59 protein-coding genes, 3 tRNA genes and 1 pseudogene (1 of these 63 cut by a window edge) are annotated in these 54913 nt (G+C 68.3%); 57 read left to right on the top strand and 6 right to left on the bottom strand.

Going from position 1 to position 54913, the window contains the following annotated elements; translation table 11 throughout:
* Nucleotides 1–377 carry the 5' portion of an SDR family oxidoreductase gene (locus PUR53_RS08520; RefSeq protein WP_329895724.1) on the bottom strand. It extends 280 nt beyond the left edge of the window, so the window shows 377 of its 657 coding nt (coding positions 1–377); its start codon is at nt 375–377; its stop codon lies off the left edge, out of view.
* Between the two features lie 160 nt (nt 378–537).
* Between PUR53_RS08520 and PUR53_RS08515 the strand changes: the two genes are divergently transcribed.
* Nucleotides 538–1587: a hypothetical protein gene (locus PUR53_RS08515; RefSeq protein ID WP_329907887.1), complete on the top strand. Its 1050-nt coding sequence runs from the start codon at nt 538–540 to the stop codon at nt 1585–1587.
* A gap of 244 nt (nt 1588–1831) precedes the next feature.
* Here the strand turns inward: PUR53_RS08515 and PUR53_RS08510 are convergent, their stop codons facing one another.
* Nucleotides 1832–3100 carry an amidohydrolase family protein gene (locus PUR53_RS08510; protein ID WP_329907886.1) on the bottom strand — a complete coding sequence of 423 codons (1269 nt, stop codon included), beginning with the start codon at nt 3098–3100 and terminating at the stop codon, nt 1832–1834.
* A 339-nt stretch (nt 3101–3439) separates the two neighbouring features.
* Between PUR53_RS08510 and PUR53_RS08505 the strand changes: the two genes are divergently transcribed.
* The 6 genes from PUR53_RS08505 (at nt 3440) to PUR53_RS08480 (ending at nt 6039) form a co-directional block, all read left to right on the top strand.
* A tRNA-Thr gene (locus tag PUR53_RS08505) sits at nt 3440–3512 on the top strand.
* 46 nt (nt 3513–3558) lie between these two features.
* Nucleotides 3559–3631 (top strand) — tRNA-Met (locus PUR53_RS08500).
* 91 nt (nt 3632–3722) lie between these two features.
* Nucleotides 3723–3887, top strand: a complete 165-nt coding sequence (rpmG, locus tag PUR53_RS08495; protein ID WP_003948671.1) for a 50S ribosomal protein L33 — start codon at nt 3723–3725, stop codon at nt 3885–3887.
* Between the two features lie 133 nt (nt 3888–4020).
* Nucleotides 4021–4473, top strand: coding sequence for a MaoC family dehydratase N-terminal domain-containing protein (locus PUR53_RS08490; RefSeq protein WP_329907885.1), 453 nt, complete (start codon nt 4021–4023; stop codon nt 4471–4473).
* Between the two features lie 7 nt (nt 4474–4480).
* A complete protein-coding gene (locus PUR53_RS08485) occupies nt 4481–4909 on the top strand; it encodes a MaoC family dehydratase (RefSeq protein ID WP_329895728.1) in 429 nt (142 codons plus the stop codon).
* Between the two features lie 74 nt (nt 4910–4983).
* Nucleotides 4984–6039, top strand: a complete 1056-nt coding sequence (locus PUR53_RS08480; RefSeq protein WP_329907884.1) for a UDP-N-acetylmuramate dehydrogenase — start codon at nt 4984–4986, stop codon at nt 6037–6039.
* Here the strand turns inward: PUR53_RS08480 and PUR53_RS08475 are convergent.
* Both PUR53_RS08475 and PUR53_RS08470 read right to left on the bottom strand, forming a co-directional pair.
* Complete coding sequence (locus PUR53_RS08475; RefSeq protein WP_329895730.1) at nt 6036–7088, bottom strand: adenosine deaminase; 1053 nt, start codon at nt 7086–7088, stop codon at nt 6036–6038. The genes PUR53_RS08480 and PUR53_RS08475 overlap by 4 nt on opposite strands.
* Nucleotides 7089–7212: 124 nt before the next feature.
* Entirely contained in the window at nt 7213–8439 is a 1227-nt protein-coding gene (locus PUR53_RS08470) for a pyridoxal phosphate-dependent aminotransferase (protein WP_329907883.1), read from the bottom strand.
* Between the two features lie 251 nt (nt 8440–8690).
* Between PUR53_RS08470 and PUR53_RS08465 the strand changes: the two genes are divergently transcribed.
* From PUR53_RS08465 to PUR53_RS08375, 19 genes are all read left to right on the top strand, one after another.
* Nucleotides 8691–8763, top strand: a tRNA-Trp gene (locus PUR53_RS08465).
* Nucleotides 8764–8877: 114 nt separating this feature from the next.
* The gene (secE, locus tag PUR53_RS08460; RefSeq protein WP_033528314.1) at nt 8878–9165 is read left to right on the top strand and encodes a preprotein translocase subunit SecE; all 288 of its coding nucleotides are present in this window, start codon (nt 8878–8880) and stop codon (nt 9163–9165) included.
* A gap of 76 nt (nt 9166–9241) precedes the next feature.
* Nucleotides 9242–10111, top strand: coding sequence for a transcription termination/antitermination protein NusG (gene nusG / locus PUR53_RS08455; protein WP_329895732.1), 870 nt, complete (start codon nt 9242–9244; stop codon nt 10109–10111).
* Nucleotides 10112–10301: 190 nt separating this feature from the next.
* The gene (gene rplK / locus PUR53_RS08450) at nt 10302–10736 is read left to right on the top strand and encodes a 50S ribosomal protein L11 (protein ID WP_005481290.1); all 435 of its coding nucleotides are present in this window, start codon (nt 10302–10304) and stop codon (nt 10734–10736) included.
* 99 nt (nt 10737–10835) lie between these two features.
* Nucleotides 10836–11561, top strand: a complete 726-nt coding sequence (gene rplA / locus PUR53_RS08445) for a 50S ribosomal protein L1 (protein WP_329895733.1) — start codon at nt 10836–10838, stop codon at nt 11559–11561.
* A 203-nt stretch (nt 11562–11764) separates the two neighbouring features.
* The gene (locus PUR53_RS08440; RefSeq protein WP_329907882.1) at nt 11765–12634 is read left to right on the top strand and encodes a hypothetical protein; all 870 of its coding nucleotides are present in this window, start codon (nt 11765–11767) and stop codon (nt 12632–12634) included.
* A gap of 80 nt (nt 12635–12714) precedes the next feature.
* Entirely contained in the window at nt 12715–13620 is a 906-nt protein-coding gene (locus PUR53_RS08435; protein WP_329907880.1) for a hypothetical protein, read from the top strand.
* A 297-nt stretch (nt 13621–13917) separates the two neighbouring features.
* A complete protein-coding gene (rplJ, locus tag PUR53_RS08430) occupies nt 13918–14448 on the top strand; it encodes a 50S ribosomal protein L10 (RefSeq protein ID WP_239756712.1) in 531 nt (176 codons plus the stop codon).
* Between the two features lie 115 nt (nt 14449–14563).
* Nucleotides 14564–14947, top strand: a complete 384-nt coding sequence (rplL, locus tag PUR53_RS08425) for a 50S ribosomal protein L7/L12 (protein WP_045559440.1) — start codon at nt 14564–14566, stop codon at nt 14945–14947.
* A 605-nt stretch (nt 14948–15552) separates the two neighbouring features.
* Complete coding sequence (rpoB, locus tag PUR53_RS08420) at nt 15553–19038, top strand: DNA-directed RNA polymerase subunit beta (RefSeq protein ID WP_329895736.1); 3486 nt, start codon at nt 15553–15555, stop codon at nt 19036–19038.
* Nucleotides 19039–19132: 94 nt separating this feature from the next.
* Nucleotides 19133–23032 (top strand): DNA-directed RNA polymerase subunit beta', encoded by a 3900-nt coding sequence (locus PUR53_RS08415; protein ID WP_329907879.1) that lies wholly within the window; start codon nt 19133–19135, stop codon nt 23030–23032.
* 223 nt (nt 23033–23255) lie between these two features.
* Complete coding sequence (locus tag PUR53_RS08410; RefSeq protein ID WP_329895755.1) at nt 23256–23789, top strand: DUF1707 and DUF4190 domain-containing protein; 534 nt, start codon at nt 23256–23258, stop codon at nt 23787–23789.
* Nucleotides 23790–24076: 287 nt separating this feature from the next.
* A complete protein-coding gene (gene rpsL / locus PUR53_RS08405) occupies nt 24077–24448 on the top strand; it encodes a 30S ribosomal protein S12 (RefSeq protein WP_003948652.1) in 372 nt (123 codons plus the stop codon).
* 2 nt (nt 24449–24450) lie between these two features.
* Nucleotides 24451–24921, top strand: a complete 471-nt coding sequence (gene rpsG, locus PUR53_RS08400; RefSeq protein WP_005481264.1) for a 30S ribosomal protein S7 — start codon at nt 24451–24453, stop codon at nt 24919–24921.
* A 39-nt stretch (nt 24922–24960) separates the two neighbouring features.
* Nucleotides 24961–27087 carry an elongation factor G gene (gene fusA / locus PUR53_RS08395; protein WP_045559443.1) on the top strand — a complete coding sequence of 709 codons (2127 nt, stop codon included), beginning with the start codon at nt 24961–24963 and terminating at the stop codon, nt 27085–27087.
* A gap of 169 nt (nt 27088–27256) precedes the next feature.
* Complete coding sequence (gene tuf, locus PUR53_RS08390; RefSeq protein ID WP_033528329.1) at nt 27257–28450, top strand: elongation factor Tu; 1194 nt, start codon at nt 27257–27259, stop codon at nt 28448–28450.
* A 189-nt stretch (nt 28451–28639) separates the two neighbouring features.
* Nucleotides 28640–31822: a glycosyl hydrolase 115 family protein gene (locus tag PUR53_RS08385; RefSeq protein WP_329907878.1), complete on the top strand. Its 3183-nt coding sequence runs from the start codon at nt 28640–28642 to the stop codon at nt 31820–31822.
* A 14-nt stretch (nt 31823–31836) separates the two neighbouring features.
* Nucleotides 31837–32922 (top strand): endo-1,4-beta-xylanase, encoded by a 1086-nt coding sequence (locus PUR53_RS08380; RefSeq protein ID WP_329907876.1) that lies wholly within the window; start codon nt 31837–31839, stop codon nt 32920–32922.
* A gap of 418 nt (nt 32923–33340) precedes the next feature.
* Entirely contained in the window at nt 33341–34171 is an 831-nt protein-coding gene (locus PUR53_RS08375) for a hypothetical protein (protein WP_329907875.1), read from the top strand.
* Between the two features lie 13 nt (nt 34172–34184).
* Here PUR53_RS08375 and PUR53_RS08370 read toward each other — a convergent pair whose 3' ends face one another.
* Nucleotides 34185–37004 (bottom strand): poly(A) polymerase, encoded by a 2820-nt coding sequence (locus PUR53_RS08370; protein ID WP_329907874.1) that lies wholly within the window; start codon nt 37002–37004, stop codon nt 34185–34187.
* A gap of 19 nt (nt 37005–37023) precedes the next feature.
* Nucleotides 37024–38748 carry an RNA ligase family protein gene (locus PUR53_RS08365; RefSeq protein ID WP_329907873.1) on the bottom strand — a complete coding sequence of 575 codons (1725 nt, stop codon included), beginning with the start codon at nt 38746–38748 and terminating at the stop codon, nt 37024–37026.
* Here PUR53_RS08365 and PUR53_RS08360 point away from each other — a divergent pair.
* The 31 genes and pseudogenes from PUR53_RS08360 to PUR53_RS08210 all read left to right on the top strand — a co-directional run.
* Entirely contained in the window at nt 38747–39175 is a 429-nt protein-coding gene (locus PUR53_RS08360; protein ID WP_329907872.1) for a DUF1275 family protein, read from the top strand. The genes PUR53_RS08365 and PUR53_RS08360 overlap by 2 nt on opposite strands.
* A gap of 40 nt (nt 39176–39215) precedes the next feature.
* On the top strand, nt 39216–39458 hold the full coding sequence (locus tag PUR53_RS08355) for a hypothetical protein (protein ID WP_329895744.1): 243 nt from the start codon (nt 39216–39218) through the stop codon (nt 39456–39458).
* A 411-nt stretch (nt 39459–39869) separates the two neighbouring features.
* Nucleotides 39870–40178, top strand: a complete 309-nt coding sequence (gene rpsJ, locus PUR53_RS08350) for a 30S ribosomal protein S10 (RefSeq protein WP_003948644.1) — start codon at nt 39870–39872, stop codon at nt 40176–40178.
* Nucleotides 40179–40195: 17 nt separating this feature from the next.
* Nucleotides 40196–40840, top strand: coding sequence for a 50S ribosomal protein L3 (rplC, locus tag PUR53_RS08345; RefSeq protein WP_005481233.1), 645 nt, complete (start codon nt 40196–40198; stop codon nt 40838–40840).
* A 7-nt stretch (nt 40841–40847) separates the two neighbouring features.
* Complete coding sequence (gene rplD, locus PUR53_RS08340) at nt 40848–41507, top strand: 50S ribosomal protein L4 (protein ID WP_329895745.1); 660 nt, start codon at nt 40848–40850, stop codon at nt 41505–41507.
* Nucleotides 41507–41926: a 50S ribosomal protein L23 gene (rplW, locus tag PUR53_RS08335; protein ID WP_239756732.1), complete on the top strand. Its 420-nt coding sequence runs from the start codon at nt 41507–41509 to the stop codon at nt 41924–41926. The genes rplD and rplW overlap by 1 nt, the downstream gene beginning before the upstream one ends.
* Before the next feature lie 38 nt (nt 41927–41964).
* Nucleotides 41965–42801 carry a 50S ribosomal protein L2 gene (rplB, locus tag PUR53_RS08330; RefSeq protein ID WP_055517283.1) on the top strand — a complete coding sequence of 279 codons (837 nt, stop codon included), beginning with the start codon at nt 41965–41967 and terminating at the stop codon, nt 42799–42801.
* 12 nt (nt 42802–42813) lie between these two features.
* On the top strand, nt 42814–43095 hold the full coding sequence (rpsS, locus tag PUR53_RS08325; protein ID WP_033528345.1) for a 30S ribosomal protein S19: 282 nt from the start codon (nt 42814–42816) through the stop codon (nt 43093–43095).
* 42 nt (nt 43096–43137) lie between these two features.
* Nucleotides 43138–43485 carry a 50S ribosomal protein L22 gene (rplV, locus tag PUR53_RS08320; RefSeq protein ID WP_184904641.1) on the top strand — a complete coding sequence of 116 codons (348 nt, stop codon included), beginning with the start codon at nt 43138–43140 and terminating at the stop codon, nt 43483–43485.
* Complete coding sequence (rpsC, locus tag PUR53_RS08315; protein ID WP_030039758.1) at nt 43485–44312, top strand: 30S ribosomal protein S3; 828 nt, start codon at nt 43485–43487, stop codon at nt 44310–44312. The genes rplV and rpsC overlap by 1 nt, the downstream gene beginning before the upstream one ends.
* Before the next feature lie 5 nt (nt 44313–44317).
* On the top strand, nt 44318–44737 hold the full coding sequence (gene rplP / locus PUR53_RS08310; protein ID WP_004927269.1) for a 50S ribosomal protein L16: 420 nt from the start codon (nt 44318–44320) through the stop codon (nt 44735–44737).
* Nucleotides 44737–44961 carry a 50S ribosomal protein L29 gene (rpmC, locus tag PUR53_RS08305; RefSeq protein WP_030671810.1) on the top strand — a complete coding sequence of 75 codons (225 nt, stop codon included), beginning with the start codon at nt 44737–44739 and terminating at the stop codon, nt 44959–44961. Before rplP ends, rpmC begins: the two co-directional genes overlap by 1 nt.
* The gene (gene rpsQ / locus PUR53_RS08300; RefSeq protein ID WP_037694127.1) at nt 44961–45248 is read left to right on the top strand and encodes a 30S ribosomal protein S17; all 288 of its coding nucleotides are present in this window, start codon (nt 44961–44963) and stop codon (nt 45246–45248) included. The genes rpmC and rpsQ overlap by 1 nt, the downstream gene beginning before the upstream one ends.
* Nucleotides 45249–45345: 97 nt before the next feature.
* Entirely contained in the window at nt 45346–45714 is a 369-nt protein-coding gene (gene rplN / locus PUR53_RS08295; protein WP_003992364.1) for a 50S ribosomal protein L14, read from the top strand.
* Between the two features lie 2 nt (nt 45715–45716).
* Nucleotides 45717–46040 carry a 50S ribosomal protein L24 gene (rplX, locus tag PUR53_RS08290; protein ID WP_149825917.1) on the top strand — a complete coding sequence of 108 codons (324 nt, stop codon included), beginning with the start codon at nt 45717–45719 and terminating at the stop codon, nt 46038–46040.
* Nucleotides 46040–46597: a 50S ribosomal protein L5 gene (gene rplE, locus PUR53_RS08285; protein ID WP_005481216.1), complete on the top strand. Its 558-nt coding sequence runs from the start codon at nt 46040–46042 to the stop codon at nt 46595–46597. Before rplX ends, rplE begins: the two co-directional genes overlap by 1 nt.
* A 5-nt stretch (nt 46598–46602) precedes the next feature.
* A complete protein-coding gene (locus PUR53_RS08280; protein ID WP_003948630.1) occupies nt 46603–46788 on the top strand; it encodes a type Z 30S ribosomal protein S14 in 186 nt (61 codons plus the stop codon).
* A gap of 215 nt (nt 46789–47003) precedes the next feature.
* Nucleotides 47004–47402: a 30S ribosomal protein S8 gene (gene rpsH, locus PUR53_RS08275; protein ID WP_013001411.1), complete on the top strand. Its 399-nt coding sequence runs from the start codon at nt 47004–47006 to the stop codon at nt 47400–47402.
* Between the two features lie 24 nt (nt 47403–47426).
* Nucleotides 47427–47966, top strand: coding sequence for a 50S ribosomal protein L6 (gene rplF / locus PUR53_RS08270; protein ID WP_329895746.1), 540 nt, complete (start codon nt 47427–47429; stop codon nt 47964–47966).
* A 3-nt stretch (nt 47967–47969) separates the two neighbouring features.
* The gene (rplR, locus tag PUR53_RS08265) at nt 47970–48353 is read left to right on the top strand and encodes a 50S ribosomal protein L18 (protein WP_005481210.1); all 384 of its coding nucleotides are present in this window, start codon (nt 47970–47972) and stop codon (nt 48351–48353) included.
* A gap of 39 nt (nt 48354–48392) precedes the next feature.
* The gene (gene rpsE, locus PUR53_RS08260; RefSeq protein ID WP_013001409.1) at nt 48393–49001 is read left to right on the top strand and encodes a 30S ribosomal protein S5; all 609 of its coding nucleotides are present in this window, start codon (nt 48393–48395) and stop codon (nt 48999–49001) included.
* On the top strand, nt 49001–49183 hold the full coding sequence (gene rpmD / locus PUR53_RS08255) for a 50S ribosomal protein L30 (protein ID WP_005481207.1): 183 nt from the start codon (nt 49001–49003) through the stop codon (nt 49181–49183). The genes rpsE and rpmD overlap by 1 nt, the downstream gene beginning before the upstream one ends.
* A gap of 2 nt (nt 49184–49185) precedes the next feature.
* Nucleotides 49186–49641, top strand: a complete 456-nt coding sequence (gene rplO / locus PUR53_RS08250) for a 50S ribosomal protein L15 (protein WP_007384079.1) — start codon at nt 49186–49188, stop codon at nt 49639–49641.
* Between the two features lie 242 nt (nt 49642–49883).
* On the top strand, nt 49884–51197 hold the full coding sequence (gene secY / locus PUR53_RS08245) for a preprotein translocase subunit SecY (RefSeq protein ID WP_329895747.1): 1314 nt from the start codon (nt 49884–49886) through the stop codon (nt 51195–51197).
* Nucleotides 51197–51859 (top strand): adenylate kinase, encoded by a 663-nt coding sequence (locus PUR53_RS08240; RefSeq protein WP_329895748.1) that lies wholly within the window; start codon nt 51197–51199, stop codon nt 51857–51859. Before secY ends, PUR53_RS08240 begins: the two co-directional genes overlap by 1 nt.
* 130 nt (nt 51860–51989) lie before the next feature.
* Nucleotides 51990–52826 carry a type I methionyl aminopeptidase gene (gene map, locus PUR53_RS08235; protein ID WP_329895749.1) on the top strand — a complete coding sequence of 279 codons (837 nt, stop codon included), beginning with the start codon at nt 51990–51992 and terminating at the stop codon, nt 52824–52826.
* A 227-nt stretch (nt 52827–53053) separates the two neighbouring features.
* Complete coding sequence (gene infA / locus PUR53_RS08230; RefSeq protein ID WP_003948620.1) at nt 53054–53275, top strand: translation initiation factor IF-1; 222 nt, start codon at nt 53054–53056, stop codon at nt 53273–53275.
* Nucleotides 53276–53304: 29 nt separating this feature from the next.
* Nucleotides 53305–53418 (top strand): 50S ribosomal protein L36, encoded by a 114-nt coding sequence (gene rpmJ / locus PUR53_RS08225; RefSeq protein ID WP_003998809.1) that lies wholly within the window; start codon nt 53305–53307, stop codon nt 53416–53418.
* Between the two features lie 198 nt (nt 53419–53616).
* Nucleotides 53617–53997, top strand: a complete 381-nt coding sequence (rpsM, locus tag PUR53_RS08220; RefSeq protein ID WP_005481202.1) for a 30S ribosomal protein S13 — start codon at nt 53617–53619, stop codon at nt 53995–53997.
* Between the two features lie 70 nt (nt 53998–54067).
* On the top strand, nt 54068–54472 hold the full coding sequence (gene rpsK, locus PUR53_RS08215; RefSeq protein WP_003956432.1) for a 30S ribosomal protein S11: 405 nt from the start codon (nt 54068–54070) through the stop codon (nt 54470–54472).
* 134 nt (nt 54473–54606) lie between these two features.
* Nucleotides 54607–54913: pseudogene (locus tag PUR53_RS08210) on the top strand (DNA-directed RNA polymerase subunit alpha); the annotation flags it as partial.

Genomic DNA, 54913 nt, shown 5'->3' with positions numbered 1-54913 from the left:
AAGACGTCGTCACCCCCGTGCTCCGGGTCCGCCCCCATCGACGAGACGACCAGGTGACGCCGTACGCCCGTCCGCACCGCGGCGTCCGCGAACAGGACCGCCGCCCCGCGGTCGACCGTGTCCTTGCGGGCCGTTCCACTGCCCGGACCGGCGCCCGCCGCGAACACGGCGGCGTCCGCGCCCTGCAGATGCGCGGCGACCTCCTCCACCGACGCCGACTCCAGATCGCACAGCACCGGTTCGGCACCGGCCGCGCGCAGATCGTCCCCCTGTTCGGCGCGGCGGATGATCCCCGCGACCTCGTCACCGCGCGCGGCGAGCAACCGCTCCAGCCGCAGCGCGATCTGACCATGACCTCCAGCGATGACAATGCGCATGATTCCGACCGTACGCCCGACCCGACGCGTTTGCCGCGCAACCATTCGGCCGTCCCGAGTGTCTCAACCATGTTCGCCGTACCGGCGAGCACCGGACATCACGGGGGGACCCAACACCGTCATGCGTAAAGCCACGCCCACGACCGTCGTACGTACGTCCATGAAGCGCGCATCCGTCGCGGGGGCGCCCGTGGCCCGCCGGGCCTTCACCGGGGTCGGCTGCGCCGCGGCCGTGCTCGTCACGGTGGCCGCCTGTGGCACCGTGCAGAACCTGACCGCCGGCCAGAAGGTCGACAACGCCGTCGAACAGCTGGGCGAGCAGAAGTCGCTGGCCTTCGGCATGCGGCTGGACGCCGACCCGGACGACCTCGTCGCGCTGATGGGCGAGGACAGCGAGGAAGTGCCGCCGGAGATGGCGGAGTTCCTCACCGGACTGCGCGTCGACGTATCGGTCAGGTCGAAGAAGCCGCTGGACGAGTCCGGTGAGAAGGACATCACCGGCATGGGCATGAAGATCGCGGGCGAGGACGGCGTGTTCGCCGAGTACCGGCTCGTCGGCGACTACACGTACTACCGCGCCGACATGCAGGCCATGGGCGACGCGATGGGCATGCCCTTCCCGACGGCCGACGAGCTCGACGAACTTCCGGAGAGCGAGCAGCACTTGCGGCCGCTCCTGGAGGGCGACTGGGTCAAGGTCAACACCGCCGACCTCCAGGAGGCCGCCGAGGACGCGGGCGCCGGTTCCGGCGCGGGCGGCTCCGACGAACTCGACGCCAAGACCCAGAAGAAGATCCTCGACGCTGTCCGCGGGGTCGTCGCCCGTGAGGTCGACTTCAAGACCAAGAACGGCGAGGACGGCACCGAGGTCATCACCGCCAAGGCCAACTTCCGCGACCTGCTCACCGGCATCCTCGACAAGCTCCAGCCCCTCAAGGGCGACCTGCCGCCGGGTGCCGAACTCCCCACGGGCGAGGACGTGAAGGACGCCCCGAACAAGAAGGTCGCGGTCGACTTCACCCTCAAGAACGGCGACCTCACCCGCATCGAGACCGACCTCGCGGTCCTCGCCGAGGACGCGAAGGGCGCCAAGGCCCCCCTCGTCCTCACCTTCGGCAAGGCCGGCGACATCAGCGCGCCCAAGGGCGCCTCCGAGATCCCGGTCGAGGAGTTCGGCGGCCCGTTCGGAAGCGGCATGTTCAGCGTCTGACCGGCCGCGGAATGTGCGGCCCTGGAGCGGCCGCGGCCGCTCCAGGCGCGCGCGTGGAGCACCAACGAACCCACGCGCGCGTGCCGGCCCGGCCATTCCACGCGGGCGGGCGCACCGGGCCGGGCCCTACGCACCCGCGTGCGCCCGCCCGTCCAAACTCACCCCCGCGTGCCCGCACGCCCCCGTGCGCCTCTCACCGCGGCCCGCACCACACCCCCACGCGGCCCCGCCCCCAGCCCGCCCCTCACGACGGCTCCCCCCGCCCCTGTCGAGGCAGGTCCAACACTGTGCCGGTCGCCGAGCCGCAGTACTCCCGTACCGCGCTGGTCCGCGCCACGACGCGCCCCCGGTGCACGACGATCCGGCTGTACGCCAGGGACAGCACGCCCGCGAGCCGCGCACCCCGCACGGCCAGCAGTTCGGCGGGGAAACCGGCCTCGACGCGCACCTCGGGCAGCCCGAGGGCGGCACGCGCGGCCCCGCTGACGGTGTCGTACGCCTCCTCGGGCCGCAGCCCGTACCGGGAGGCCAGCAGGTACGCCGCCTCCAGCGGGTCCCCGCGGCCGACCGGGTTCGACACGTCCCGCAGAGCCCCGCTGCCCGCCGCCACGCGCACCCCGGCCGCGCGCAGCAGCCGTACCGGCGCGGTGCCCCGGCGGTCCACAGTGCCGCAGCCGCCCTGGGGGAGGCAGACGACGGTCACTCCGGCCGCCGCGAGCTGGTCGGCGGCGCGGGCGGCGGCCTGGGAGGGCAGGCGGGCCAGACCGCCGCACGGGCCGAGCGTCACGCCGGGCCGCAGACCGCCCGCCATGGCCGCGAGGCGGGCGAGCCGGGCCGGGTCGTCGCCGTCGGTGTGCAGGTCGACCGGGCAGTCGTGCTCGGAGGCGATCTCCAGGACCGCCTCCACGTACCCGGTGGGGTCGGGGTCCAGGTCGGGACAGCCGCCGACCACGGACGCGCCCATCTTCACCGCGTCCCGCAGGATCGCGAGCCCGTCCGCCCCGGCCACCCCGGTCAGCACCCGGGGCATCGCCACCGCCGTCACCTCGGCGAGGCCGCGCAGCGCCCGCCGCGCCCGGAGCACCGCCGCCAGCGCCCCGAGCCCCTGCACGCCGCCCACGTGGACGTGCGAGCGCAAGGCCGTGGCGCCGTGCCCGAGTTGCAGCAGCGCGGCCTCGGTGGCCCGCCGCTGGACGTCCGCGTCGTCGTACGGGACGGGCCCCTCGAAGTCGGCCGACAGGGCCGTGTCGCCGTGCGCGTGCGGCTCGACGGGGGCCGGCAGCAGCAGATGGCCGCCGAGGTCCACCCGGGTGGCGGACGCCCCGGACGCGGCGGGCCCGGGGCTCAGGCTGCCCGCCGTGCCGACCGCCTCGATCCGCCCGCCGCCCAGCCGGACGTCCACCACCCGGCCGTCGGTCAGTCGCGCCCCGCACAGCAGCAGGGCGCCGGCCTCGTCCGAGCCCGAGGGCGGGCCGGAGGAGGAGGGGGACGGCTGCGGCTGGCTGTCGGGCATCGCGCTCCTGGGGTTACAAGATCACGCAGAGTGAGTCGAGCCTAGGCGGGCCGCCCGCCGTCGTCGCGGAGGAGCGCAATAGTCGTACCGGTGCGGTTCACCTGCCGGGGGACGGGACCGGGGACACGGCGGGGACGGCCGGCGGGACTGCCGGGAGGGCCGGGAACGGTGGTGTGCGTGAGGCCCGTGCGGCCTGCGGAAACGGGACGGACGACGGCCTCCGACGGCTCCGGGGAGCACCGTGGACGACCTGTGGACGGCCCCTGGACGGCCCATGGATACGGGCCGGGAAACGGATTTGGGCGATCGGCGGTGGGGCGTGTAATGTCTTCATCGCTCGCCCCAATAGCTCAGTCGGCAGAGCGTCTCCATGGTAAGGAGAAGGTCTACGGTTCGATTCCGTATTGGGGCTCTGGTGTGAAAGGTTCCCGTCGCGAGGCGGGATCCGATCGCATCACAGCGGTGTAGCTCAGTCGGTAGAGCAAGCGGCTCATAATCGCTGTGTCACCGGTTCAAGTCCGGTCACCGCTACTGACAGTAGCCGATTGCGGGGTCGGTCCTTCGATCGGCTACTCTTCTATGCGTTCAACCCTGTCCCATCCGTTCGTCAAGGAGCACTCACGTGGCTGCCACCGACGTCCGCCCGAAGATCACGCTGGCCTGCGTGGAGTGCAAGGAGCGGAACTACATCACCAAGAAGAACCGGCGTAACAACCCGGACCGACTGGAGATGAAGAAGCACTGCCCGCGTTGCAACGCGCACACCGCGCACCGCGAAACGCGATAAAACAGGCTCGTACACGAGGCCGTCCCCGAGTGATCGGGGGCGGCCTCGCGTCGTTACATCGACCAGTACCGGCCAGTACCCGCCGGTGCCGGCAGTACCGCCGTATCCGCAGCAACCAGGAGGTGCCGAGCCCATGGCGCTCGACCAGTCCTTCGTGGGGCGTACCTACCCGCCCACCGACCCCTATGAGGTCGGCCGGGAGAAGATCCGCGAGTTCGCGGAGGCCGTGGGGGACAGCAACCCCGTCTACACGGACCCCGAAGCGGCCAAGGCGCTCGGGTACGCCGATGTGATCGCCCCGCCGACCTTCGTGTTCTCGATCACCTTCAAGGCGGCGGGACAGGTCGTCCAGGACCCCCAGCTGGGCCTCGACTACAGCCGGGTGGTGCACGGCGACCAGAAGTTCGCCCACAGGCGCCCGGTCCGCGCCGGCGACCGCCTCACCGTCACCTCGACCATCGAGGCGATCAAGTCCCTGGCGGGCAACGACATCCTGGACATCCGTGGCGAGGTCCACGACGAGTCCGGCGAGCACGTCGTGACCGCCTGGACCAAGCTCGTGGCCCGCGCGGCCGAGGAGGCGTGAGAACCCGATGACCGCGAAGATCTCCTACGACGACGTCGAGGTCGGCACCGAACTGCCCGCCCAGAAATTCGGCGTGACCCGCGCCACCCTCGTCCGTTACGCGGGTGCCTCCGGCGACTTCAACCCCATCCACTGGAACGAGAAGTTCGCCAAGGAGGTCGGCCTCCCCGACGTCATCGCGCACGGCATGTTCACCATGGCCGAGGCGATCCGCGTCGTCACCGACTGGACCGGCGACCCGGGCGCGGTCGTCGAGTACGGCGTCCGCTTCACCAGGCCCGTCGTCGTCCCCAACGACGACGAGGGCGCCACCATCGAGGTCAGCGCCAAGGTCGGCGCCAAGCTCGACGACAACACCGTCCGCGTCGACCTCACGGCCATGAGCGCCGGCCAGAAGGTCCTCGGCATGTCCCGGGCGGTCGTACGACTGGCCTGACGGCCCCGCCGCGCGGCCGCACCCCCACGGTCCCCCGCCCCTCCCGGGTGCGGGGGTCTCGTACTCTTGAGCCCGTGCAGGAACTCCACGACGCCCCCCTCGCCCCGCTGACCACCTTCCGGCTGGGCGGGCCCGCGCGACGGCTGATCACCGCGACCACCGACGACGAGGTCGTCGCCGCCGTCCGCGAGGCCGACGACACCGGTACGCCGCTGCTGCTCATCGGGGGCGGCTCCAACCTGGTGATCGGGGACCAGGGCTTCGCCGGAACCGCGCTGGTCATCGCCACGAAGGGCTTCGCGCTCGACGGGACACGGCTGGAGCTGGCCGCCGGCGAGGTGTGGACCGACGCGGTCGCCCGGACCGTCGAGGCCGGGCTCGCCGGGATCGAGTGCCTGGCCGGCATCCCCGGCTCCGCGGGCGCCACCCCGATCCAGAACGTCGGCGCGTACGGCCAGGAGGTCGCCTCCACCCTCACCGAGGTCGTCGCCTACGACCGCCGCACCCGCGAGACGATCACCGTCCCGAACACCGAGTGCGTCTTCTCCTACCGCCACAGCCGCTTCAAGGACGAGCCCGAGCGGTACGTCGTCCTGCGGGTCCGGTTCGAACTGGAGGACGCGGACGGCCTGTCGGGGCCGATCAAGTACGCCGAGACGGCCCGCGCGCTCGGCGTCGAACCCGGCGACCGGGTGCCCCTCGCCGACGCCCGTGAGACCGTGCTGAAGCTGCGCGCCGGGAAGGGCATGGTGCTCGACGCCGAGGACCACGACACCTGGTCCGCCGGATCGTTCTTCACCAACCCGATCCTCACCGACGAGCAGTTCGCCGCCTTCCACGCGCGCGTGCGCGAGCGCCTCGGGGACGACGTCACCCCGCCCGCCTACGCCGCCGGCGACGGCCACACCAAGACCTCCGCCGCCTGGCTGATCGACAAGGCCGGCTTCACCAAGGGCTACGGCACCGGCCCCGCCCGCATCTCCACCAAGCACACCCTGGCCCTCACCAACCGGGGCGCCGCCACCACCGAGGACCTGCTCGCCCTGGCCCGCGAGGTCGTCACCGGAGTCCGGGACGCCTTCGGGATCACCCTGGTCAACGAGCCGGTGACGGTCGGCGTCAGCCTCTAGGACGCGTCGGCCCCGGCCGGGCCGGTGAGCCAGTCGTCCACCCCCGCCAGCAGCTTCGTCCGCTCCAGCTCCGGGGCTGCCGACGCCCGGATCGACTGCCGGGCCAGCTCCGCCAACTCCGCGTCCGTGAAGCCGTGGTGGTGGCGGGCGATCTCGTACTGGGCCGCGAGGCGCGAGCCGAACAGCAGCGGGTCGTCCGCGCCGAGCGCCATCGGCACACCGGCCTCGAACAGCGTCCGCAGCGGGACGTCCTGGTGTTTCTCGTAGACACCGAGCGCGACGTTCGAGGCCGGGCACACCTCGCAGGTGATCTGGCGGTCCGCCAGCCGCTTCAGCAGCCGCGGATCCTCCGCAGCGCGCACCCCGTGCCCGATCCGGGAGGCGTGCAGGTCGTCCAGGCAGTCCCGCACCGACGACGGACCGCTCAGCTCACCGCCGTGCGGCGTCGACAGCAGGCCCCCCTCGCGGGCGATCGCGAAGGCCCGGTCGAAGTCCCGTGCCATGCCCCGGCGTTCGTCGTTGGAGAGCCCGAAGCCCACCACACCCCGGTCCGCGTACCGCACCGCCAGGCGGGCCAGCGTGCGCGCGTCCAGCGGGTGCTTCATCCGGTTCGCCGCCACCAGCACCCGCATCCCGAGCCCGGTCTCCCGCGCCGTCGTGTCGACCGCGTCCAGGATGACCTCCAGCGCCGGGATCAGCCCGCCCAGCCGGGGCGCGTACGACGTCGGGTCCACCTGGATCTCCAGCCAGCCCGAACCGTCCCGTACATCCTCCTCCGCGGCCTCCCGCACCAGCCGCTGGATGTCGTCGGGCTCCCTGACGCAACTGCGCGCCGCGTCGTACAGCCGCTGGAACCGGAACCACCCTCGCTCGTCCGTCGCCCGCAGCCGCGGCGGTTCCCCGCTGGTCAGCGCCTCCGTCAGCGCCTCGGGCAGCCGTACCCCGTACTTGTCGGCGAGTTCCAGCACGGTCGTGGGCCGCATCGACCCGGTGAAGTGCAGATGCAGATGGGCCTTGGGCAGTTCAGAGAGATCACGTACACGCTCCATCGCCCGATCCTGCCGCACGCCCGTGCCGTCCCGGAAGCGGAATCCTCGAACGTGGTCTTGCTCGCACATATGAATAAGGGGCCACATCGGGAAATCCCGATGTGGCCCCCGAAGGCTGTGGACCTCAGTCCGTCGCCTCCGCCAGCAGCTTCTGTACGCGGGAGACACCCTCGACGAGATCCTCGTCACCCAGGGCGTACGACAGACGCAGATAGCCGGGGGTGCCGAAGGCCTCGCCGGGGACGACCGCGACCTCGGCCTCCTCCAGGATCAGCGCGGCCAGTTCGACCGTGTCCTGGGGGCGCTTGCCGCGGATCTCCTTGCCGATCAGCTCCTTCACCGACGGGTAGGCGTAGAACGCACCCTCGGGCTCCGGGCAGAACACGCCGTCGATCTCGTTGAGCATCCGCACGATCGTCTTGCGGCGGCGGTCGAAGGCCTCCTTCATCTTCTCCACGGCCGACAGGTCGCCGGAGACTGCGGCCAGCGCGGCCACCTGCGCCACGTTGGAGACGTTCGACGTGGCGTGCGACTGGAGGTTGGTCGCGGCCTTGACGACGTCCTTGGGGCCGATGACCCAGCCCACGCGCCAGCCGGTCATCGCGTACGTCTTCGCGACACCGTTGACCACGATGGTCTTGTCGGCCAGCTCGGGGACGACCACCGGCAGCGAGTGGAACTCGGCGTCGCCGTAGACCAGGTGCTCGTAGATCTCGTCGGTCAGGACCCACAGGCCCTTCTCGGCGGCCCAGCGGCCGATCTCCTCGACCTGCGCGCGCGTGTAGACCGCGCCGGTCGGGTTGGAGGGGGAGACGAAGAGGAGCACCTTCGTGTTCTCCGTGCGGGCCGCCTCCAACTGCTCGACGGAGACCCGGTAGCCCGTGGTCTCGTCGGCGATGACCTCGACCGGGACACCGCCGGCGAGACGGATCGACTCCGGGTACGTCGTCCAGTACGGCGCCGGGACGATGACCTCGTCGCCCGGGTCGAGGATCGCGGCGAACGCCTCGTAGATGGCCTGCTTGCCGCCGTTGGTGACGAGGACCTGCGACGCGTCGACCTCGTAGCCGGAGTCACGCAGGGTCTTCGCGGCGATCGCGGCCTTCAGCTCGGGCAGACCACCGGCCGGCGTGTAGCGGTGGTACTTCGGGTTCTTGCAGGCCTCGACGGCCGCCTCGACGATGTAGTCCGGGGTCGGGAAGTCGGGCTCACCGGCGCCGAAGCCGATCACCGGGCGCCCGGCGGCCTTGAGGGCCTTGGCCTTGGCGTCCACGGCGAGGGTGGCGGACTCGGAGATCGAGCCGATGCGCGCGGAGACCCGGCGCTCGGTGGGAGGGGTTGCAGCGCTCATGGCCCCCATCGTTTCAGACAGGAAACGCGCCGGGCACGCGGGTTTCACAGACTGAACAGCAACGGAACAACCGTCCGTATCCGCGGCCGGAAACAGTCGATCTTCGACGGGCAACGCCCCACCGGACGCTTTCTGTTCGACGACAGGCCTCGGACCACGTATGCTCTCTCCTCGTTGGCCTTCACCGGCCGCGCCCTCCAGGTGCACACTGAGCACCCGGTCGGATGCGGTACGTTGGGGGAGAACCGCAAAGGGTCGTAGCTCAATTGGTAGAGCACTGGTCTCCAAAACCAGCGGTTGGGGGTTCAAGTCCCTCCGGCCCTGCTACACACTCCTCACGCCAGGATGTGTGCGCATGTACGTACAGCAATGTTCCGCCGTGCGGCTCAGACCGGGCGCGGCACGGCCACGACCCGGACCGGAATCAGGTGAGGATGAATGACGGACGCCGTGGGCTCCATCGACACGCCTGATGCCCAGGACGAGGTGCCCGAGGACAAGAAGAAGACCCGCAAGGGCGGCAAGCGCGCCAAGAAGGGCCCGCTGAAGCGCCTCGCGCTCTTCTACCGCCAGATCGTCGCGGAGCTGCGGAAGGTCGTCTGGCCGACCCGCTCCCAGCTGACGACCTACACCACGGTGGTCATCGTCTTCGTCGTCATCATGATCGGTCTTGTTACTGTGATTGACTTCGGCCTCGACAAGGCCGCCAAGTACGTCTTCGGCTGAGCCGAGAGCGAAGGGCGCCGTTACCTGGCGCCCCTTTCGCGTGTTCCACCCCCATGATCCAGGAAGAAGCAGCCACGTGTCTGACCCGAACCTGAAGGACGCCATGGAGCCTCGCGGTGAAGGTGCCGAGTCCGTGGATGACGAACTCGACATCGTCGAGGGAGCAGACTCCGAGGACGGCGTCGACGAGTTCGAGACTGCCGAGGCCGAGGCGGGGGAGCCGGCCGAGGAAGAGGCCCTGCACGTCGAGGACGACTCCGACGACGCGGACGCCGACGAGGATGAGGACGAGGCGGCCGACGAGGCCGTCGAGGAGGAGACCGAGCCGGTCGACCCCGTCCAGGCCCTCCGTGAGGAACTGCGCACCCTGCCCGGCGAGTGGTACGTGATCCACACCTACGCCGGTTACGAGAACCGCGTGAAGACCAACCTCGAACAGCGCGCCGTCTCGCTGAACGTCGAGGACTTCATCTTCCAGGCCGAGGTGCCGCAGGAAGAGGTCGCGCAGATCAAGAACGGCGAGCGCAAGACGATCCGCCAGAACAAGCTCCCCGGCTACGTTCTCGTCCGCATGGACCTGACGAACGAGTCCTGGGGCGTCGTCCGCAACACCCCCGGCGTCACCGGCTTCGTGGGCAACGCCTACGACCCGTACCCGCTGACCCTGGACGAGATCGTCAAGATGCTCGCGCCGGAGGCCGAGGAGAAGGCCGCCCGTGAGGCCGCCGAGGCCGAGGGCAAGCCGGCGCCCGCCCGCAAGGTCGAGGTCCAGGTGCTGGACTTCGAGGTCGGCGACTCGGTCACCGTCACGGACGGCCCGTTCGCCACGCTGCAGGCGACCATCAACGAGATCAACGCGGACTCGAAGAAGGTCAAGGGCCTCGTGGAGATCTTCGGCCGCGAGACCCCGGTCGAGCTGTCGTTCGACCAGATCCAGAAGAACTGAGTCCTGAGGGACTGAGTTCATCGGAGCGCCGTAACCCACGCTTCCGACCAGGTCAGGCGAGCTGTCCGCAGCTTGTCTGACCTGCTCGGTTTTTGGCCGCGCATCTGTACCCGCTATCGTTGTGCGGTATGCCTTCATCTGGCCGCGAACCGGATGAGGGCGCACTCGAACCGAAAGGACCCGGAGAGTAATGCCTCCCAAGAAGAAGAAGGTCACGGGGCTCATCAAGCTCCAGATCAACGCCGGTGCGGCGAACCCGGCCCCGCCGGTCGGCCCCGCGCTCGGTCAGCACGGCGTCAACATCATGGAGTTCTGCAAGGCCTACAACGCCGCGACCGAGTCGCAGCGTGGCTGGGTGATCCCGGTGGAGATCACGGTCTACGAGGACCGCTCCTTCACCTTCGTCACCAAGACGCCGCCGGCCGCGAAGATGATCCTCAAGGCCGCGGGTGTCGAGAAGGGCTCCGGCGAGCCGCACAAGACCAAGGTCGCCAAGATCACCGAGGCGCAGGTCCGTGAGATCGCCACGACCAAGCTCCCCGACCTGAACGCCAACGACCTGGACGCCGCGTCGAAGATCATCGCCGGCACCGCCCGTTCCATGGGCATCACGGTCGAGGGCTGAGTCCCACCTTCGTAGAATCCTGCGGCTCGCGAAGCCGCACGTGGCAGGGCCTGCTCGGCCCGTACACCACGACTCCTTTCAGAACACACAGGAGCAGTTGTGAGCAAGCGCAGCAAGTCTCTCCGCGCTGCGGACGCCAAGGTCGACCGGGACAAGCTCTACGCCCCGCTCGAGGCCGTCCGTCTCGCCAAGGAGACCTCCACGTCCAAGTTCGACGGCACCGTCGAGGTCGCCTTCCGTCTGGGTGTCGACCCGCGCAAGGCCGACCAGATGGTTCGTGGCACCGTGAACCTCCCGCACGGCACCGGTAAGACCGCCCGGGTCCTGGTCTTCGCGACCGGTGACCGTGCCGAGGCCGCGACCGCCGCCGGCGCCGACATCGTCGGCTCCGACGAACTGATCGACGAGGTGGCGAAGGGCCGTCTGGACTTCGACGCCGTCGTCGCCACCCCGGACCTCATGGGCAAGGTCGGCCGCCTCGGCCGCGTGCTCGGTCCCCGTGGTCTCATGCCGAACCCCAAGACCGGCACCGTGACCCCGGACGTCGTGAAGGCCGTCAACGACATCAAGGGCGGCAAGATCGAGTTCCGCGTCGACAAGCACTCGAACCTGCACTTCATCATCGGCAAGACGTCGTTCGACGACACCAAGCTGGTGGAGAACTACGCCGCGGCGCTGGAGGAGATCCTCCGTCTGAAGCCGTCGGCCGCGAAGGGTCGCTACATCAAGAAGGCCGCGATCAGCACCACGATCGGCCCCGGCATTCCGGTCGACTCCAACCGCACCCGCAACCTCCTCGTCGAGGAGGACCCGGCCGCCGTCTGAGCCTGACGCTCACCGGCAGCCGCGTCGCGGACGCACAGCCCTAGGACGAGCCCCGCACCTTTCGAGGTGCGGGGCTCGTCCCTTTCCGGCATACGGGCATACGGGTCCTGTGCGGGTCTTTCCGGCGTACGGGTGGGCATACGCGCGTGAATGTGCTGCCCTGGTGTGCGGAGCACGGTGAATCTCCCTGGGGGTGGGGACGGATGACCAGGACGACCACGTGTCGCCGTACGGCTGTGTCGTTCGCGGTGGTGGCCGCGCTGACGGGGGTGGTGGCCTGCGGCTCCCCGGACTCGGGTGGGGGCGGCGGGGGCGATCCGCTCGCGGCGCTGAAGCTCGCGGACGCGTCCACCCGCGACGCCGACTCGTCGAGGATCGAGTCCACCGGCGACCTCGGCGAGCTGATGTCCATCGAGGCGGACGGCGAGGTCGACTGGGCCGACGGCCTCGACGGCACCATGACCATCACCTACACCGGCGGCCAGGCGGCCGAGCAGATGCGCCGCCTCGGCATCACCTCGACCGAGGCCCGCTATCTGCCCGACGCCTACTACGCGGACATGGGCGACCTGTTCGCCGGGCAGTACGGCGGCAAGCGGTGGATCAGGTACGCGTACGAGGACATGGACGAGATGATCGGCGGGGCCTCCGGCGCCTATGTGCAGGAGCACTTCAAGAGCGTCACGCCGAACCAGTCCGTACGGCTCCTGCTGGCCTCCGGCGATGTCGAGAAGGTCGGCGAGGAGGACGTGCGCGGGGAGTCGACCACGCACTACGCGGGCACCGTCAGCGTCGCCGACCTCCAGGAGCGGAACGCCAACCTCGGCGAGGAGATGCGGGCCGAACTGGAGGAGCAGCTCGAGGCGGCCGGCATCACCACCGTCGACATCGACCTCTGGATCGACGAGGACGACCTGCTCGTCAAGAAGGTCGAGAAGGCCGCCACCGCGAACGGCACGGTGAACTCCACCGTCCACTACAGCGACTACGGCGTCGACGTCTCCACCGAGGAGCCGCCGGCCGCCGAGACGGTCGACTACAAGGACCTGATGAGGACCCTGCCGACGAGCTGAATTCGGGGGACAGCCACGCCCGGGCGGCGCTAGTGTCCAGCCGTCCCACAGAGGTGGGGCGTGAGGGACCAGGGGGACACATGAGGTTTGCCGTGCACGGCTCCGCAGGCTCCGTACGTCGCCGCGGAGCCGTCGGCGTCGCCGTCGTGGCCGCGTTGCTCGGCGGAGCAACCGGCTGCGGCTCGGAGGCGGAGGCGGAGACACCGCCGAAGACGCCCGCCGAGGCCGTGGCCCGGGCCGCCGAGCGGACCACGGAGGTCGCGTCGCTGCGGTACCGGGTGACCGGCACCCTGCCGGAGCACGGGAAGATGCGGGTCGAGGCGGCGATGACCGCTCGGCCGACCGCGATGCGCATGGATGTGACCGGGCTGGGCGCGAGCGAGGGCGAGCCCATGGACCTGCGGTTCGCCGACGGGGTGCTCTACGCCGAGGGGGACCCGGCCGCCATCGGCGCCCCGGCGGACAAGGAGTGGATCAGCGTCGGGCCGGCCGTGTGGGGGCGGGGCGGCGCGGAGAACAACACGTACCGCGTCCTGCCCACCGCGTTGGAGGCGAGCCCTCTCGCGCAGTCCACACTCCTGACCGGCGCGAAGAAGGTCCGCAAGGTCGGTACCGGGACGGTCGACGGGAGCGGGACCACGCACTACCGGGGAACGGTCACCTGGAACAGCTTGCGGGACGCCCAGACGGCCGCCCGGGACAAGGCGACCCGGGAGCTGCGGACGACCAGCCTCGACCAGTTCATGATGCTGGACATCGAGGAGACGCTCACCATGGACCTGTGGGTCGACGACGACGGCCGGGCCAAGCGGTACCGGCTCCGGGGGGAGACCGAGGCCCTGAAGGACGGGCGGATGGTCGACACGGGCCCGCTCGACCTGACCGTCACCCTTCTTGACTTCGATCGGCCGGTGACCGTCGAGACCCCGCCGGCCGAGGACACCGTCGACCTCGCGGAGCGGGTGGACGGGGCGGGAGAGGGCTGAGTGCCGCCGCCCTCAGGGAGCGGATTTGCTTGACACGCCGTGTGTCATCTAACCTTCCGGAGAAGCCAAAGACCGCTGGTCGTTGCCGTGCGCTTGCAAGAGGGCGCGGTGGCCGAAGGATCCGCTGAACAGCGGACGACCCGCGCAGGTGACTGTGGAAGTTGCTCCTGGTCCGGTTCCGTGATCGTACGGAATTCGTCCGGTCGAGCTACGCCCCGTGCGCCTGCGCCGGGGCGTTTCGTTTGTTCTCGGCCCCTTCCGAGCGGTCCTCATCACCCGGAAGGAGGCCGACGCTCTATGGCAAGGCCCGACAAGGCTGCCGCGGTGGCCGAGCTCACGGAGCAGTTCCGTAGCTCGAACGCCGCCGTGCTGACCGAGTACCGGGGTCTCACCGTGGCGCAGCTCAAGAACCTGCGCCGTTCGCTCGGTGAAGACGCCCAGTACGCCGTGGTGAAGAACACGCTGACCAAGATCGCGGCCAACGAGGCCGGGATCTCGACGCTCGACGACCTGTTCAACGGTCCGACGGCGGTTGCCTTCATCACCGGTGACCCGGTGACGTCGGCGAAGGGTCTTCGTGACTTCGCCAAGGACAACCCGAACCTCGTCATCAAGGGCGGTGTCCTTGACGGCAAGGCTCTGTCCGCCGACGAGATCAAGAAGCTTGCGGACCTCGAGTCCCGCGAGGTTCTGCTCGCCAAGCTGGCGGGCGCCTTCAAGGGCAAGCAGACCCAGGCTGCTCAGGTCTTCCAGGCGCTCCCGTCGAAGCTCGTCCGCACCGTGGACGCGCTTCGTGCCAAGCAGGCCGAGCAGGGCGGTGCCGAGTAATTCGGCTCGCGCATTGATCCGCGCCGTCTGAGGCGCGGGTCGTAGCGGGCCGTAAGTACGCCCGCCGTATCGATACATCCGGCACCTGCCGAAATTAGTGGAAGGATCGCCCATCATGGCGAAGCTCAGCCAGGAAGACCTGCTCGCGCAGTTCGAGGAGATGACCCTCATCGAGCTCTCCGAGTTCGTGAAGGCCTTCGAGGAGAAGTTCGACGTCACCGCCGCCGCGGCCGTCGCCGTTGCCGGCCCCGCCGTCCCCGGCACCCCGGCCGAGGCCGCTGAGGAGCAGGACGAGTTCGACGTCATCCTCACGGGTGCCGGCGACAAGAAGATCCAGGTCATCAAGGTCGTGCGTGAGCTGACCTCCCTGGGTCTGAAGGAGGCCAAGGACCTCGTGGACGGCGCCCCGAAGCCCGTTCTCGAGAAGGTCGCCAAGGAGGCCGCGGAGAAGGCCGCCGAGTCCCTCAAGGGCGCCGGCGCCTCCGTCGAGGTCAAGTAAGGCCCACGGGTCCGTACCGGACCCGCTGCTCGCACACGGCCCCCGACGTGGGGCTGTAACGCGGACGCACTGAAAGGCGATCACCCATGTGGGTGGTCGCCTTTCGGCGTTCGGGGACGTCGAGTGACGGCTGCCTTGCACTGTCGGTGGCGGCGAGTATGGTGATCTTCGTCGTGCCTCCGAGCACCCCTGGTGACCGGCCGCGAGTGACGATCGCAGCATCTGGTTCGGGCATGGGGGGCCTTGACGAACTGCACGCAGCGCGCAATTCTCAGGACGCGTCGTCACACGGATCCGAACTCCGAGGCATGGATCGACGGCGAAGAGGGCAGTATCGATGTGCATCGAGGGCGTGGCTTGCCGCAGGCGTTGAGGAACAACGAGGGTTTCCGAGGGTCCGTAAACCCGCACTGGACATCAGTGGGCCAACTGGCTACACTGACCCTTTGCGCTGCCTGTTAGCTGCCTCCTGCCCGTCACCAGGGGCATGCCCTCGCTCGAGCACCGACGATTGAACGTCCCTCAACTGGGGCTTTCCATCTCCGCGCCCGGTCGAGGGGGCCGGTACGCGCGTAGTGAGTCCGAGCCCTCGGAAGGACCCCCTCTTGGCCGCCTCGCGCAACGCCTCGACCGCGAATACGAACCCCGCCGCCAGCACCGCCCCGCTGCGCATCTCTTTTGCAAAGATCAAGGAGCCTCTCGAGGTTCCCAACCTGCTCGCGCTGCAGACCGAGAGCTTTGACTGGCTGCTCGGCAACACCGCCTGGCAGAGTCGGGTCGAGGAGGCTCTGGAGAACGGACAGGACGTCCCCACCAAGTCCGGTCTGGAGGAGATCTTCGAGGAGATCTCCCCGATCGAGGACTTCTCCGGGTCGATGTCGCTGACGTTCCGCGACCACCGCTTCGAGCCGCCGAAGAACAGCATCGACGAGTGCAAGGACCGCGACTTCACGTACGCGGCCCCGCTCTTCGTCACCGCCGAGTTCACCAACAACGAGACCGGCGAGATCAAGTCCCAGACGGTCTTCATGGGCGACTTCCCGCTCATGACCCACAAGGGCACCTTCGTCATCAACGGCACCGAGCGTGTCGTGGTGTCGCAGCTGGTCCGTTCGCCGGGTGTCTACTTCGACTCCTCCATCGACAAGACGTCCGACAAGGACATCTTCTCCGCCAAGATCATCCCGTCCCGGGGTGCCTGGCTGGAGATGGAGATCGACAAGCGCGACATGGTCGGTGTGCGCATCGACCGCAAGCGCAAGCAGTCCGTGACCGTCCTCCTCAAGGCACTCGGCTGGACCACCGAGCAGATCCTGGAGGAGTTCGGCGAGTACGAGTCCATGCGCGCCACCCTGGAGAAGGACCACACCCAGGGGCAGGACGACGCGCTGCTCGACATCTACCGCAAGCTGCGTCCGGGCGAGCCCCCCACGCGTGAGGCCGCGCAGACGCTGCTGGAGAACCTGTACTTCAACCCCAAGCGCTACGACCTCGCGAAGGTCGGCCGCTACAAGGTCAACAAGAAGCTGGGTGCGGAGGCTCCGCTCGACGCGGGCGTCCTGACCGTCGAGGACGTCATCTCGACGATCAAGTACCTGGTGAAGCTGCACGCGGGCGAGACCGAGACGGCCGCGGACAACGGCCAGACGATCGTCGTCGAGACCGACGACATCGACCACTTCGGCAACCGTCGTCTGCGCAGCGTCGGCGAGCTCATCCAGAACCAGGTCCGTACGGGTCTGGCGCGTATGGAGCGAGTCGTCCGCGAGCGCATGACGACCCAGGACGTCGAGGCGATCACGCCCCAGACCCTGATCAACATCCGGCCGGTCGTCGCCTCCATCAAGGAGTTCTTCGGCACCAGCCAGCTGTCGCAGTTCATGGACCAGAACAACCCGCTGTCGGGTCTGACGCACAAGCGTCGTCTCTCGGCGCTGGGTCCCGGTGGTCTGTCCCGTGAGCGGGCCGGCTTCGAGGTCCGTGACGTGCACCCCTCGCACTACGGCCGCATGTGCCCGATCGAGACGCCCGAAGGCCCGAACATCGGTCTGATCGGCTCGCTCGCCTCCTACGGCCGCGTCAACGCGTTCGGTTTCGTGGAGACGCCGTACCGACGGGTCACCGACGGCATCGTCACCGACGAGGTCGACTACCTGACGGCCGACGAAGAGGACCGCTTCGTCATCGCGCAGGCCAACGCCACGCTCGACGACGACATGCGCTTCACCGAGAACCGCGTCCTGGTCCGCCGTCGTGGCGGCGAGGTCGACTACGTCCCCGGTGACGACGTCGACTACATGGACGTCTCGCCGCGCCAGATGGTGTCGGTCGCGACCGCCATGATCCCCTTCCTGGAGCACGACGACGCCAACCGTGCCCTCATGGGCGCGAACATGATGCGTCAGGCCGTGCCGCTCATCAAGAGCGAGTCCCCGCTCGTCGGCACCGGCATGGAGTACCGCTCCGCCGTCGACGCCGGCGACGTGGTCAAGGCCGAGAAGGCGGGTGTGGTCCAGGAGGTCTCCGCGGACTACATCACCACCACCAACGACGACGGCACGTACATCACGTACCGCCTGGCCAAGTTCGCCCGTTCCAACCAGGGCACCTCGGTCAACCAGAAGGTCATCGTCAACGAGGGCGACCGGATCATCGAGGGCCAGGTCCTGGCCGACGGTCCGGCCACCGAGAACGGCGAGATGGCCCTCGGCAAGAACCTGCTCGTGGCGTTCATGCCGTGGGAGGGTCACAACTACGAGGACGCGATCATCCTGTCGCAGCGCCTCGTGCAGGACGACGTCCTCTCCTCGATCCACATCGAGGAGCACGAGGTCGACGCCCGTGACACCAAGCTCGGCCCGGAGGAGATCACCCGGGACATCCCGAACGTCTCCGAGGAGGTCCTCGCCGACCTCGACGAGCGCGGCATCATCCGCATCGGTGCCGAGGTCGTCGCCGGCGACATCCTGGTCGGCAAGGTCACGCCCAAGGGTGAGACCGAGCTGACCCCGGAGGAGCGCCTGCTCCGCGCGATCTTCGGTGAGAAGGCCCGTGAGGTCCGTGACACCTCGCTGAAGGTGCCGCACGGCGAGATCGGCAAGGTCATCGGCGTCCGCGTCTTCGACCGTGAGGAGGGCGACGAGCTGCCGCCGGGCGTGAACCAGCTGGTTCGTGTCTACGTGGCGCAGAAGCGCAAGATCACGGACGGTGACAAGCTCGCCGGCCGTCACGGCAACAAGGGTGTCATCTCCAAGATCCTGCCGATCGAGGACATGCCGTTCCTGGAGGACGGCACCCCGGTCGACATCATCCTCAACCCGCTGGGTGTGCCGTCCCGAATGAACCCGGGACAGGTGCTGGAGATCCACCTCGGCTGGCTCGCCAGCCGCGGCTGGGACGTCTCCGGCCTCGGCGAGGACTGGGCGAAGCGTCTGCAGGTCATCGGCGCCGACTCCGTCGCCCCCGGCACCAACGTCGCGACCCCGGTCTTCGACGGTGCCCGCGAGGACGAGCTGGCCGGCCTGCTCCAGCACACCATCCCGAACCGCGACGGCGAGCGCATGGTGCAGCCGACCGGTAAGGCGAGGCTGTTCGACGGCCGCTCCGGTGAGCCGTTCCCGGACCCGATCTCGATCGGGTACATGTACATCCTCAAGCTGCACCACCTGGTTGACGACAAGCTGCACGCCCGGTCGACCGGTCCGTACTCGATGATCACCCAGCAGCCGCTGGGTGGTAAGGCCCAGTTCGGTGGCCAGCGCTTCGGTGAGATGGAGGTGTGGGCGCTGGAGGCTTATGGCGCCGCGTACGCCCTCCAGGAGCTGCTGACCATCAAGTCCGACGACGTGACCGGCCGCGTGAAGGTCTACGAGGCCATCGTCAAGGGCGAGAACATTCCTGAGCCCGGCATCCCCGAGTCCTTCAAGGTGCTCATCAAGGAGATGCAGTCCCTGTGCCTCAACGTGGAGGTGCTGTCCTCGGACGGCATGTCCATCGAGATGCGCGACACCGACGAGGATGTCTTCCGCGCTGCGGAGGAGCTTGGCATCGACCTGTCCCGGCGCGAGCCGAGCAGCGTCGAAGAGGTCTGACGGGAGTTCGGCGGCCTTCGCCATGAAGGCCGCCGGCCCCAGGACCCCCGTATCAGACCCCATGACTTACAACCCTGAGAGGGATTGACGCATAGTGCTCGACGTCAACTTCTTCGACGAGCTCCGGATCGGTCTGGCCACCGCTGACGACATCCGTCAGTGGAGCCACGGCGAGGTCAAGAAGCCCGAGACGATCAACTACCGCACGCTCAAGCCCGAAAAGGACGGACTCTTCTGCGAGAAGATCTTCGGTCCGACCCGGGACTGGGAGTGCTACTGCGGCAAGTACAAGCGCGTCCGCTTCAAGGGCATCATCTGTGAGCGCTGTGGCGTCGAGGTCACGCGCGCCAAGGTGCGCCGTGAGCGGATGGGCCACATCGAGCTCGCCGCTCCCGTCACCCACATCTGGTACTTCAAGGGCGTTCCGTCGCGGCTGGGCTACCTGCTCGACCTCGCCCCGAAGGACCTGGAGAAGGTCATCTACTTCGCGGCGTACATGATCACGTACGTCGACGAGGAGCGCCGTACGCGTGACCTGCCCTCGCTGGAGGCGCACGTCTCCGTCGAGCGGCAGCAGATCGAGAACCGTCGGGACGCCGACCTGGAGGCCCGCGCCAAGAAGCTCGAGACCGACCTGGCCGAGCTGGAGGCCGAGGGCGCCAAGGCCGACGTGCGCCGCAAGGTGCGCGAAGGTGCCGAGCGCGAGATGAAGCAGCTGCGCGACCGTACGCAGCGCGAGATCGACCGTCTCGACGAGGTGTGGACCCGGTTCAAGAACCTCAAGGTCCAGGACCTGGAGGGCGACGAGCTCCTCTACCGCGAGCTGCGTGACCGCTTCGGCACGTACTTCGACGGTTCGATGGGTGCCGCGGCGCTGCAGAAGCGCCTGGAGTCCTTCGACCTGGACGAGGAGGCCGAGCGCCTCCGCGAGATCATCCGCACCGGCAAGGGCCAGAAGAAGACCCGTGCGCTCAAGCGCCTCAAGGTCGTCTCCGCGTTCCTGCAGACCAGCAACAGCCCCAAGGGCATGGTGCTCGACTGCGTGCCGGTCATCCCGCCGGACCTCCGCCCGATGGTGCAGCTGGACGGTGGCCGCTTCGCGACCTCCGACCTGAACGACCTGTACCGCCGTGTGATCAACCGGAACAACCGTCTGAAGCGGCTTCTCGACCTCGGCGCGCCCGAGATCATCGTGAACAACGAGAAGCGCATGCTCCAGGAGGCCGTCGACGCGCTGTTCGACAACGGCCGTCGTGGTCGTCCGGTCACCGGTCCCGGTAACCGCCCGCTGAAGTCCCTCAGCGACATGCTGAAGGGCAAGCAGGGTCGATTCCGTCAGAACCTGCTCGGCAAGCGTGTGGACTACTCCGCGCGTTCGGTGATCGTCGTCGGTCCGCAGCTGAAGCTGCACCAGTGCGGTCTGCCGAAGGCGATGGCGCTGGAGCTCTTCAAGCCGTTCGTGATGAAGCGGCTCGTGGACCTCAACCACGCGCAGAACATCAAGAGCGCCAAGCGCATGGTGGAGCGCGGCCGCACCGTCGTGTACGACGTCCTCGAAGAGGTCATCGCCGAGCACCCGGTGCTGCTGAACCGTGCTCCCACCCTGCACCGCCTCGGCATCCAGGCCTTCGAGCCGCAGCTGGTCGAGGGCAAGGCCATCCAGATCCACCCGCTCGTCTGCACCGCGTTCAACGCGGACTTCGACGGTGACCAGATGGCCGTCCACCTGCCGCTCTCCGCGGAGGCGCAGGCCGAGGCCCGCATCCTGATGCTGTCCTCGAACAACATCCTCAAGCCCGCCGACGGCCGTCCGGTGACGATGCCGACCCAGGACATGGTCCTCGGTCTGTTCTTCCTCACCACCGACGGCGAGCTCCGTGACACCAAGGGCGAGGGGCGTTCGTTCGCTTCCACGGCCGAGGCGATCATGGCGTTCGACGCCGACGAGCTCGCGCTGCAGTCCGCGGTGGACATCCGCTTCCCGGTGGGCACCATCCCGCCGCGCGGCTGGACCCCGCCGGAGCGCGAGGAGGGCGAGCCGGAGTGGCAGCAGGGTGACAGCTTCCGGCTGAAGACCACGCTGGGCCGTGCGCTCTTCAACGAGCTGCTGCCCGAGGACTACCCGTTCGTCGACTACTCGGTGGGCAAGAAGCAGCTCTCCGAGATCGTCAACGACCTCGCCGAGCGCTACCCCAAGGTCATCGTGGCGGCGACGCTCGACAACCTGAAGGCGGCCGGCTTCTACTGGGCGACCCGTTCCGGTGTCACCGTGGCCATCTCCGACGTCGTCGTTCCCGAGGCGAAGAAGGAGATCGTCCGCGGGTACGAGGCGCAGGACGAGAAGGTCCAGAAGCAGTACGAGCGCGGTCTGATCACCAAGGAAGAGCGCACGCAGGAGCTCATCGCGATCTGGACCAAGGCGACCAACGAGGTCGCCGAGGCGATGAACGCGAACTTCCCCAAGACGAACCCCATCTTCATGATGGTTGACTCGGGTGCCCGAGGAAACATGATGCAGATGCGGCAGATCGCCGGTATGCGTGGTCTGGTGTCGAACGCGAAGAACGAGACCATCCCGCGTCCCATCAAGGCCTCGTTCCGTGAGGGTCTGTCGGTGCTGGAGTACTTCATCTCCACGCACGGTGCCCGTAAGGGTCTGGCGGACACCGCCCTGCGTACCGCCGACTCGGGTTACCTGACCCGTCGTCTGGTGGACGTCTCGCAGGACGTCATCATCCGCGAGGAGGACTGCGGCACCGAGCGCGGTCTGAAGCTGCGGATCGCCTCGGAGGACGAGACCGGGGTCCTGCGCAAGGCCGAGGACGTCGAGACCAGCGTCTACGCCCGCATGCTCGCCGAGGACGTCGTCATCGACGGCAAGGTGATCGCGCCGGCCAACGTGGACCTGGGCGACGTGCTCATCGACCAGCTCGTGCACCACGGTGTCGAGGAGGTCAAGACCCGCTCGATCCTGACCTGTGAGTCCAAGGTCGGTACGTGTGCCATGTGCTACGGCCGCTCCCTGGCCACCGGCAAGCTGGTCGACATCGGTGAGGCGGTCGGCATCATCGCCGCCCAGTCCATCGGTGAGCCCGGTACCCAGCTGACGATGCGTACCTTCCACACCGGTGGTGTGGCCGGTGACGACATCACGCAGGGTCTGCCGCGTGTCGTCGAGCTCTTCGAGGCCCGTACGCCCAAGGGTGTCGCGCCGATCTCCGAGGCGGCCGGTCGCGTCCGCATCGAGGAGACGGAGAAGACCAAGAAGATCGTCATCACGCCGGACGACGGCAGCGACGAGACGGCGTTCCCGATCTCGAAGCGTGCCCGTCTGCTGGTGAGCGAGGGCGAGCACGTCGAGGTGGGCCAGAAGCTCACCGTGGGTGCCACCAACCCGCACGACGTGCTGCGCATCCTGGGTCAGCGTGCCGTCCAGGTCCACCTGGTCGGCGAGGTCCAGAAGGTCTACAACTCGCAGGGTGTGTCGATCCACGACAAGCACATCGAGATCATCATCCGGCAGATGCTGCGCCGTGTGACGATCATCGAGTCCGGCGACGCCGAGCTGCTGCCCGGTGAGCTGGTCGAGCGCTCGAAGTTCGAGACCGAGAACCGTCGTGTGGTCCAGGAGGGCGGTCACCCGGCCTCCGGTCGTCCGCAGCTGATGGGTATCACCAAGGCCTCGCTGGCGACGGAATCCTGGCTGTCGGCCGCCTCCTTCCAGGAGACGACCCGAGTCCTGACGGACGCGGCGATCAACGCCAAGTCCGACAGCCTCATCGGCCTCAAGGAGAACGTCATCATCGGTAAGCTCATCCCGGCCGGTACGGGTCTGTCCCGCTACCGCAACATCCGGGTGGAGCCGACCGAGGAGGCCAAGGCCGCGATGTACTCGGCCGTCGGCTACGACGACATCGACTACTCGCCGTTCGGCACGGGCTCCGGCCAGGCCGTCCCGCTGGAGGACTACGACTACGGTCCGTACAACCAGTAGGCGAGCGGTTGCAGTTGCTTGAGTTGAGGGGCGGTCACCTTCGGGTGGCCGCCCTTCGGCGTTCCGTCCGGGGTGCCCGGCGCGGGCGTACGGATGTTCGGTGTGGCAGAACCGGGACAGAAGCGGTGCGGGGAACCGATGCCATGCGGCGTGCGTTGTCGCATCATGGAGGGACAACCAGTCCGGGGGAGTGTTTCTCGTGTCGAACCCGTCGTGGCAGCCGATGCCCTGGCAGCAGCAGGCGCAGGGCAGCAGCCCGTCCCTGCTCGCCGCCCATGCCGACCGTGAGCGTGCCGTCGATGTACTGAAGGCGGGCTTCTCCGAAGGGCGTCTCCCGCAGGACGAGTACGAGAGGCGCGTCGAGAGGGCCTATCAGGCGCGTACGGTGGGGGAGTTGGCTCTCCTGGTCGCCGACCTGCCCCAGGGGCCCTCAGCGATGCAGCCGAGCGCCATGGCACCCATGACGCCGATGGTCCCGAGAACGTTCATGCCGGCGCCCGTGCTGCCCCCGCCCACCAACAGCAAGGCCGTGGGCGCGATGGTCTGCGGTGTGCTCACGACCATGTCGTTCGGGCTCACCGGCATTCCGGCGGTCATCCTGGGCCACACCGCCCGCGCGGAGATCAAGCGCACAGGTGAGGGCGGTGAGGGCTTTGCTCTCGCCGGCGTCATCCTGGGCTGGCTCTCCGTGGCGGGCTGGGCGTTCTTCCTCCTGCTTTTCATGATCGCGGGAGTGTCGTCGAGCAGCGGGATCTGAGGCCCGGAGGCGCTCATTGGCGCGGATGTGCCCGTCCTTAAACCCCCGCCTGCCCATTTGTTTTGACCATAGCGAATGAGGTAGGTACGCTCAGACCTTGTGCCTGGGGTGTGCCCTGGCTCTCGTGCGTGCCTTCAACCGCACAGGGGGAGCCGTAAGCGGCCGCCGTACTCTGCGCCCTTTCTGCCTCGCGGCGGGAGTTCCGCAGTTTCGACACACCCGACCGCGTGGGTCGGCGAATGTTCCAGGTTAGCTTCACCATTCGGCACACAGAAACCGGAGAAGTAGTGCCTACGATCCAGCAGCTGGTCCGTAAGGGCCGGCAGGACAAGGTCGAGAAGAACAAGACGCCCGCACTCGAGGGTTCGCCCCAGCGTCGCGGCGTCTGCACGCGTGTGTTCACGACCACCCCGAAGAAGCCGAACTCGGCCCTGCGTAAGGTCGCGCGTGTGCGTCTGACCAGCGGGATCGAGGTCACCGCTTACATTCCGGGTGAGGGACACAACCTGCAGGAGCACTCCATCGTGCTCGTGCGCGGCGGCCGTGTGAAGGACCTGCCCGGTGTTCGCTACAAGATCATCCGCGGTTCGCTTGACACCCAGGGTGTCAAGAACCGCAAGCAGGCCCGCAGCCGCTACGGCGCCAAGAAGGAGAAGTAAGAATGCCTCGTAAGGGCCCCGCCCCGAAGCGCCCGGTCATCATCGACCCGGTCTACGGTTCTCCTCTGGTGACCTCCCTCATCAACAAGGTGCTGCTGAACGGCAAGCGCTCCACCGCCGAGCGCATCGTGTACGGCGCCATGGAGGGCCTGCGCGAGAAGACCAGCAACGACCCGGTCATCACGCTGAAGCGCGCGCTGGAGAACATCAAGCCGACCCTCGAGGTCAAGTCCCGCCGTGTCGGTGGTGCGACGTACCAGGTTCCGATCGAGGTCAAGCCCGGTCGCGCCAACACGCTCGCGCTGCGCTGGCTGGTCGGTTACTCCCGCGCCCGTCGCGAGAAGACCATGACCGAGCGTCTGCTCAACGAGCTTCTCGACGCGTCCAACGGCCTCGGTGCCGCTGTGAAGAAGCGCGAGGACACCCACAAGATGGCCGAGTCCAACAAGGCCTTCGCGCACTACCGCTGGTAGTCGCAACCCACATCGAGACCGAGAGAAGACTGAAGCCTTATGGCTACCACTTCACTTGACCTGGCCAGGGTCCGCAACATCGGGATCATGGCCCACATCGACGCGGGCAAGACGACCACCACCGAGCGGATCCTCTTCTACACCGGCGTCAGCTACAAGATCGGTGAGGTCCACGACGGCGCTGCCACCATGGACTGGATGGAGCAGGAGCAGGAGCGTGGCATCACGATCACCTCTGCTGCCACCACCTGTCACTGGCCGCTCGAGGACAACGACTACACGATCAACATCATCGACACCCCGGGTCACGTCGACTTCACGGTCGAGGTGGAGCGTTCGCTCCGCGTGCTCGACGGTGCTGTCACGGTGTTCGACGGTGTCGCCGGAGTCGAGCCGCAGTCCGAGACCGTGTGGCGTCAGGCCGACCGCTACGGTGTGCCGCGCATCTGCTTCGTGAACAAGCTGGACCGTACGGGCGCGGAGTTCCACCGCTGTGTGGACATGATCTCCAGCCGCCTGGGCGCCGTCCCGCTCGTCATGCAGCTGCCGATCGGCGCCGAGATGGACTTCAAGGGCGTTGTGGACCTGGTCCGCATGAAGGCGCTCGTGTGGTCCGCCGAGGCCGCCAAGGGCGAGATGTACGACGTCGTCGACATCCCGGCCACGCACACCGAGGCTGCCGAGGAGTACCGCGGCAAGCTGGTCGAGGCCGTCGCGGAGAACGACGACGAGATCATGGAGCTGTTCCTGGAGGGCCAGGAGCCCACCGAGGAGCAGCTGTACGCCGCGATCCGTCGCATCACCATCGCGTCCGGCAAGTCCGACGGCGTCACCGTCACCCCGGTGTTCTGTGGCACCGCGTTCAAGAACAAGGGCGTCCAGCCCCTGCTCGACGCGGTCGTGCGCTACCTCCCGACCCCGCTCGACGTCGAGGCCATCGAGGGCCACGACGTCAAGGACCCCGAGGTCGTGGTCAAGCGCAAGCCGTCCGACGACGAGCCGCTGTCCGCGCTGGCGTTCAAGATCATGAGCGACCCGCACCTCGGCAAGCTCACCTTCGTCCGGGTCTACTCGGGCCGCCTGGAGTCCGGCACCGCCGTGCTGAACTCCGTCAAGGGCAAGAAGGAGCGCATCGGCAAGATCTACCGCATGCACGCGAACAAGCGTGAGGAGATCGAGTCGGTGGGCGCCGGCGACATCATCGCCGTCATGGGTCTGAAGCAGACCACGACCGGTGAGACGCTGTGCGACGACAAGCAGCCGGTGATCCTGGAGTCCATGGACTTCCCGGCGCCGGTCATCCAGGTCGCCATCGAGCCCAAGTCCAAGGGTGACCAGGAGAAGCTGGGTGTCGCCATCCAGCGTCTCGCGGAGGAGGACCCCTCCTTCCAGGTTCACTCGGACGAGGAGACCGGCCAGACCATCATCGGTGGTATGGGCGAGCTGCACCTCGAGGTGCTGGTCGACCGTATGCGCCGTGAGTTCAAGGTCGAGGCCAACGTCGGCAAGCCGCAGGTCGCCTACCGCGAGACGATCCGCAAGGCCGTCGAGCGCGTCGACTACACGCACAAGAAGCAGACTGGTGGTACCGGCCAGTTCGCCAAGGTGCAGATCGCGATCGAGCCGATCGAGGGCGGCGACGCCTCGTACGAGTTCGTGAACAAGGTCACCGGTGGCCGCATCCCGAAGGAGTACATCCCTTCGGTGGACGCCGGTGCGCAGGAGGCCATGCAGTTCGGCATCCTCGCGGGCTACGAGATGACGGGCGTCCGCGTGACGCTCATCGACGGTGGCTACCACGAGGTCGACTCCTCCGAGCTCGCGTTCAAGATCGCCGGTTCGCAGGCCTTCAAGGAGGCCGCGCGCAAGGCCAGCCCCGTGCTGCTCGAGCCGATGATGGCCGTCGAGGTCACCACGCCCGAGGACTACATGGGTGAGGTCATCGGCGACATCAACTCCCGCCGTGGTCAGATCCAGGCCATGGAGGAGCGGGCCGGTGCCCGCGTCGTGAAGGGCCTCGTGCCCCTCTCGGAGATGTTCGGCTACGTCGGAGACCTCCGCAGCAAGACCTCGGGTCGCGCAAGCTACTCGATGCAGTTCGACTCCTACGCCGAGGTTCCGCGGAACGTCGCCGAGGAGATCATCGCGAAGGCCAAGGGCGAGTAACGCACCGCGTTCCACGCACCGCGTCCACACGCTTTAGGCTTGACTCCGGAGCCTCAGGGGGCAAACACCCGCCAACACGGGTGTTTGCCCAAGGACCCGGACTTTCCAGCAAAGATCACCTGGCGCCGATGAAGCAAGGCGTTCCAGAACCACTCCCAGGAGGACCCCCGTGGCGAAGGCGAAGTTCGAGCGGACTAAGCCGCACGTCAACATCGGCACCATCGGTCACATCGACCACGGTAAGACGACCCTCACGGCCGCCATTACCAAGGTGCTGCACGACGCGTTCCCGGACCTGAACGAGGCCTCGGCGTTCGACCAGATCGACAAGGCTCCCGAGGAGCGCCAGCGCGGTATCACCATCTCCATCGCGCACGTCGAGTACCAGACGGAGACCCGTCACTACGCCCACGTCGACTGCCCCGGTCACGCGGACTACATCAAGAACATGATCACGGGTGCGGCGCAGATGGACGGCGCCATCCTCGTTGTCGCCGCCACCGACGGCCCGATGCCGCAGACCAAGGAGCACGTGCTCCTGGCCCGCCAGGTCGGCGTTCCGTACATCGTCGTCGCCCTGAACAAGGCCGACATGGTGGACGACGAGGAGATCCTGGAGCTCGTCGAGCTCGAGGTCCGTGAGCTGCTCTCCGAGTACGAGTTCCCGGGCGACGACCTGCCGGTCGTCAAGGTCTCGGCGCTCAAGGCCCTTGAGGGCGACAAGGAGTGGGGCCAGTCCGTCCTCGACCTGATGAAGGCCGTCGACGAGAACATCCCGCAGCCCGAGCGTGACGTCGACAAGCCGTTCCTGATGCCGATCGAGGACGTCTTCACGATCACCGGTCGTGGCACCGTCGTCACCGGTCGTATCGAGCGTGGTGTCCTCAAGGTCAACGAGACCGTCGACATCGTCGGTATCAAGCAGGACAAGACCACCACCACGGTCACCGGCATCGAGATGTTCCGCAAGCTGCTCGACGAGGGCCAGGCCGGTGAGAACGTCGGTCTGCTCCTCCGTGGCATCAAGCGCGAGGACGTCGAGCGCGGCCAGGTCATCATCAAGCCCGGTTCGGTCACGCCGCACACCGAGTTCGAGGCCCAGGCCTACATCCTGTCCAAGGACGAGGGTGGCCGCCACACGCCGTTCTTCAACAACTACCGCCCGCAGTTCTACTTCCGTACGACGGACGTGACCGGCGTGGTGACCCTCCCCGAGGGCACCGAGATGGTCATGCCCGGCGACAACACGGAGATGAAGGTTGAGCTCATTCAGCCCATCGCCATGGAAGAGGGCCTGAAGTTCGCCATCCGTGAGGGTGGCCGCACGGTGGGCGCCGGCCAGGTCACCAAGATCAACAAGTAAGCTTGTCGGTCTGACCTGGTAGCTCCAGCACAGCTGAGCTCCTGAAGGGGCCCGTACGACTTCGGTCGTACGGGCCCTTTCGCTGTGCGGGCTCGAAACTATTCGACGGTCACGACCCATTCCCCCCGCCGGTCACTCCCTTCACTATTTGTCATGCCGCTGACCAAATACGGGATCGAGGGGTGTGGCATGTCTGGGTACGTCAGCCGTAGGGGTGTGCTCGGAGCGGGGATCGGTGCTGTGCCGGTGTTGTCGCTGGGGGCCGGGGGTGCGTGGGCCGAGGATGCGTGGGCCGAGGATGCGTGGGCCGAGGGGGGCGGCGGGGCTCCGCGGGTGACGGACCCGGGGGCGTATCTCTCCTTCTCGCCCATGCCGGGTGGGTTTCCCCTGGTCGGTGCCCCGGTCGTCGTCAGTCCTGAGGATCACCCCGGTGTCGTACGGGTCGCGGGTGACCTCCGGGACGACATCGAGCGGGTGACGGGGGTGCGGCCGGGGAGCGAGGTTGCGCGGGAGGTGGTTCTGGTGGGGACCATCGGGCGGAGTCCGTTGATCGACGGGCTGATCGCTGCCGGGAAGCTGGACGTCGGCGGGGTGCGGGGGGAGTGGGAGACCTCGTTGCAGACGGTTGTCGAGCGGCCGATGCCCGGGGTGCGGCGGGCCTTCGTCATCGCCGGCAGCGACCCGCGCGGCACGATCTTCGGGGCGTACGACGTCTCGTACGGGATCGGGGTCTCGCCCTGGTACTGGTGGGACGACGTGCCGCCGGTCCGGCGGGACGCGGTGTACGTACGGCCGGGGCGGTTCAGTCAGGGGACGCCGGCCGTGAAGTACCGGGGGATCTTCATCAACGACGAGAACCCGGCGCTCGGGACGTGGGCGCCGGCGTACTTCGGGCCTGGGAAGGCGCCGGGGTATCCCGGGGGCTTCACCGCGGACTTCTGGGCCAAGGTCTTCGAGGTGCTGCTGCGGTTGAAGGGCAACTACGTCTGGCCGGCGGTGTGGGGGCGGGCCTTCGCCGAGGACGATCCGGAGAACCACGCACGGGCGACGGAGTACGGAATTGTCATGGGCACGTCTCACGAGGCGCCCATGATGCGAGGGATCGAGGAGTGGAACCGCCATGCCGTGCCGGCGGTCCGGGACAGCGCCGGCAAGGTGGTCACCCCCGGGCGCGACCCCTACGGGGGCACCGGCGAATGGTCGTACCGGCGCAACGCCGAGGCCGTCCGGGCGTACTGGCGCGACGGCATCCGACGCATGGTGGACCAGGGCTTCGAGGGCGTCGTCACGCTGGGGATGCGGGGGAACGGCGACACGAGCCTCCCGGACGGCGACGGCATCGAGCTGATGCAGGAGATCATCGCGGCGCAGCGGAGGATCATCGAGGAGGAGACGGGGCGGCCCGCCACGGAGACCCCGCAGGTGTGGACCCTCTACAAGGAGGTCCAGCGCTACTGGGACCGGGGGCTGCGGGCGCCGGACGACGTGACCGTCGTCCTCACGGACGACAACTGGGGGAACATCCGCAAGCATCCGGACCCCGGGGAGCCCGTACGGCCCGGGGGGTACGGGTTGTACTACCACTTCGACTACGTCGGGGTCGGGCGCAACTACAAGTGGGTCGACACGGTCAACCTGGCGAACCTCTGGGAACAGCTGCACGAGGCGGACGCCTACGGCAACCACGGGCTCTGGGTGGCGAACGTCGGCGATCTGAAGGGCAATGAACTGCCGACCGGGTTCTTCCTCGACTACGCCTGGAATCCGGGGCGTTGGGGCCAGGACCGGCTGGAGGAGTGGGAGCGGCGGTTCGCGCGGCAGAACTTCGGGGAGGAGGCGGCGGCCGAGATCGCCGAGGTGCTGAGCGCCTACGGGCAACTCCAGGCCCGCCGCAAGCCCGAGCTGCTGAACCGCCGGATCACGCTCGACACGACGAAGGACCCCACGAAGGACGAGCGGGCGATCGTCTACGACGACCAGGAGACGCCGTACTACTTCGGCCACCGTGAGCTGGAGCGCGTCACGGAGGAGTGGCGGGCGCTGGCGAAGCGGGCCGAGCGGGTGGGGCGGCGGCTCCCGGCGGCCGTGCGGGACGCGTGGTTCGAGCTGGTCGGGTACGAGGTGGCCGCGACCGCCAACCTGTACGGGCTGCGGGAGGCCGAGTTCCGGAACCTGCTGTACGCGGGGCAGGGGCGGGCGGCGACGAACCGTATGGCGGCCGAGGCGGAGAAGGGTCTGGAGCGGGACTTCGCGCTCGCCGACCACTTCAACTCCGAGGTGGCGGGCGGGAAGTGGCGGGGCTTCCAGACGCAGCCGCACATCGGGTACGGGGACGTGGAGCGCTACGGCCCGAACGCCGGGTGGCAGCAGCCGGAGAAGGACCATGTCGCCCTGCCGGACGAGATTTTTCCCAAGGTGCGGCGGATCGAGGTGCCGGAGGCCGCCGGGCTGGGGGTGGCGGTCGACGGGGCCGACGACGCGGGGGAGTGGTGGCCCGGCTCCGGGCCCGGTGCCGCTGGTTCGGAGGCGGTGCTTCCGGTGTTCAGCCCGTACCAGACCAGGCCCCAGCAGTACGTGGAGATCTTCAACCGGGGGCGTACGCCCTTCTCGTACCGGATCGAGTCGTCGGTGCCGTGGCTGAAGGTGGAGCGGTCGCGGGGGCGGGTCGAGGAGCAGGTACGGGTGGCGGTGCGGGTGGACTGGGGGCGCGTGCCGGGCGGGGGGCGCGCGGAGGGGGCGTTGACGGTGAGCGGGGCGGGGGCCTCGGTCACGGTGAAGGCCGTCGCGGAGAAGCCGTCGGCGCGGGAGGTCCGGGGGCTGCGGGGGTTCGTCGAGGCAGGCGGCTATGTGGCGATCGACGCGGAGCACTACGCGCGGGCGGTGGGGTCGGCCGACGGGCGGGTGCGCTGGCGCCGGATCGAGCGGATCGGGCGTACCGGGGCGGGGGTGACGCCGTGGCCCGTGACGGCGGCCCGGCAGACGCCGGGCGGGGACGGGCCGCGCCTGGAGTACGAGGTCAGTGTCCTGTCGTCCGCGGACGAGGTGACGGTGTGGGCGTACGTCTCGCCGCGCAACCCGACGCTGGCGACGGGCGGTCTGCGGTACGGGGTGTCGTTCGACGACGGGGAACCCCAGGTCGTCGACATCAACGCCGTCACCGGGGCCGACGACGGGCTCATGAACAAGCAGTGGGCGCGCAACACGTCGGACAACGTGAACGTGACGGTGACCCGGCACGCGATCGCCGGGCCCGGGGCGCACCGGCTGACGTTCTGGATGGTCGATCCGACGGTGGTGCTGCAGCGCCTGGTGATCGACACGGGTGGGTTGACGCCGACGTATCTGGGGCCGCTGGAGAGCCGCCGGATCTGAGAAGGGACCTGAGGATGACGTACCTGAACCGTTTTCGCCTGCCCGCGCTCGGGGTGGTCGCCGGGGCTCTGCTGTCCACGGCGGTGGCCGTGCAGCCGGCCTCGGCGCATGGACCTCAGTCCGGCCCATCGCTGCGGACGCTCGCCGACCGGGCGGGGGTCCGTATCGGCACGGCCGTCGACATGGCTGCCCTCGCCGACGACCGGACGTACCGCCGAACGACCGTACGCGAGTTCAACTCGGTGACCGCCGAGAACGTCATGAAGTGGGAGTCGGTGGAGCCGCAGCGGGGGGTGTACGACTGGAAGGCCGCCGACGACCTGGTCCGTTTCGCGCGGGCGAACGGGCAGGTGGTGCGCGGGCACACCCTGGTCTGGCACAGCCAGCTGCCGGGGTGGCTGACGGCGGGGGTGGCCGACGGGTCGATCGGCGCGGCGGAGCTGCGCGGGATTCTGCGCAAGCACATCACCACCGAGGTGAAGCGGTACAAGGGGAAGATCCAGCAGTGGGACGTGGTCAACGAGGTCTTCGAGGAGGACGGCAGCCTGCGGAACTCGATCTGGCTGCGTGAGCTGGGCCCGTCGTACATCGCGGACGCGTTCCGCTGGGCCCACGCCGCCGACCCGAAGGCGAAGCTCTTCCTCAACGACTACAACGTGGAGGGCGTCAACGCGAAGTCCACGGCGTACTACGAACTGGCGAAGCGGTTGCGCGCGCAGGGCGTACCGGTGCAGGGCTTCGGCGCGCAGGGACACCTCGCGATCCAGTACGGCTTCCCGGGGCAGGTCGCGGAGAACCTGGCCCGCTTCGAGGCGCTGGGGATGCGGACGGCGTTCACGGAGGTGGACGTGCGGATGATCCTGCCGGTGGATGAGGCGAAGCAGGCGACGCAAGCGGACTACTACCGACGCCTTCTCGACGCGTGCCTCGGCTCGCGGAGCTGCACGTCATTCACGGTATGGGGATTCACGGACAAGTACTCGTGGGTGCCGGGCGTCTTCGAGGGCCAGGGCTCGGCAACACCGATGGACGAGGAGTACGGGCGGAAGCCGGCGTACGGGGCGCTGCGGGAGGGGCTTGCGGTGGGGCGGGGGAGGTAAGGGGAGGGGCGCGTCGCGGTGGATGGGGCGCATTCACCGCGACGCGCGCCGGAGTCGGGAGCGCGGAGGGTGCGGTTACTCCCGGCGATGCGTTCGCGAGCCTCCTCGGGGACGTCGAGGCCGCGCTGTTCCAGGACGAACAAGGAGATCCTCCGCCCGGCTTTCGGGGCCACTGGCGTGGGCCGAAGCGGACCGGCTTCGCCGCCCATCCGGCGGTCGAGCGGTCCTGGCAGACGACCAGCAGCAGGGGCTGCAACCGGTACTTCGTGAGCAGATACGCGGCGTAGTACGCCCAGTTGGCCGGCTTGGCCAAGTCCTTGGTGCCCTGGGCTGCAGCGCGTGGGTGGGTTGGGGGGGCATGGGCACGTCATTGGTAATCTGCCGCCTCTTGTATGGAGATCCTTCTGAAGAGGTGTGAATGAAGTCAGGCAGACGGACCGTCGCGGTGGCCACGCTCGTGGGGGCGCTCGGGCTCTCGGTGCTGAACGCGCCGGCGGCGAACGCGGCGGACACCGGTATCACCGTGTCGGACATCGTCATCAACAAGGGCAAGCCGATCGTGGTGGGTACGTCGAAGGAGGTGGAGCCGCCCATGACGTTCAACCTGGCGCTGCCGGCCGGGTACAGCGTCGAGGGAACGGCGGGCAGCTGGAGCGCGCACCCCTTCCTCTATCGGGGCGACCTGAAGAGGGCCGCCGACACCGGAGAGAACTACATCGGACCGGGCAGCTACACCTGCTACGAGATCGACTCCAGGCACGCCCGCTGCGAGGGCAACCTCTACATCGACCCCCATCCGAGCCAGGAGCAAGTCGACTCCAACAGCGACGCCACTACGTGGAAGCTCGCCGTGTCTCTCCGTCTGTTCAAGGCCAGTGGAAACCTCAAGGCCGGGGAGATCGAGAAGCGGTCCAAGACCGCCCAGCTCAAGCGCGCCGCCAAGGCCACCACCAACGCCTCACCCGAGCCCGTCACCAAGGGCAAGAAGATCACTGTCACGGGCAAGCTGACCCGGGCGAACTGGAGCACGAAGAAGTACGACGGCTATGGCGGCCGTACCGTGAGCCTTCAGTTCAAGGCCAAGGGAACCGACACCTTCAAGACGCTCAAGAAGGCCACCACCAGCAGCACGGGGGCGCTGAAGACCACGGTCACGGCCTCCGGCGACGGCTCGTACCGCTGGGTGTACTACGGGAACAGCACGACCGGCGTCGCCGCTGGCGCGTCGGACTACGTCGACGTGCGCTGACCGCCCGGACCCCTCAGTGCAGGGTCGGCACCTCGCCGCCCTCCGCCCGCGTGAGCGTGACCCCCGCCAGACCGCGTAGCCGGCGTTCCGCCACGGCGGTCAGTTCGTCGGTGGTCGGCGGGGTCTGCCCCAGGCCGATGGCGTAGCGGGCGGGGGTCGTGGTGAAGGGGCGGGGCCAGGCGTGGCAGTCGGGGGCCAGTTCGGCGAGGTCCGTGATCAGGGCCCGCATCCTGCCCCGGACGCGGCCCTCGTCAGCACTCCCGCCCCGGGCCCCCTCCACCGTCACGATCGCCCAGGCCGCGTGGCGGCGGTGGAGCGGGGGAGGGGCGAGGAGGTCGGGGAACGAGCCGTCTTCCTCCAGCAACTCCCAGGCGCGGAACAGCTCTTGGATGATGAGGTCGCGCACGCCCTCCGTGACCTGGTCCGTGCAGGAACGGACCGGGGCGGAGGGGGTGGCGACGGTGAGGGCCCCGGCGGCGACGCCGTCGAGTTCTCCCACCGGCTCGCGCCAGTCCCACGCCGCCCACGTCGCGAAGAAGTGCCGGAGGAGGGCCGCCGGCGGCAGGTCGCCCGCCTCGTTCACCGTGCGGGCCGCCAGCACGGACCACGCCAGGCCCGGCAGCCCGCCGAACGGTGCCGAGTCCAGGCCCCGGGCCCTCGCCCATGCCTTGACCTGCCGGGCCAGCCGGGCGAACGTCGGTCCGTGGGCGTCCACCGAGGCGAGCACCGCCTCCGCGTCGCTCACCGCGCTGAGCGCGATCGCCGCCGCCTCGCCCAGTTCGGCCCGCCGGGCCACCGCCTCGACGGGATCCATCGCGCCGGTCGCCACCACCGCCAGGTCCACGTCCAGGCCGTCCAGCCGCAGCCGGAGGCCGGGTACACGAGCGCCGACCACCTCGCGCATGCCGCCCGCCCCGGGCAGGGACTCGGCCAACCTTGCCTGTACGGAGGGGAGTTCGACCGAGCCGGGCAGTGCCGCCACCAGGTCCAGATCCGCGCCGGGCAGCGCACAGCCCATCCGCCGCGAGCCGACGATGTGCACGACACCGCCGGGGAGCGCGTCCGCCACGAGGCGTGCGACCCGGTCCGCCACGGCGAGGTCGGCGCCGCTGTCCTCGCCGCCCCCGCCAGCCCCGTACGGCGCCGGCTCGTCCCGCCACCGCACCTCTCCCGTCCCCAGGCTCACCGTCCCCCGCACCCGCATCGGCTCGTCCGCGCGCCTCGACAGCAGTGCCAGCTCGCCGACCCTGGCCGACAGGGGCGTGAGCCGGACCGCGCAGGCCGTGGCCAACGCGTTCGGGTCGGTGGTGCGGCCCAGGCTCAGATGCGGGGTGAAGCCCTCGTGCCGGCCGCGACAGCGCGGGAAGTGGCGTACGAGGGTGCCGTGCAGGTCGGCCCACGGTCCCTCCCCGGCCGCCGCCGGGTCGAGCCAGACCGTCGCGTCGTCCCGGTGGCCGAACCAGTGCACGCCCTCCAGCCGGGCGTCGAACGGGACCGTCGGAGTCGTCAGCGCCGTCGCGAGCACGGCGGCCGCCTCCTCGAAGGCGTGTTCCGGTACGAAGCCGAAGAGGACGTTCACATGCGGGGGCCAGCGGTGGATCTGCGGGTCGTGGTCGCGGCGGATCTCCTGGAGCGGCGGCCACAGCTTCTCGGGCGGCAGCCACGCCAGCGCCGTACGGGCGGTCGGCCGGACGTCGAGGCGCGCGGGCGCGTCCGTGGCCGGGGAATCCGTACCCGGGGCGCCCGGGGTCACCTCCGCCCGCACCCCGTAGTGGTCCGAGATGTGCAGCCCCTCCGGCGTCGGCGCGTCCCCGTAGAGCTCGGCCCGTGCCACCCGGAGCCCCTCCCCGCGCACGAGCACCCGGTCCAGCCGGGACGCCCGCCCCGACAGGGACGAGACCGCGGCCAGCGGATTCGCGCCCGGGTCGAAGGTCGGGGTCGCGTCGGCGGGGCCGTGCGTCTCGCTCCACGCGTCCCGCATACCGAGGGTCGTCTGTGGGGTGTCACCGCCGTCGTTGAAGTCGCCCAGCACCAGCAGGTCGGCATCCAGGCCCGCCAACCCCTCGGCGACACGGGCCAGTTCGGCGGCCCGGCGGCCGGCGCCGTCCGTGGAATGGTCACTGCTCAGATGGGTCCCCGCCACGACGAGGGGGCGTGCGCCGGTCTCCACGACCACGGCCGTCACCGCCTTGTGCGGGCCCAGCGCGTGGAACGCCGCCTCGCGGACCGGCAACCGGCTGAGGAGGAGCAGACCGCACACGTCCACGTCACGTCCGCGCGGGTCCGTCCCCAGCGTCCAGCCGTCCCGCACCCAGGGTTCGCGCAGCAGCATCGTCAGCAGCTCCGCCTCGACCTCCTGCAACGCGATCACGTCCACGTCGGCGTCGCGCAACGCCCGCAGCAGCAGGGGCCTGCGCCGGGCGCTGTCGATGAGGTCGGCGTCGTAGCGGTCCCAGAGGGTGTTCCAGGTCAGCACCCGCACGGATGCCGAGGCGAGTCCTCGCGGTGCGCGCGTGGGGGTCCAGCGCTCCCCGTCCCACGCGTGCGGCGTGCGCGCCGTGAAGAACGGCGCCCGGAGCAGGCGCGCCTCCCGCACGCGCCCCGCCTCCGTGGCGTCGATCCGGTCCACGCCCGTGGAGCGGTCCCAGACCAGCTCGCCGTCGGCCTCGAAGAACAGCACCCGGTGCCAGGGGATCTCGCCGCCGGGCACGAACGCGGGCAGCGGGACCCGCTTGGGCGCCGCGTTCCGCTGGAGGACGCCCAGCACGAAGCGGGCCGGGTCGAAGCGCGCGTCCCAGCGCACCCGGTGGTAGATCTCCTCGCTCGTGCGCACGGTTCCTCAGCCCTCTTCCTCAGTGCTCGTCCTCCATGGTCCCGCTCGCCCCCACGTACCAGGTGCGGTGCGCGTCGCCCGGATACGGCGGGGCGAAGCGGCGCAGCTGGGCGGTGAGCACGTCCGGCGGCACGGGGTGCTCGCGGCGGCCGTTGCGGCGGACCAGCTCGTCCTCGTCGACCAGGACCACGGCGTGGGTGACCAGGGCGTCGCGGCGGTGGGCGACCGCGTGGACCAGCGAGCGCTGCTGGTGCGTGAGGCAGGTGGCGTCCCACACCGTGGTCCCGCCGGCGGCCAGCGCCCCGTCCAGCCGGTGGAGCCCCGCGCGCAGCACGTCCGCGTTGGCGCGCTGGTCGGCCCGGTCGCCGCGCGCCTCGCGCAGATCGTCCAGCGACACATACGCGTCCACGCCCGTGAGCCCCCGCGCGAACGTGCTCTTGCCGCTGCCGGCCGGACCCACCAGCTGGACCAGCCTCGGAAAGGCCCCCGAGCGCCACCGCCACGTCGCCGCGACGGCCTCGCCCGTGGAGCCGCCCCCACCCCCGGCGGACCCGCCTCCACCCCCGACGAACCCGCCCCCACCGATGCGCCCCCGCGCGTACGCCTCCCGCGCCTCGGCCCGGCACCGGACGGCCGCCTCCGGCGGCAGTTCGGCGAACGCCTCCGCCAGGGCCTCCTCGTCGAGGCCCGGCACCTCCTCGGCGTGCAGCGCCGACCATTCGACCTGCTCGCGAGCCTCGTCCGTGGCCGCCGTGGCGCGGGCGACCGCGTGCAGCAGCCCGAGATCGGCGGCGAGGGAGAGCCGCGCCAGGCCGGTGGGGCGGTCCTCGTCCGGGTACGGCCGGTGGAGCGCGGAGTGCAGCCCCACGAGGTCGGCCACCCGCCGGGCGAGCGGCATGCCCACGGCCCCGGCGAGCCGCGCGGCCACCCGGGCCCGCCGGCCGCCCGGGGCGTGCTCGTGCAGCAGCGCGGCCAGGGCGCCGGCGAGCCGCTCGTCCCCGGTGCGCCCCTCCGCGTCGAAGCGGGCCACCGCCTCCCTGTCCCCCTGGCCGGGCAGTCCGACGGCCTCCGCCAGCGTGTCGGCGTCCACGGGTGCGCCGGAGCGCACCGCCCACAGCGGCGCACGCGCCCCCAGCCCGTTCTCCACGACGGCCGCGTGCATCCAGTGGGTGTCCGTCCGCACATGCCCGGCCCGCACCCACTTGGCGACGCGCGTACCGAACTCGTCCGCGGCGAAACCGTCCACGACCCGGACGACGTACCCCTCCTGCCGCCCGAGGTCCAGCCGCAGCGCGCGCAGCGCCCTCTCGTCGAACACGCCCCGCCACAGCACGCGCGGCACGGGGATGCCGAGTCCGCGCAGCAGCTCCACCGTCCGGTCCCAGCCCAGGCAGCGCCCGTCCGCGTCCCACACTGAGAAGCCGTAGAACCAGCTGTCCAGGTCGTCGTAGGCGAGGGAGTGGCGGGCGAACATGTTCTCGCCGCACACCCGCCAACCCGGCGGGACGGCGTGGCCGATCCGGGCCTGAAGCGCCTTGACCCAGGTACGGGAGGGGTGGTGCGCGGAGTCGAGTGAGCGGGCGTGCACGCCGTCGCGGTACAGCGTGGTGTTCTCGCCGTCGAGTTTCTCGGTCACGACGACCTCCCGGCCGCGCAGGCCGGACAGGTCGGTGACCCGCAGATCGTCGGCGGTCGCGCCGGGGGACCAGGGCAGATGCCGGGTCCGCGGATAGTGCGTGCGCATGATGGACATTTCCCCGTGCCGGCCGACTTACCTGATCAGCGTAGGAGTGGGGCGTGGGGGTGGGCGAGCGGATTATGGCCCGCACTTCACCGTGGTCGTCCTGGTTGCCGGGGCCATGGGCGTACGCAACGTCACCACCCTGCGGGCGCGGGTCCCCGACCTGCCCACGACGGTGTCCACACGCGCCCTGACCGCGCTCCTCGGCGGCCTGCCCCTGCTGTCCGACACCCGCATCGGCTCGGGGGCCACGAACGAGGGCCGCCGCCTCACCTCGGTCGGCGCGATGTTCGCCGGGGGCCTGCTGGGCGCGTGGCTCCTGCACGAGCACGTCCACCCGGCGGTGGTCCTGCTGCCCGCCGCGCTGGTTCTGGCCCTGGGCGCGGTGTACTGGGCGGTGCCGCGTCGGCGTCCGTCGGCGCCCGGCTGAATCAGGATGCTCCCGCGAAACGGCTGTGGATCATGGGCGCATGACTGTCTCAGCAAGCCGTCTCGCCGGTGCGGCCACCATGCTCACCGGCATCTGCGTCTGTCTCTGGCTGGCCCTCGGTGCACCTCAGGAATGGACCGGGGGGATGAGATGGTTACGCACCGCGCTGGCGCTGGCGTCCTTGGGGGCGATCAGCCTCGGAGCCCGCCTCGTGTACCCCGACCGCGACACGGACACCCCGGGCGAGGCCCCGCACGGCGAGGGTGCCGACACCCGGGTTTGACCTCCGTCACTCTCGGGGTAATCTCTCCGGCTCGATTGGCGGAGGCGCTGCGCCGTATGGCAGACTAGCGGGGTTGCTCGGTCGAGTGTTGATGCTGCGCGCCTCCCGCCGGGAGGACCGGAAGCGAGTCCCACAGTACTCGTCGCCCCAACTGCCTCATGGCAGCGCTGGAGCGGACGTACGGGAATCTTTCGGGAAGTGTCAGTGCGGCACAGGCCAGGCACCCGGTGGGCTTCCGCCCCCGGCTCGGCGGCTGAAGGTGGGGCCGCGTTTCCCAGGACTGGGGATGCTCGAACAAGGGGCATCTGTGTCAGTGGAAGCGCGACACGCCCGACCGCGTGGGTCGGAGGAGCGGGTGACGGAACACCGGGTTCCAGAGCGTTAAACGAGACAAAGGACTACTGAGTAGCCATGGCGGGACAGAAGATCCGCATCCGGCTCAAGGCCTACGACCACGAGGTCATCGACTCCTCGGCGAAGAAGATCGTCGAGACGGTGACGCGCACTGGTGCGTCGGTCGCGGGCCCGGTGCCGCTGCCCACTGAGAAGAACGTGTACTGCGTCATCAAGTCGCCGCACAAGTACAAGGACTCGCGCGAGCACTTCGAGATGCGCACGCACAAGCGCCTGATCGACATCCTCGACCCGACGCCCAAGACCGTTGACTCTCTGATGCGACTCGACCTCCCGGCCGGTGTCGACATCGAGATCAAGCTCTGAGGGTCGGTGAGCTGAGAATGGCTAAGCAGATCAAGGGCATCCTGGGCGAGAAGCTCGGCATGACGCAGGTGTGGGACGAGAACAACCGTGTTGTTCCGGTCACCGTCGTCAAGGCCGGCCCCAACGTCGTGACCCAGGTCCGTACGAACGATGTCGACGGCTACGAGTCGGTCCAGATCGCCTTCGGCGAGATCGACCCGCGCAAGGTGAACAAGCCCCTCAAGGGCCACTTCGCCAAGGCCGACGTCACCCCCCGCCGCCACCTCGTCGAGATCCGCACCGCGGACGCCTCCGAGTACACGCTGGGCCAGGAGATCTCCGCCGAGGTCTTCGAGGCCGGCGTCAAGGTGGACGTGACCGGCAAGAGCAAGGGCAAGGGCTTCGCCGGTGTCATGAAGCGTCACAACTTCAAGGGCCTCGGCGCCGGTCACGGCACCCAGCGCAAGCACCGCTCTCCCGGCTCCATCGGTGGCTGCGCCACCCCGGGCCGTGTGTTCAAGGGCCTCCGCATGGCGGGTCGCATGGGCAACGAGCGGGTCACCACCCAGAACCTGACCGTCCACGCCGTTGACGCGGAGAAGGGTCTGCTGCTCATCAAGGGCGCGGTTCCCGGTCCGAACGGCGGCCTCGTCCTGGTCCGCACCGCGGCCAAGGGGGCCTGAGGTACCGATGAGCACTGTTGACATCCTTTCGCCTGCCGGCGAGAAGACCGGAAGCGTCGAACTCCCCGCGGAGATCTTCGGCGTGGAGAAGGTCAGCATCCCGCTGATCCACCAGGTCGTCGTCGCGCAGAACGCGGCTGCCCGCCAGGGCACGCACAAGACCAAGACCCGCGGCGAAGTCCGTGGTGGCGGTAAGAAGCCTTACCGGCAGAAGGGCACCGGCCGCGCCCGTCAGGGCTCGACCCGCGCGCCGCAGTTCGCCGGTGGTGGCGTCGTGCACGGTCCCGTGCCGCGTGACTACTCGCAGCGGACCCCGAAGAAGATGAAGGCCGCGGCCCTGCGCCACGCCCTCACCGACCGGGCCCGCCACAACCGCATCCACGTCGTCTCCGGCGTGATCGAGGGCGAGAACCCGTCCACGAAGGCCGCGAAGTCGCTGTTCGGCAAGATCTCGGAGCGCAAGAACCTGCTCCTGGTCGTCGAGCGTGCCGACGAGGCCGCGTGGCTCTCCGCCCGCAACCTGCCCCAGGTCCACATCCTGGAGCCGGGCCAGCTGAACACGTACGACGTGATCGTCTCCGACGATGTGGTCTTCACCCAGGGCGCCCTGGAGTCCTTCGTGTCCGGCCCGAACAAGGCCAACGACACCGAAGGGACTGAAGGCTGATGGCTATCCGTCACCCCTCCATCGCCTCCAAGGCGGCCAAGGCCGCCAAGGCCGCGCGCGTCGCCAAGGCGCGTCGCCACGAGGCCGAGGGCAAGAACACCGTCGTCACCGCGCCCAGCAAGGCGTTCACGGACCCCCGTGACGTGCTGCTGAAGCCGGTCGTGTCGGAGAAGAGCTACGCGCTTCTCGACGAGGGCAAGTACACGTTCATCGTGGCTCCCGGCGCCAACAAGACCCAGATCAAGCAGGCCGTCCAGGCGGTCTTCTCGGTCAAGGTCACCGGGGTCAACACGATCAACCGCCAGGGCAAGCGCAAGCGGACCCGCACGGGCTTCGGCAAGCGTGCCGACAGCAAGCGCGCGATCGTGACCCTTGCCGAGGGCGACCGTATCGACATCTTCGGCGGTCCGACCGCGTAAGCGGGTCGGATCGTCCGATATCGGACGAGGACTGAGAAATGGGAATCCGCAAGTACAAGCCGACTACGCCGGGCCGTCGTGGTTCCAGCGTCGCCGACTTCGTCGAGATCACGCGGTCCACGCCGGAGAAGTCGCTGGTCCGCCCCCTGCACAGCAAGGGCGGCCGTAACAACGCCGGTCGTGTGACCGTTCGCCACCAGGGTGGCGGACACAAGCGCGCCTACCGCGTGATCGACTTCCGTCGTCACGACAAGGACGGCGTGCCGGCGAAGGTCGCGCACATCGAGTACGACCCCAACCGCACCGCGCGCATCGCGCTGCTGCACTACGCGGACGGCGAGAAGCGCTACATCCTCGCCCCGCGCAACCTGCAGCAGGGCGACCGCGTGGAGAACGGTCCCGGGGCCGACATCAAGCCGGGCAACAACCTGGCGCTCCGCAACATCCCGGTCGGTACCACGATCCACGCGATCGAGCTCCGTCCCGGTGGCGGCGCCAAGTTCGCCCGCTCCGCCGGTGCCTCCGTGCAGCTGCTCGCGAAGGAGGGCGCCTACGCCCACCTCCGCATGCCGTCCGGTGAGATTCGCCTGGTCGACGTGCGCTGCCGCGCCACCGTCGGCGAGGTCGGCAACGCCGAGCAGAGCAACATCAACTGGGGCAAGGCCGGCCGCAAGCGCTGGCTGGGCGTCCGCCCGACCGTCCGCGGTGTGGCGATGAACCCGGTTGACCACCCCCACGGTGGTGGTGAGGGCAAGACCTCCGGTGGTCGCCACCCGGTCAGCCCCTGGGGTCAGAAGGAGGGTCGTACTCGTTCGCCGAAGAAGGCTTCGAACAAGTACATCGTCCGCCGCCGCAAGACGAACAAGAAGCGCTAGGAGCGGGTTTAGATGCCGCGCAGTCTCAAGAAGGGGCCCTTCGTCGACGACCACCTGATCAAGAAGGTGGACGCCCAGAACGAAGCAGGCACCAAGAACGTCATCAAGACCTGGTCCCGTCGCTCGATGATCATCCCGGCCATGCTCGGCCACACGATCGCGGTGCACAACGGCAAGACCCACATTCCGGTGTTCGTCACCGAGTCGATGGTCGGCCACAAGCTCGGCGAGTTCTCGCCGACGCGCACCTTCCGGGGTCACGTCAAGGACGACCGGAAGTCGAAGCGCCGCTAACAGCGGGGTGGAATGACCATGACAGACACTGGAAGGACAACCATGGAAGCCAGGGCCCAGGCGCGGTACATCCGCGTCACGCCCATGAAGGCCCGCCGCGTGGTGGACCTCATCCGTGGCCTCGACGCCACGGAGGCTCAGGCGGTCCTGCGTTTCGCCCCGCAGGCCGCGAGCGTGCCGGTCGGCAAGGTGCTGGACAGCGCCATCGCCAACGCCGCGCACAACTACGACCACACGGACGCCTCCTCGCTGTTCATCAGCGAGGCGTACGTCGACGAGGGCCCGACCCTGAAGCGGTTCCGTCCGCGTGCGCAGGGCCGTGCCTACCGGATCCGCAAGCGGACCAGCCACATCACCGTGGTCGTCAGCAGCAAGGAAGGAACCCGGTAATGGGCCAGAAGGTAAACCCGCATGGGTTCCGGCTCGGTGTCACGACCGACTTCAAGTCGCGTTGGTACGCCGACAAGCTGTACAAGGACTACGTCAAGGAAGACGTCGCCATCCGTCGGATGATGACGTCCGGCATGGAGCGCGCCGGCATCTCCAAGGTCGAGATCGAGCGCACCCGTGACCGTGTCCGTGTGGACATCCACACCGCGCGTCCGGGCATCGTCATCGGCCGCCGTGGCGCCGAGGCCGACCGCATCCGCGGTGACCTCGAGAAGCTCACGGGCAAGCAGGTCCAGCTGAACATCCTCGAGGTCAAGAACCCCGAGACGGACGCTCAGCTGGTTGCTCAGGCCGTCGCCGAGCAGCTCTCCTCCCGCGTCTCCTTCCGTCGCGCCATGCGTAAGAGCATGCAGTCGGCGATGAAGGCGGGCGCCAAGGGCATCAAGATCCAGTGCGGTGGCCGCCTCGGTGGCGCCGAGATGTCCCGCTCGGAGTTCTACCGCGAGGGCCGTGTGCCCCTGCACACGCTCCGCGCGAACGTGGACTACGGCTTCTTCGAGGCCAAGACGACCTTCGGCCGCATCGGTGTGAAGGTCTGGATCTACAAGGGCGATGTCAAGAACATCGCCGAGGTCCGCGCCGAGAACGCTGCCGCCCGTGCGGGTAACCGCCCGGCTCGCGGTGGCGGTGCAGACCGCCCGGCCCGTGGTGGCCGCGGTGGCGAGCGGCGCGGTCGCAAGCCGCAGCAGGCTGCCGGCGCCGAGGCCCCCAAGGCCGAGGCTCCCGCCGCCGCCGCTCCGGCTGAGAGCACCGGAACGGAGGCCTGACCGACATGCTGATCCCCCGTAGGGTCAAGCACCGCAAGCAGCACCACCCGAAGCGCCGTGGTCAGGCCAAGGGCGGTACGACGGTCGCGTTCGGCGAGTACGGCATTCAGGCCCTCACGCCGGCGTACGTGACCAACCGCCAGATCGAGGCGGCCCGTATCGCGATGACCCGCCACATCAAGCGTGGCGGCAAGGTCTGGATCAACATCTACCCGGACCGCCCGCTCACGAAGAAGCCCGCCGAGACCCGCATGGGTTCCGGTAAGGGTTCGCCGGAGTGGTGGATCGCGAACGTGCACCCGGGCCGGGTCATGTTCGAGCTGTCCTACCCCAACGAGAAGATCGCCCGTGAGGCCCTGACTCGCGCAGCCCACAAGCTGCCGATGAAGTGCCGGATCGTCAAGCGCGAGGCAGGTGAAGCGTGATGTCGGCCGGTACCAAGGCGTCCGAGCTGCGCGAGCTGGGTGACGAGGAGCTGCTGAACAAGCTCCGCGAAGCCAAGGAAGAACTGTTCAACCTCCGCTTCCAGGCGGCGACCGGACAGCTCGAGAACCATGGCCGTCTGAAGGCGGTCCGCAAGGACATCGCGCGGATCTACACCCTGATGCGCGAGCGTGAGCTGGGCATCGAAACGGTGGAGAACGCCTGATGAGCGAGAACAACGTGACTGAGACGAACACCGAGGCGCGCGGATTCCGCAAGACCCGTGAGGGCATCGTCGTCAGCGACAAGATGGACAAGACCGTCGTCGTCGCCGTCGAGGACCGCAAGAAGCACGCCCTGTACGGCAAGGTCATCCGCAGCACGAGCAAGCTCAAGGCTCACGACGAGCAGAACGCCGCCGGCATCGGCGACCGCGTCCTCCTGATGGAGACCCGGCCGCTGTCCGCCACGAAGCACTGGCGCGTCGTCGAGATCCTCGAGAAGGCCAAGTAATTTCCTGCGGGCAAACCCGCAGGACAGTTCCGCCAGGCTCCAACGGGGCTGATCATTCAGCCCCGTTGGGGAACCGGCAGACAATCAGGAGATAGACGTGATCCAGCAGGAGTCGCGACTGCGTGTCGCCGACAACACTGGTGCGAAGGAGATCCTTTGCATCCGTGTGCTCGGTGGCTCCGGTCGCCGCTACGCGGGCATCGGTGACGTCATCGTCGCCACCGTCAAGGACGCGATCCCCGGCGGCAACGTGAAGAAGGGTGACGTCATCAAGGCGGTCATCGTTCGCACCGTCAAGGAGCGCCGCCGTCCGGACGGCTCGTACATCCGCTTCGACGAGAACGCCGCCGTCATTCTCAAGAACGACGGCGACCCTCGTGGCACCCGTATCTTCGGCCCGGTGGGCCGGGAGCTGCGCGAGAAGAAGTTCATGAAGATCATCTCGCTCGCGCCGGAGGTGCTGTAAGCATGAAGATCAAGAAGGGCGACCTGGTCCAGGTCATCACCGGTAAGGACAAGGGCAAGCAGGGCAAGGTCATCGCGGCCTTCCCCCGCGAGGACCGCGTCCTGGTCGAGGGTGTCAACCGGGTCAAGAAGCACACCAAGGCCGGCCCGACCGCCAAGGGTTCGCAGGCCGGTGGCATCGTCACGACCGAGGCCCCGATCCACGTCTCCAACGTCCAGCTGGTCGTGGAGAAGGACGGCAAGAAGGTCGTCACGCGTGTCGGTTACCGCTTCGACGACGAGGGCAACAAGGTTCGCGTTGCCAAGCGGACGGGTGAGGACATCTGATGGCTACCACCACGACTCCGCGTCTCAAGACGAAGTACCGCGAGGAGATCGCGGGCAAGCTGCAGGAAGAGTTCTCCTACGAGAACGTCATGCAGACCCCCGGCCTCGTCAAGATCGTGGTCAACATGGGTGTGGGCGACGCAGCCCGCGACTCCAAGCTGATCGAGGGCGCCATCCGCGACCTCACCACGATCACCGGTCAGAAGCCGGCCGTCACCAAGGCCCGCAAGTCCATCGCGCAGTTCAAGCTGCGTGAGGGCCAGCCGATCGGTGCCCACGTCACACTCCGTGGCGACCGCATGTGGGAGTTCCTGGACCGCACCCTGTCGCTCGCGCTCCCGCGCATCCGCGACTTCCGTGGTCTGTCCCCCAAGCAGTTCGACGGCCGTGGCAACTACACCTTCGGTCTCACCGAGCAGGTCATGTTCCACGAGATCGACCAGGACAAGATCGACCGTACCCGGGGTATGGACATCACCGTGGTGACCACGGCGACCAACGACGCTGAGGGCCGCGCCCTCCTTCGTCACCTCGGCTTCCCCTTCAAGGAGGCGTGAGCGAGATGGCGAAGAAGGCTCTGATCGCGAAGGCTGCTCGCAAGCCCAAGTTCGGCGTGCGTGGCTACACGCGCTGCCAGCGCTGCGGCCGTCCCCACTCCGTGTACCGCAAGTTCGGCCTGTGCCGCGTGTGCCTCCGTGAGATGGCTCACCGTGGCGAGCTGCCGGGCGTGACCAAGAGCTCCTGGTAGTCCCTGCTTTTCAGGGATTCCCGAAGCTCTCGGTAAGCACTGGGCGTGTCAGGCGCCCACCCATCCATGGCTTAGGCTTGGAGGGTTGGGCGCCTGACGGTAGCCCGTACGACTTACTACGCCGTAGGTCCCCGCACCGCACCCGTCCCGCCACCGAGTGGGGAGAGGGATGGCGCATACAGGAAACCCCGGCGAGAGAGGCCGAAGGCCAATTCATGACCATGACTGATCCGATCGCAGACATGCTTACGCGTCTGCGGAACGCGAACTCGGCATACCACGACTCCGTGACGATGCCGGCATCGAAGATCAAGTCTCACATCGCGGAGATCCTCCAGCAGGAGGGCTTCATCACGGGCTGGAAGGTCGAGGACGCCGAGGTCGGCAAGAACCTCGTCCTCGAGCTGAAGTTCGGCCCGAACCGTGAGCGCTCCATCGCGGGCATCAAGCGGATCTCCAAGCCCGGTCTCCGGGTGTACGCGAAGTCCACCTCCCTGCCAAAGGTGCTGGGCGGCCTCGGCGTGGCGATCATCTCCACGTCGCACGGGCTCCTCACCGACAAGCAGGCCGGCAAGAAGGGCGTAGGCGGAGAAGTTCTCGCCTACGTCTGGTAGCGGAAGGGAACGGAGGAAACAGCTATGTCGCGCATTGGCAAGCTCCCCATCACGGTTCCCGCCGGCGTGGACGTCACCATCGACGGCCAGACGGTCTCGGTCAAGGGTCCCAAGGGCTCGCTGACCCACACCGTCGTTTCGCCGATCGAGATCGCCAAGGGTGAGGACGGCGTTCTGAACGTCACCCGCCCCAACGACGAGCGTCAGAGCAAGGCCCTGCACGGCCTGTCCCGCACGCTGGTGGCGAACATGATCACCGGCGTGACCCAGGGTTACGTGAAGAAGCTCGAGATCAGCGGTGTCGGTTACCGCGTGCAGGCCAAGGGTTCGAACCTCGAGTTCGCGCTCGGCTACAGCCACCCGATCACCGTCGAGGCGCCCGAGGGCATCACCTTCAAGGTGGAGACCCCGACCCGCTTCCAGGTCGAGGGCATCGACAAGCAGAAGGTCGGCGAGGTTGCGGCCAACATCCGCAAGCTGCGCAAGCCCGACCCGTACAAGGCCAAGGGCGTCAAGTACGAGGGCGAAGTCATCCGCCGCAAGGTCGGAAAGGCGGGTAAGTAAGCCATGGCATACGGTACGAAGATCGCTAAGGGCGACGCTTACAAGCGTGCAGCCATCAAGCGGCGCCACATCCGGATCCGTAAGAAGGTCAACGGTACGGCTGAGCGTCCCCGCCTGGTCGTGACCCGCTCGAACCGCCACATCGTGGCCCAGGTGATCGACGACCTCAAGGGTCACACCCTTGCGTCGGCGTCCACCCTGGACTCGTCGATCCGCGGTGCGTCCGAGGACAAGTCGGCGCAGGCCGGCAAGGTCGGCGCCCTGGTCGCCGAGCGTGCCAAGGCCGCCGGTGTCGAGGCCGTTGTGTTCGACCGAGGTGGTAACCGGTACGCGGGTCGCATCGCGGCCCTGGCCGACGCCGCCCGCGAGGCCGGGCTCAAGTTCTGAGCTCGCTGCGTAGCTAGCGGAAAGAGAGAGGTAAATCCAATGGCTGGACCCCAGCGCCGCGGTGGCGGTGCCGGTGGCGGCGAGCGGCGGGACCGGAAGGGCCGTGACGGCGGCGCAGCTGCCGCCGAGAAGACCGCGTACGTTGAGCGCGTTGTCGCGATCAACCGCGTCGCCAAGGTTGTGAAGGGTGGTCGTCGCTTCAGCTTCACTGCGCTCGTCGTAGTGGGCGATGGTGACGGCACCGTGGGTGTCGGTTACGGCAAGGCCAAGGAGGTGCCGGCCGCCATCGCCAAGGGTGTTGAGGAGGCCAAGAAGCACTTCTTCAAGGTCCCCCGTATCCAGGGCACCATCCCGCACCCGATCACGGGCGAGAAGGCCGCGGGCGTCGTCCTGCTCAAGCCTGCTTCCCCCGGTACCGGCGTCATCGCCGGTGGCCCGGTGCGTGCCGTGCTCGAGTGCGCCGGTGTGCACGACATCCTGTCGAAGTCGCTCGGTTCGTCGAACGCGATCAACATCGTGCACGCGACCGTGGAGGCCCTGAAGGGTCTGCAGCGTCCCGAGGAGATCGCGGCCCGCCGTGGTCTGCCCCTCGAGGACGTCGCTCCCGCGGCTCTGCTGCGTGCGCGTGCCGGGGCTGGTGCTGCGTAATGGCACAGCTCAAGATCACGCAGACGAAGTCGTACATCGGCAGCAAGCAGAACCACCGTGACACCCTGCGTTCCCTTGGTCTCAAGGGCATCAACACGCAGGTCGTCAAGGAGGACCGCCCCGAGTTCCGCGGCATGGTGCACACCGTCCGCCACCTCGTGACGGTCGAGGAGGTCGACTGATCATGGCGGAGAACAACCCGCTCAAGATCCACAACCTCCGTCCCGCCCCCGGTGCCAAGACCGCGAAGACCCGTGTCGGTCGTGGTGAGGCGTCGAAGGGTAAGACGGCTGGTCGTGGTACCAAGGGTACGAAGGCCCGCTACCAGGTTCCGGAGCGCTTCGAGGGTGGCCAGATGCCCCTCCACATGCGTCTTCCGAAGCTGAAGGGCTTCAAGAACCCGTTCAAGACCGAGTTCCAGGTCGTGAACCTCGACAAGCTGGGCGCGCTGTACCCCGAGGGTGGCGAGGTCACCGTCGAGGACCTCGTGGCCAAGGGTGCCGTTCGCAAGAACAGCCTCGTCAAGGTCCTCGGCCAGGGCGAGATCTCCGTGGCGCTGCAGGTGACGGTCGACGCCGTCTCCGGCTCCGCCAAGGAGAAGATCACCGCCGCCGGCGGTACCGTCACCGAGCTCGTCTGAACACACCAGGTGTCTCGATGACTTGAGCGATCCCGACCGGGGATACCCCACAAATGGGGTATCCCCGGTTGGTCGTTCCAAGGGAAGCAGTCTCGCCGGTAAGGTGACCTGCGCTGCCCGTTTTCACAGGGTGCTCTCATTCGGGCACTCGTCGCGGCAGTTAAACGTTACGTAAGTCGTCCCCATCAGAATCTCAAAACCGTCACCCTTGACGCAGTAGCGCGGGGGTCGCAGGAGGCACCGTGCTCACCGCGTTCGCCCGGGCGTTCAAGACGCCCGACCTGCGCAAGAAGCTGCTCTTCACGCTCGGCATCATCGTGATCTACCGGATCGGCACACACATCCCGATCCCGGGTGTCGACTACACCGCCGTCCAGTTCTGCATCGACCAGGCCCAGACGAACTCCGGCCTCTTCGGTCTCGTGAACATGTTCAGTGGTGGTGCGCTGCTACAGATCACGGTCTTCGCGCTCGGCATCATGCCGTACATCACGGCGAGCATCATTCTGCAGCTGCTGACCGTGGTGATCCCGCGTCTGGAAGCCCTGAAGAAGGAGGGGCAGGCCGGCACGGCGAAGATCACGCAGTACACGCGTTACCTGACGGTGGCCCTGGCGATCCTTCAGGGCACCGGCCTGGTGGCCACCGCCCGCAGCGGCTCGCTCTTCAGCGGCTGTGCGCAGGCCGGTCTGATCGTCCCCGACGATTCGATCTTCACCACCATGGTCATGGTCATCACCATGACCGCCGGTACGGCCCTCGTCATGTGGCTCGGTGAGCTCATCACCGACCGCGGCATCGGCAACGGCATGTCGATCCTGATGTTCATCTCGATCGCCGCCACCTTCCCGTCCGCGCTGTGGGCCATCAAGGAGCAGGGCGACCTGGCGGGCGGCTGGATCGAGTTCGGCATCGTGATCGCCGTCGGTCTGGTCATGGTCGCGCTCGTGGTCTTCGTCGAGCAGGCCCAGCGCCGCATTCCGGTCCAGTACGCGAAGCGCATGATCGGTCGCCGTTCCTACGGCGGCACGTCGACCTACATCCCGCTGAAGGTCAACCAGGCGGGCATCATTCCTGTGATTTTCGCCTCGTCGCTGCTCTACATTCCGGCCCTCATCGTGCAGTTCTCGAACTCCACGGCAGGCTGGGCGAGTTGGGTCACGGAGAACCTGGCGGACACCGCCGCGCCGGCCCATATCACGATCTACTTCTTCCTGATCATCTTCTTCGCCTTCTTCTACGTGGCCATCTCGTTCAACCCCGAGGAAGTCGCGGACAACATGAAGAAGTATGGTGGCTTCATCCCGGGAATCCGGGCTGGCCGACCGACCGCTGAGTACCTGAGCTACGTACTCAACCGGATCACCTGGCCGGGTTCGCTGTACCTGGGTCTGATCGCTCTCGTGCCGACAATGGCGTTGGCACCCCTTGGGGCCAACCAGAACTTCCCGTTCGGCGGTACCAGCATCCTGATCATCGTGGGTGTGGGTCTGGAGACGGTGAAGCAGATCGAGAGCCAGCTCCAGCAGCGCAATTACGAAGGGTTCCTCCGCTGATGCGTATCGTCCTCGTCGGGCCGCCGGGTGCCGGTAAGGGAACGCAGGCCGCGTTCCTCGCCCAGAACCTGTCGATCCCGCACATCTCCACGGGCGACCTGTTCCGGGCCAACATCAGCAAGCAGACGGAGCTCGGCAAACTCGCGAAGTCCTACATGGACAAGGGCGAGCTGGTGCCGGACGAGGTCACCATCGCGATGGCCAAGGACCGCATGGAGCAGCCGGACGCCGAGCACGGCTTCCTGCTCGACGGCTTCCCGCGCAACGTCTCGCAGGCCGAGGCGCTGGACGTGACGCTCCAGGACGAGTCCATGAACCTGGACGCGGTGCTGGACCTGGAGGTCCCCGAGGAGGAGGTCGTCAAGCGGATCGCCGGCCGGCGCATCTGCCGGAACGACTCCGCCCACGTCTTCCACGTCACGTACAAGAAGCCGAAGCAGGAAGGTGTCTGCGACGCCTGCGGCGGCGAGCTGTACCAGCGTGACGACGACTCCGAGGAGACCGTCCGCAAGCGCCTGGAGGTCTACCACACCCAGACCGAGCCGATCATCGACTACTACAAGGCCCAGGGCCTCGTGGTGACGATCTCGGCCCTCGGCCCGGTGGAGGAAGTCACCCAGCGCGCCATGGAGGCGCTCAAGCGCGAGAACGACGACAACTAGGTCGTCGGGTCGGTACGTCGGCCGCGGTGCCCGTGAGGGGCGCCGCGGCCGTACTGTTGTGTAGGCAAAAACGCGAGAACGAGATCTCGTGCCTCGTGGACAAGAAGGAAGACGGAGAGCGCAGGCCCCCATGGTGCAGATCAAGAGTCCCGAGCAGATCGCCAAGATGCGTGAGGCGGGGCTGGTCGTCGCCGCCATCCACGCGGCCACCCGGGAGGCCGCCGTGCCGGGCGCCTCCACGAAGGATCTCGACGAGGTCGCCCGCAAGGTGCTCGCGGAGCACGGGGCCAAGTCGAACTTCCTCGGGTACGGCGGTTTCCCGGCGACCATCTGCACCTCGGTGAACGAGGTCGTGGTCCACGGGATCCCCAGCGACGAGGTCGTCCTGAAGGACGGCGACATCATCTCCATCGACTGCGGCGCGATCGTCGACGGCTGGCACGGGGACGCCGCCTACACCGCGTTCGTGGGGTCCGGTCACGCTCCGGAGCTCCTCGAGCTGTCGCGGGTGACCGAGGAGTCCATGTGGGCCGGTATCGCCGCGATGAAGCTGGGCAACCGGCTCGTGGACGTCTCCCGGGCCATCGAGACGTACATCCGCCGGCAGCCGAAGCCGGGCGGGGGGAAGTACGGGATCGTCGAGGACTACGGCGGCCACGGCATCGGGACCGAGATGCACATGGACCCGCACCTGCTGAACTACGTCGAGCGGCGGCGGGGCAAGGGGCCGAAGCTGGTGCCGGGCTTCTGCCTCGCGATCGAGCCGATGGTGTCGTTGGGTACGCCGAAGACGGAGGTCCTGGCGGACGACTGGACCGTGGTGACCACGGACGGGACGTGGTCGTCGCACTGGGAGCACTCCGTGGCGCTGACCGAGCAGGGGCCGCTGGTGCTGACCGCTCCCGACGGGGGCAAGGCGAAGCTGGCGGAGCACGGGATCATTGCGGCGCCTGATCCGGTGGGCTGAGTTCGCGTTGCCGGGCGCGGGTGGGTGGGGGCTGGTCGCGCAGTTCCCCGCGCCCCTTTCAGGGGCGCTCCTGCGGGGCGGAGTAAGGATCTTCCGCCTTGGGCATGCATACCGAATTCGTGTTTCTGGAGGCCCTGGCGTAGACTGACTCGTCGGCTCTCGTGTTTCCGTGTGTCTTCATTCGGTTACGTGGAGTCGATCAAGGTAGTCGATTCGAAGGGCGAAGCGTGGCCAAGAAGCAAGGTGCCATCGAGATCGAGGGCACTGTCGTCGAGTCTCTGCCGAACGCCATGTTCAAGGTCGAGCTCCAGAACGGCCACCAGGTCCTGGCACACATCAGCGGCAAGATGCGTATGCACTACATCCGCATCCTCCCTGACGACCGGGTCGTGGTGGAGCTGTCTCCGTACGACCTGACGCGTGGCCGGATCGTCTACCGCTACAAGTAGATCCCTCTGACTCGGAGAACCTCGATCCCATGAAGGTCAAGCCGAGCGTCAAGAAGATCTGCGACAAGTGCAGGGTGATCCGCCGTCACGGTCGGGTCATGGTCATCTGCGAGAACCCGCGCCACAAGCAGCGCCAGGGCTGACGCACGTTCGACCACTCCCTCTGCATCTTCATCGCAGGGATTCGCGCGACGCGAGCTGAATTTGTTCATACGCAGGACCCAGGCGCCGCACGGTGTCTGACACCCCCGGCTCGGAGGCCGGGGACCCGGTTCGTACCTGGTACGGCGGCCGGGAGCCGGTTCTGTGGAAGACCTCCGACAATCACCAGGAGCCATTGAATGGCACGCGTTTCCGGTGTTGACATCCCGCGCGACAAGCGCGTGGAGGTCGCCCTCACCTATGTGTTCGGCATCGGCCGGACCCTCTCCCAGGAGACGCTGGCAGCGACCGGCGTCAACCCCGACACCCGCGTCCGCGACCTCTCCGAGGAGCAGCTCGTCGCGATCCGCGAGTACGTGGACAACAACATCAAGACCGAGGGTGACCTCCGTCGCGAGGTCCAGGCCGACATCCGCCGCAAGGTCGAGATCGGCTGCTACCAGGGTCTCCGTCACCGTCGTGGTCTGCCCGTCCGCGGTCAGCGCACCAGCACCAACGCCCGCACCCGCAAGGGCCCGCGTCGCGCCATCGCCGGTAAGAAGAAGCCGGGCAAGAAGTAGTCCTCAGCGGACAACGCTTCATCAGCGGTCTTCGCTGTAGGACCGACCACCTCCCCGTAGGAGTTTGTAGATGCCCCCCAAGGGTCGTCAGGGCGCTGCCAAGAAGGTGCGCCGCAAGGAAAAGAAGAACGTCGCTCACGGCCACGCGCACATCAAGAGCACGTTCAACAACACGATCGTCTCCATCACGGACCCCTCGGGCAACGTGATCTCCTGGGCCTCCGCCGGCCACGTCGGCTTCAAGGGCTCCCGCAAGTCCACGCCGTTCGCCGCGCAGATGGCCGCCGAGTCGGCCGCCCGTCGCGCGCAGGAGCACGGCATGCGCAAGGTCGACGTGTTCGTCAAGGGCCCGGGCTCGGGTCGTGAGACGGCCATCCGTTCGCTCCAGGCGACCGGTCTCGAGGTCGGCTCCATCCAGGACGTCACGCCCACCCCGCACAACGGCTGCCGTCCGCCCAAGCGCCGCCGCGTCTGACCCTTCGGGTCGGATCCACGGTTGCTGGGTCTGAGGTTTTCGGGCGGTATGGCTCTTCGGGGCTATACCGCCCGTACCCTTGTAGTTCTCAAGGGCGTCAAATAGCGGGCGCCCATGACTGAAGGATTCACTCCATGCTGATCGCTCAGCGTCCCTCGTTGACCGAAGAGGTCGTCGACGAATTCCGCTCCCGGTTCGTGATCGAGCCGCTGGAGCCGGGCTTCGGCTACACCCTCGGCAACAGCCTCCGTCGCACGCTCCTGTCGTCGATCCCCGGTGCGGCTGTCACCAGCATCCGGATCGACGGTGTCCTGCACGAGTTCACCACCGTGCCGGGCGTCAAGGAGGACGTCACCGACCTGATCCTCAACATCAAGCAGCTGGTCGTCTCCTCGGAGCACGACGAGCCGGTCGTGATGTACCTGCGCAAGCAGGGTCCGG

It is taken from the genome of Streptomyces sp. SP18BB07, from assembly GCF_036322545.1.
Classification (GTDB): domain Bacteria; phylum Actinomycetota; class Actinomycetes; order Streptomycetales; family Streptomycetaceae; genus Streptomyces; species Streptomyces deccanensis.
Note: the sequence above shows the minus strand (reverse complement) of the source record. Positions and strands in the feature narration are given on the sequence as shown.

Excerpts from the sequence above, each read along its gene's own strand:
- PUR53_RS08515 (WP_329907887.1), top strand. The coding sequence starts at position 538 with ATGAAGCGCGCATCCGTCGCGGGGGCGCCCGTGGCCCGCCGGGCCTTC.
- PUR53_RS08510 (WP_329907886.1), bottom strand. The coding sequence starts at position 3,100 with ATGCCCGACAGCCAGCCGCAGCCGTCCCCCTCCTCCTCCGGCCCGCCC.
- PUR53_RS08490 (WP_329907885.1), top strand. The coding sequence starts at position 4,021 with ATGGCGCTCGACCAGTCCTTCGTGGGGCGTACCTACCCGCCCACCGAC.
- PUR53_RS08485 (WP_329895728.1), top strand. The coding sequence starts at position 4,481 with ATGACCGCGAAGATCTCCTACGACGACGTCGAGGTCGGCACCGAACTG.
- PUR53_RS08475 (WP_329895730.1), bottom strand. The coding sequence starts at position 7,088 with ATGGAGCGTGTACGTGATCTCTCTGAACTGCCCAAGGCCCATCTGCAT.
- PUR53_RS08470 (WP_329907883.1), bottom strand. The coding sequence starts at position 8,439 with ATGAGCGCTGCAACCCCTCCCACCGAGCGCCGGGTCTCCGCGCGCATC.
- secE (WP_033528314.1), top strand. The coding sequence starts at position 8,878 with ATGACGGACGCCGTGGGCTCCATCGACACGCCTGATGCCCAGGACGAG.
- rplK (WP_005481290.1), top strand. The coding sequence starts at position 10,302 with ATGCCTCCCAAGAAGAAGAAGGTCACGGGGCTCATCAAGCTCCAGATC.
- PUR53_RS08440 (WP_329907882.1), top strand. The coding sequence starts at position 11,765 with ATGACCAGGACGACCACGTGTCGCCGTACGGCTGTGTCGTTCGCGGTG.
- PUR53_RS08435 (WP_329907880.1), top strand. The coding sequence starts at position 12,715 with ATGAGGTTTGCCGTGCACGGCTCCGCAGGCTCCGTACGTCGCCGCGGA.
- rplJ (WP_239756712.1), top strand. The coding sequence starts at position 13,918 with ATGGCAAGGCCCGACAAGGCTGCCGCGGTGGCCGAGCTCACGGAGCAG.
- rplL (WP_045559440.1), top strand. The coding sequence starts at position 14,564 with ATGGCGAAGCTCAGCCAGGAAGACCTGCTCGCGCAGTTCGAGGAGATG.
- PUR53_RS08410 (WP_329895755.1), top strand. The coding sequence starts at position 23,256 with ATGCCCTGGCAGCAGCAGGCGCAGGGCAGCAGCCCGTCCCTGCTCGCC.
- rpsG (WP_005481264.1), top strand. The coding sequence starts at position 24,451 with ATGCCTCGTAAGGGCCCCGCCCCGAAGCGCCCGGTCATCATCGACCCG.
- fusA (WP_045559443.1), top strand. The coding sequence starts at position 24,961 with ATGGCTACCACTTCACTTGACCTGGCCAGGGTCCGCAACATCGGGATC.
- PUR53_RS08385 (WP_329907878.1), top strand. The coding sequence starts at position 28,640 with ATGTCTGGGTACGTCAGCCGTAGGGGTGTGCTCGGAGCGGGGATCGGT.
- PUR53_RS08380 (WP_329907876.1), top strand. The coding sequence starts at position 31,837 with ATGACGTACCTGAACCGTTTTCGCCTGCCCGCGCTCGGGGTGGTCGCC.
- PUR53_RS08375 (WP_329907875.1), top strand. The coding sequence starts at position 33,341 with ATGAAGTCAGGCAGACGGACCGTCGCGGTGGCCACGCTCGTGGGGGCG.
- PUR53_RS08360 (WP_329907872.1), top strand. The coding sequence starts at position 38,747 with ATGATGGACATTTCCCCGTGCCGGCCGACTTACCTGATCAGCGTAGGA.
- PUR53_RS08365 (WP_329907873.1), bottom strand. The coding sequence starts at position 38,748 with ATGCGCACGCACTATCCGCGGACCCGGCATCTGCCCTGGTCCCCCGGC.
- PUR53_RS08355 (WP_329895744.1), top strand. The coding sequence starts at position 39,216 with ATGACTGTCTCAGCAAGCCGTCTCGCCGGTGCGGCCACCATGCTCACC.
- rpsJ (WP_003948644.1), top strand. The coding sequence starts at position 39,870 with ATGGCGGGACAGAAGATCCGCATCCGGCTCAAGGCCTACGACCACGAG.
- rplC (WP_005481233.1), top strand. The coding sequence starts at position 40,196 with ATGGCTAAGCAGATCAAGGGCATCCTGGGCGAGAAGCTCGGCATGACG.
- rplD (WP_329895745.1), top strand. The coding sequence starts at position 40,848 with ATGAGCACTGTTGACATCCTTTCGCCTGCCGGCGAGAAGACCGGAAGC.
- rplW (WP_239756732.1), top strand. The coding sequence starts at position 41,507 with ATGGCTATCCGTCACCCCTCCATCGCCTCCAAGGCGGCCAAGGCCGCC.
- rplB (WP_055517283.1), top strand. The coding sequence starts at position 41,965 with ATGGGAATCCGCAAGTACAAGCCGACTACGCCGGGCCGTCGTGGTTCC.
- rpsS (WP_033528345.1), top strand. The coding sequence starts at position 42,814 with ATGCCGCGCAGTCTCAAGAAGGGGCCCTTCGTCGACGACCACCTGATC.
- rplV (WP_184904641.1), top strand. The coding sequence starts at position 43,138 with ATGGAAGCCAGGGCCCAGGCGCGGTACATCCGCGTCACGCCCATGAAG.
- rpsC (WP_030039758.1), top strand. The coding sequence starts at position 43,485 with ATGGGCCAGAAGGTAAACCCGCATGGGTTCCGGCTCGGTGTCACGACC.
- rplP (WP_004927269.1), top strand. The coding sequence starts at position 44,318 with ATGCTGATCCCCCGTAGGGTCAAGCACCGCAAGCAGCACCACCCGAAG.
- rpmC (WP_030671810.1), top strand. The coding sequence starts at position 44,737 with ATGTCGGCCGGTACCAAGGCGTCCGAGCTGCGCGAGCTGGGTGACGAG.
- rpsQ (WP_037694127.1), top strand. The coding sequence starts at position 44,961 with ATGAGCGAGAACAACGTGACTGAGACGAACACCGAGGCGCGCGGATTC.
- rplX (WP_149825917.1), top strand. The coding sequence starts at position 45,717 with ATGAAGATCAAGAAGGGCGACCTGGTCCAGGTCATCACCGGTAAGGAC.
- rplE (WP_005481216.1), top strand. The coding sequence starts at position 46,040 with ATGGCTACCACCACGACTCCGCGTCTCAAGACGAAGTACCGCGAGGAG.
- PUR53_RS08280 (WP_003948630.1), top strand. The coding sequence starts at position 46,603 with ATGGCGAAGAAGGCTCTGATCGCGAAGGCTGCTCGCAAGCCCAAGTTC.
- rpsH (WP_013001411.1), top strand. The coding sequence starts at position 47,004 with ATGACCATGACTGATCCGATCGCAGACATGCTTACGCGTCTGCGGAAC.
- rplF (WP_329895746.1), top strand. The coding sequence starts at position 47,427 with ATGTCGCGCATTGGCAAGCTCCCCATCACGGTTCCCGCCGGCGTGGAC.
- rplR (WP_005481210.1), top strand. The coding sequence starts at position 47,970 with ATGGCATACGGTACGAAGATCGCTAAGGGCGACGCTTACAAGCGTGCA.
- rpsE (WP_013001409.1), top strand. The coding sequence starts at position 48,393 with ATGGCTGGACCCCAGCGCCGCGGTGGCGGTGCCGGTGGCGGCGAGCGG.
- rpmD (WP_005481207.1), top strand. The coding sequence starts at position 49,001 with ATGGCACAGCTCAAGATCACGCAGACGAAGTCGTACATCGGCAGCAAG.
- rplO (WP_007384079.1), top strand. The coding sequence starts at position 49,186 with ATGGCGGAGAACAACCCGCTCAAGATCCACAACCTCCGTCCCGCCCCC.
- PUR53_RS08240 (WP_329895748.1), top strand. The coding sequence starts at position 51,197 with ATGCGTATCGTCCTCGTCGGGCCGCCGGGTGCCGGTAAGGGAACGCAG.
- map (WP_329895749.1), top strand. The coding sequence starts at position 51,990 with ATGGTGCAGATCAAGAGTCCCGAGCAGATCGCCAAGATGCGTGAGGCG.
- rpmJ (WP_003998809.1), top strand. The coding sequence starts at position 53,305 with ATGAAGGTCAAGCCGAGCGTCAAGAAGATCTGCGACAAGTGCAGGGTG.
- rpsM (WP_005481202.1), top strand. The coding sequence starts at position 53,617 with ATGGCACGCGTTTCCGGTGTTGACATCCCGCGCGACAAGCGCGTGGAG.
- rpsK (WP_003956432.1), top strand. The coding sequence starts at position 54,068 with ATGCCCCCCAAGGGTCGTCAGGGCGCTGCCAAGAAGGTGCGCCGCAAG.